Annotated in this window: 54 protein-coding genes and 1 pseudogene (1 of these 55 only partly in view); 32 read left to right on the top strand and 23 right to left on the bottom strand. The window is 62.1% G+C overall.

Annotated features, from left to right (window positions below):
• The 4 genes in view from QMK32_RS20950 to QMK32_RS20935 are tightly spaced (at most 8 nt apart) and all read left to right on the top strand, a layout consistent with a single transcriptional unit that may run on beyond the window.
• Positions 1–565: the 3' end of an urease subunit alpha gene (locus QMK32_RS20950; protein WP_283477211.1), read on the top strand. The gene continues 1,145 nt to the left of window position 1, outside the view; only the last 565 of its 1,710 coding nucleotides appear in the window; its start codon lies beyond the left edge, outside the window; the stop codon is at positions 563–565.
• Between the two features lie 8 nt (positions 566–573).
• Entirely contained in the window at positions 574–1,245 is a 672-nt protein-coding gene (locus QMK32_RS20945) for an urease accessory protein UreF (protein WP_283477210.1), read from the top strand.
• A complete protein-coding gene (gene ureG, locus QMK32_RS20940) occupies positions 1,238–1,966 on the top strand; it encodes an urease accessory protein UreG (protein ID WP_283477209.1) in 729 nt (242 codons plus the stop codon). Before QMK32_RS20945 ends, ureG begins: the two co-directional genes overlap by 8 nt.
• Complete coding sequence (locus QMK32_RS20935) at positions 1,963–2,769, top strand: urease accessory protein UreD (RefSeq protein WP_283477208.1); 807 nt, start codon at positions 1,963–1,965, stop codon at positions 2,767–2,769. The genes ureG and QMK32_RS20935 overlap by 4 nt, the downstream gene beginning before the upstream one ends.
• Before the next feature lie 107 nt (positions 2,770–2,876).
• Here QMK32_RS20935 and QMK32_RS20930 read toward each other — a convergent pair whose 3' ends face one another.
• Entirely contained in the window at positions 2,877–5,111 is a 2,235-nt protein-coding gene (locus QMK32_RS20930) for an NADP-dependent isocitrate dehydrogenase (RefSeq protein ID WP_283477206.1), read from the bottom strand.
• A 153-nt stretch (positions 5,112–5,264) separates the two neighbouring features.
• Positions 5,265–5,624 (bottom strand): Rv2640c family ArsR-like transcriptional regulator, encoded by a 360-nt coding sequence (locus tag QMK32_RS20925; RefSeq protein ID WP_283477205.1) that lies wholly within the window; start codon positions 5,622–5,624, stop codon positions 5,265–5,267.
• Between the two features lie 98 nt (positions 5,625–5,722).
• Here QMK32_RS20925 and QMK32_RS20920 point away from each other — a divergent pair, with 98 nt between their 5' ends.
• The 9 genes from QMK32_RS20920 (at position 5,723) to QMK32_RS20880 (ending at position 13,219) form a co-directional block, all read left to right on the top strand.
• Complete coding sequence (locus QMK32_RS20920; RefSeq protein WP_283477204.1) at positions 5,723–6,199, top strand: ArsI/CadI family heavy metal resistance metalloenzyme; 477 nt, start codon at positions 5,723–5,725, stop codon at positions 6,197–6,199.
• 54 nt (positions 6,200–6,253) lie between these two features.
• Entirely contained in the window at positions 6,254–6,598 is a 345-nt protein-coding gene (locus QMK32_RS20915; RefSeq protein WP_283477203.1) for an ArsR/SmtB family transcription factor, read from the top strand.
• Positions 6,598–7,293, top strand: a complete 696-nt coding sequence (locus tag QMK32_RS20910) for a cation efflux transmembrane domain-containing protein (protein ID WP_283477201.1) — start codon at positions 6,598–6,600, stop codon at positions 7,291–7,293. The genes QMK32_RS20915 and QMK32_RS20910 overlap by 1 nt, the downstream gene beginning before the upstream one ends.
• A gap of 349 nt (positions 7,294–7,642) precedes the next feature.
• On the top strand, positions 7,643–8,539 hold the full coding sequence (locus QMK32_RS20905; protein WP_283477200.1) for an ectoine/hydroxyectoine ABC transporter substrate-binding protein EhuB: 897 nt from the start codon (positions 7,643–7,645) through the stop codon (positions 8,537–8,539).
• A 22-nt stretch (positions 8,540–8,561) separates the two neighbouring features.
• Positions 8,562–9,293 (top strand): ectoine/hydroxyectoine ABC transporter permease subunit EhuC, encoded by a 732-nt coding sequence (gene ehuC, locus QMK32_RS20900; protein WP_283477199.1) that lies wholly within the window; start codon positions 8,562–8,564, stop codon positions 9,291–9,293.
• Positions 9,290–9,934 carry an ectoine/hydroxyectoine ABC transporter permease subunit EhuD gene (gene ehuD, locus QMK32_RS20895; protein ID WP_283477198.1) on the top strand — a complete coding sequence of 215 codons (645 nt, stop codon included), beginning with the start codon at positions 9,290–9,292 and terminating at the stop codon, positions 9,932–9,934. Before ehuC ends, ehuD begins: the two co-directional genes overlap by 4 nt.
• A 13-nt stretch (positions 9,935–9,947) precedes the next feature.
• Positions 9,948–10,709: an ectoine/hydroxyectoine ABC transporter ATP-binding protein EhuA gene (gene ehuA / locus QMK32_RS20890; protein WP_283477279.1), complete on the top strand. Its 762-nt coding sequence runs from the start codon at positions 9,948–9,950 to the stop codon at positions 10,707–10,709.
• Positions 10,710–10,817: 108 nt separating this feature from the next.
• Positions 10,818–12,290, top strand: a complete 1,473-nt coding sequence (locus tag QMK32_RS20885) for a DUF1254 domain-containing protein (RefSeq protein WP_283477197.1) — start codon at positions 10,818–10,820, stop codon at positions 12,288–12,290.
• Positions 12,291–12,331: 41 nt separating this feature from the next.
• Positions 12,332–13,219: an SCO6745 family protein gene (locus QMK32_RS20880; protein ID WP_283477196.1), complete on the top strand. Its 888-nt coding sequence runs from the start codon at positions 12,332–12,334 to the stop codon at positions 13,217–13,219.
• A gap of 10 nt (positions 13,220–13,229) precedes the next feature.
• Here QMK32_RS20880 and QMK32_RS20875 read toward each other — a convergent pair whose 3' ends face one another.
• Positions 13,230–13,562 (bottom strand): ribosomal protein L7/L12, encoded by a 333-nt coding sequence (locus tag QMK32_RS20875; RefSeq protein ID WP_283477195.1) that lies wholly within the window; start codon positions 13,560–13,562, stop codon positions 13,230–13,232.
• Between the two features lie 119 nt (positions 13,563–13,681).
• Here QMK32_RS20875 and QMK32_RS20870 point away from each other — a divergent pair, with 119 nt between their 5' ends.
• The 7 genes from QMK32_RS20870 (at position 13,682) to QMK32_RS20840 (ending at position 23,184) form a co-directional block, all read left to right on the top strand.
• Positions 13,682–16,093 (top strand): ATP-dependent Clp protease ATP-binding subunit, encoded by a 2,412-nt coding sequence (locus tag QMK32_RS20870; RefSeq protein ID WP_283477194.1) that lies wholly within the window; start codon positions 13,682–13,684, stop codon positions 16,091–16,093.
• 95 nt (positions 16,094–16,188) lie between these two features.
• Positions 16,189–17,421: a cytochrome P450 gene (locus QMK32_RS20865; protein ID WP_283477193.1), complete on the top strand. Its 1,233-nt coding sequence runs from the start codon at positions 16,189–16,191 to the stop codon at positions 17,419–17,421.
• Positions 17,421–18,008, top strand: a complete 588-nt coding sequence (locus QMK32_RS20860; protein WP_283477192.1) for a TetR/AcrR family transcriptional regulator — start codon at positions 17,421–17,423, stop codon at positions 18,006–18,008. The genes QMK32_RS20865 and QMK32_RS20860 overlap by 1 nt, the downstream gene beginning before the upstream one ends.
• A gap of 395 nt (positions 18,009–18,403) precedes the next feature.
• The gene (locus QMK32_RS20855; protein WP_283477191.1) at positions 18,404–19,360 is read left to right on the top strand and encodes a hypothetical protein; all 957 of its coding nucleotides are present in this window, start codon (positions 18,404–18,406) and stop codon (positions 19,358–19,360) included.
• A 115-nt stretch (positions 19,361–19,475) separates the two neighbouring features.
• Positions 19,476–20,852 (top strand): NAD-dependent succinate-semialdehyde dehydrogenase, encoded by a 1,377-nt coding sequence (locus tag QMK32_RS20850; protein WP_269306403.1) that lies wholly within the window; start codon positions 19,476–19,478, stop codon positions 20,850–20,852.
• 342 nt (positions 20,853–21,194) lie between these two features.
• Positions 21,195–22,442: a T3SS (YopN, CesT) and YbjN peptide-binding chaperone 1 gene (locus tag QMK32_RS20845; protein ID WP_283477189.1), complete on the top strand. Its 1,248-nt coding sequence runs from the start codon at positions 21,195–21,197 to the stop codon at positions 22,440–22,442.
• 55 nt (positions 22,443–22,497) lie between these two features.
• Complete coding sequence (locus QMK32_RS20840; RefSeq protein WP_283477188.1) at positions 22,498–23,184, top strand: TerD family protein; 687 nt, start codon at positions 22,498–22,500, stop codon at positions 23,182–23,184.
• A gap of 32 nt (positions 23,185–23,216) precedes the next feature.
• Here QMK32_RS20840 and QMK32_RS20835 read toward each other — a convergent pair whose 3' ends face one another.
• Both QMK32_RS20835 and QMK32_RS20830 read right to left on the bottom strand, forming a co-directional pair.
• On the bottom strand, positions 23,217–23,678 hold the full coding sequence (locus QMK32_RS20835) for a hypothetical protein (protein ID WP_283477186.1): 462 nt from the start codon (positions 23,676–23,678) through the stop codon (positions 23,217–23,219).
• Positions 23,679–23,751: 73 nt separating this feature from the next.
• Entirely contained in the window at positions 23,752–25,263 is a 1,512-nt protein-coding gene (locus QMK32_RS20830; RefSeq protein WP_283477185.1) for an acyl-CoA synthetase, read from the bottom strand.
• A 125-nt stretch (positions 25,264–25,388) separates the two neighbouring features.
• Between QMK32_RS20830 and QMK32_RS20825 the strand changes: the two genes are divergently transcribed.
• Complete coding sequence (locus QMK32_RS20825; RefSeq protein ID WP_283477184.1) at positions 25,389–26,339, top strand: hypothetical protein; 951 nt, start codon at positions 25,389–25,391, stop codon at positions 26,337–26,339.
• 2 nt (positions 26,340–26,341) lie between these two features.
• On the opposite strand, the gene QMK32_RS20820 is transcribed toward QMK32_RS20825, so the two are convergent.
• Entirely contained in the window at positions 26,342–27,274 is a 933-nt protein-coding gene (locus QMK32_RS20820) for a diacylglycerol kinase (RefSeq protein WP_283477183.1), read from the bottom strand.
• Positions 27,271–28,851: an FAD-binding oxidoreductase gene (locus QMK32_RS20815; RefSeq protein WP_283477278.1), complete on the bottom strand. Its 1,581-nt coding sequence runs from the start codon at positions 28,849–28,851 to the stop codon at positions 27,271–27,273. Before QMK32_RS20815 ends, QMK32_RS20820 begins: the two co-directional genes overlap by 4 nt.
• A gap of 62 nt (positions 28,852–28,913) precedes the next feature.
• Here QMK32_RS20815 and QMK32_RS20810 point away from each other — a divergent pair, with 62 nt between their 5' ends.
• From QMK32_RS20810 to QMK32_RS20795, 4 genes and pseudogenes are all read left to right on the top strand, one after another.
• A complete protein-coding gene (locus QMK32_RS20810; RefSeq protein WP_283477182.1) occupies positions 28,914–29,495 on the top strand; it encodes a TetR/AcrR family transcriptional regulator in 582 nt (193 codons plus the stop codon).
• A complete protein-coding gene (locus QMK32_RS20805; RefSeq protein WP_283477180.1) occupies positions 29,492–31,030 on the top strand; it encodes a glycerol-3-phosphate dehydrogenase/oxidase in 1,539 nt (512 codons plus the stop codon). The genes QMK32_RS20810 and QMK32_RS20805 overlap by 4 nt, the downstream gene beginning before the upstream one ends.
• A pseudogene (locus QMK32_RS25285) lies at positions 30,936–31,202 on the top strand (DUF2256 domain-containing protein); the annotation flags it as partial. The gene QMK32_RS20805 and the pseudogene QMK32_RS25285, both read left to right, overlap by 95 nt.
• A gap of 15 nt (positions 31,203–31,217) precedes the next feature.
• Positions 31,218–31,469 carry a DUF3253 domain-containing protein gene (locus QMK32_RS20795; protein WP_283477276.1) on the top strand — a complete coding sequence of 84 codons (252 nt, stop codon included), beginning with the start codon at positions 31,218–31,220 and terminating at the stop codon, positions 31,467–31,469.
• Between the two features lie 10 nt (positions 31,470–31,479).
• Here the strand turns inward: QMK32_RS20795 and QMK32_RS20790 are convergent, their stop codons facing one another.
• Entirely contained in the window at positions 31,480–32,739 is a 1,260-nt protein-coding gene (locus QMK32_RS20790; RefSeq protein ID WP_283477179.1) for a glycoside hydrolase family 183 protein, read from the bottom strand.
• 252 nt (positions 32,740–32,991) lie between these two features.
• Here QMK32_RS20790 and QMK32_RS20785 point away from each other — a divergent pair, with 252 nt between their 5' ends.
• The 3 genes from QMK32_RS20785 to QMK32_RS20775 all read left to right on the top strand — a co-directional run bounded on the left by QMK32_RS20785 (position 32,992) and on the right by QMK32_RS20775 (position 36,756).
• Positions 32,992–33,369: a PLDc N-terminal domain-containing protein gene (locus QMK32_RS20785; protein ID WP_283477178.1), complete on the top strand. Its 378-nt coding sequence runs from the start codon at positions 32,992–32,994 to the stop codon at positions 33,367–33,369.
• Between the two features lie 112 nt (positions 33,370–33,481).
• Positions 33,482–35,770: an ATP-binding cassette domain-containing protein gene (locus QMK32_RS20780; RefSeq protein WP_283477177.1), complete on the top strand. Its 2,289-nt coding sequence runs from the start codon at positions 33,482–33,484 to the stop codon at positions 35,768–35,770.
• Positions 35,771–35,811: 41 nt separating this feature from the next.
• Complete coding sequence (locus QMK32_RS20775; RefSeq protein ID WP_283477275.1) at positions 35,812–36,756, top strand: ABC transporter substrate-binding protein; 945 nt, start codon at positions 35,812–35,814, stop codon at positions 36,754–36,756.
• A gap of 24 nt (positions 36,757–36,780) precedes the next feature.
• Here QMK32_RS20775 and QMK32_RS20770 read toward each other — a convergent pair whose 3' ends face one another.
• Together QMK32_RS20770 and QMK32_RS20765 are read right to left on the bottom strand one after the other, a co-directional pair.
• Positions 36,781–38,388 carry an MFS transporter gene (locus QMK32_RS20770; protein ID WP_283477175.1) on the bottom strand — a complete coding sequence of 536 codons (1,608 nt, stop codon included), beginning with the start codon at positions 38,386–38,388 and terminating at the stop codon, positions 36,781–36,783.
• Positions 38,389–38,546: 158 nt separating this feature from the next.
• A complete protein-coding gene (locus QMK32_RS20765; RefSeq protein WP_283477174.1) occupies positions 38,547–39,245 on the bottom strand; it encodes a helix-turn-helix transcriptional regulator in 699 nt (232 codons plus the stop codon).
• 73 nt (positions 39,246–39,318) lie between these two features.
• Between QMK32_RS20765 and QMK32_RS20760 the strand changes: the two genes are divergently transcribed.
• Positions 39,319–40,050 (top strand): alpha/beta fold hydrolase, encoded by a 732-nt coding sequence (locus tag QMK32_RS20760; protein WP_283477173.1) that lies wholly within the window; start codon positions 39,319–39,321, stop codon positions 40,048–40,050.
• Positions 40,051–40,174: 124 nt separating this feature from the next.
• Here QMK32_RS20760 and QMK32_RS20755 read toward each other — a convergent pair whose 3' ends face one another.
• From QMK32_RS20755 to QMK32_RS20715, 9 genes are read right to left on the bottom strand one after another with little or no spacing between them, the layout of a single operon-like run.
• Positions 40,175–41,365 carry a CaiB/BaiF CoA transferase family protein gene (locus QMK32_RS20755; RefSeq protein ID WP_283477172.1) on the bottom strand — a complete coding sequence of 397 codons (1,191 nt, stop codon included), beginning with the start codon at positions 41,363–41,365 and terminating at the stop codon, positions 40,175–40,177.
• The gene (locus QMK32_RS20750; RefSeq protein WP_283477171.1) at positions 41,362–42,825 is read right to left on the bottom strand and encodes a dihydroorotase; all 1,464 of its coding nucleotides are present in this window, start codon (positions 42,823–42,825) and stop codon (positions 41,362–41,364) included. The genes QMK32_RS20755 and QMK32_RS20750 overlap by 4 nt, the downstream gene beginning before the upstream one ends.
• A gap of 30 nt (positions 42,826–42,855) precedes the next feature.
• Complete coding sequence (locus tag QMK32_RS20745; protein WP_283477170.1) at positions 42,856–44,211, bottom strand: FAD-dependent oxidoreductase; 1,356 nt, start codon at positions 44,209–44,211, stop codon at positions 42,856–42,858.
• Complete coding sequence (locus QMK32_RS20740; protein ID WP_283477169.1) at positions 44,208–44,840, bottom strand: hydantoin racemase; 633 nt, start codon at positions 44,838–44,840, stop codon at positions 44,208–44,210. The genes QMK32_RS20745 and QMK32_RS20740 overlap by 4 nt, the downstream gene beginning before the upstream one ends.
• 13 nt (positions 44,841–44,853) lie before the next feature.
• Positions 44,854–45,558 (bottom strand): ABC transporter ATP-binding protein, encoded by a 705-nt coding sequence (locus tag QMK32_RS20735; RefSeq protein ID WP_283477168.1) that lies wholly within the window; start codon positions 45,556–45,558, stop codon positions 44,854–44,856.
• Positions 45,555–46,277, bottom strand: coding sequence for an ABC transporter ATP-binding protein (locus QMK32_RS20730; RefSeq protein WP_283477167.1), 723 nt, complete (start codon positions 46,275–46,277; stop codon positions 45,555–45,557). Before QMK32_RS20730 ends, QMK32_RS20735 begins: the two co-directional genes overlap by 4 nt.
• On the bottom strand, positions 46,274–47,317 hold the full coding sequence (locus QMK32_RS20725) for a branched-chain amino acid ABC transporter permease (protein WP_283477166.1): 1,044 nt from the start codon (positions 47,315–47,317) through the stop codon (positions 46,274–46,276). The genes QMK32_RS20730 and QMK32_RS20725 overlap by 4 nt, the downstream gene beginning before the upstream one ends.
• Entirely contained in the window at positions 47,314–48,303 is a 990-nt protein-coding gene (locus tag QMK32_RS20720; RefSeq protein ID WP_283477165.1) for a branched-chain amino acid ABC transporter permease, read from the bottom strand. Before QMK32_RS20720 ends, QMK32_RS20725 begins: the two co-directional genes overlap by 4 nt.
• On the bottom strand, positions 48,300–49,520 hold the full coding sequence (locus tag QMK32_RS20715; RefSeq protein WP_283477164.1) for an ABC transporter substrate-binding protein: 1,221 nt from the start codon (positions 49,518–49,520) through the stop codon (positions 48,300–48,302). The genes QMK32_RS20720 and QMK32_RS20715 overlap by 4 nt, the downstream gene beginning before the upstream one ends.
• 241 nt (positions 49,521–49,761) lie before the next feature.
• On the opposite strand from QMK32_RS20715, the gene QMK32_RS20710 reads away from it, so the two are divergent.
• Both QMK32_RS20710 and QMK32_RS20705 read left to right on the top strand, forming a co-directional pair.
• Positions 49,762–50,562, top strand: a complete 801-nt coding sequence (locus QMK32_RS20710; RefSeq protein ID WP_283477163.1) for an IclR family transcriptional regulator — start codon at positions 49,762–49,764, stop codon at positions 50,560–50,562.
• The gene (locus QMK32_RS20705) at positions 50,559–51,398 is read left to right on the top strand and encodes an HpcH/HpaI aldolase/citrate lyase family protein (RefSeq protein ID WP_283477162.1); all 840 of its coding nucleotides are present in this window, start codon (positions 50,559–50,561) and stop codon (positions 51,396–51,398) included. Before QMK32_RS20710 ends, QMK32_RS20705 begins: the two co-directional genes overlap by 4 nt.
• Here the strand turns inward: QMK32_RS20705 and QMK32_RS20700 are convergent, their stop codons facing one another.
• Both QMK32_RS20700 and QMK32_RS20695 read right to left on the bottom strand, forming a co-directional pair.
• Complete coding sequence (locus QMK32_RS20700; protein ID WP_283477161.1) at positions 51,399–52,826, bottom strand: MmgE/PrpD family protein; 1,428 nt, start codon at positions 52,824–52,826, stop codon at positions 51,399–51,401.
• On the bottom strand, positions 52,823–53,635 hold the full coding sequence (locus QMK32_RS20695; protein WP_269306354.1) for a cyclase family protein: 813 nt from the start codon (positions 53,633–53,635) through the stop codon (positions 52,823–52,825). Before QMK32_RS20695 ends, QMK32_RS20700 begins: the two co-directional genes overlap by 4 nt.
• Before the next feature lie 164 nt (positions 53,636–53,799).
• Here QMK32_RS20695 and QMK32_RS20690 point away from each other — a divergent pair, with 164 nt between their 5' ends.
• On the top strand, positions 53,800–55,155 hold the full coding sequence (locus QMK32_RS20690; RefSeq protein ID WP_283477159.1) for an MmgE/PrpD family protein: 1,356 nt from the start codon (positions 53,800–53,802) through the stop codon (positions 55,153–55,155).
• Positions 55,156–55,178: 23 nt separating this feature from the next.
• Here the strand turns inward: QMK32_RS20690 and QMK32_RS20685 are convergent, their stop codons facing one another.
• Positions 55,179–56,273, bottom strand: coding sequence for a galactokinase (locus QMK32_RS20685; protein WP_283477157.1), 1,095 nt, complete (start codon positions 56,271–56,273; stop codon positions 55,179–55,181).
• The gene (galT, locus tag QMK32_RS20680) at positions 56,270–57,367 is read right to left on the bottom strand and encodes a galactose-1-phosphate uridylyltransferase (RefSeq protein ID WP_283477156.1); all 1,098 of its coding nucleotides are present in this window, start codon (positions 57,365–57,367) and stop codon (positions 56,270–56,272) included. Before galT ends, QMK32_RS20685 begins: the two co-directional genes overlap by 4 nt.
• Positions 57,368–57,531: the final 164 nt, after the last annotated feature.

The following is a 57,531-nucleotide window of genomic DNA, read 5'->3' as shown; positions in this document are numbered from 1 at the left end:
CGTGATGAAGAACCGTCGCGGTTCACTGGGTTCCTCCGAACCTGCCGACAACGAGCGGGCACGCCGCTATGTAGCGAAGTACACGATCTGCCCCGCCGTCGCGCACGGTATAGATCACGAGATCGGGTCGGTGGAGAGCGGCAAGATGGCGGACCTCGTTCTCTGGGATCCGGCGTTCTTCGGGATCCGCCCATGGGCGGTCATCAAATCCGGGGCAATCGTCGCAGCGCCGCTCGGCGACCCGAATGGTGCGGTGCCGAATCCGCAGCCGGTCCTGACTCGCCCGACGTTGCCGGCTGAGGCTGCCTCCGCCGCACACCTGGCAACGACGTTCGTCTCGCAGGCAGCACTCGACGATGGACTGGCCGACCGGCTGGGACTGACCCGAAAGTTGGCTGCTGTCCGCCCGACTCGCAATATCGGCAAAGCGTCCATGCCCAACAACACGACGCTGCCGAAACTCGACATCGACCCGGAGACGTTCGCGATTTCCATCGACGGCGAACTTGTCCGGCCGAAGCCGGTGGACGTAGTGCCGCTCGCGCAGCGTTACACGATGTTCTAGGCGAATCGATGACCGGTCATATCGGAGCGCTCCTCCTGGGCGACGCGCGGCTCCCCACTGGCGGACACATCTATTCGGGCGGTTTGGAGCCGGCGCTAGTGGCGGGCATGCCGCCCGAGCGAGTTCCGGATTACATCCGAGCGCGGTGCCGGACGGTGGCAACAGTCGAGGCATCGGCTGCTGTATTGGCTTATCGTGCAGCACAATCCGACGACCCGTCGGGACTCGAGTCCGTTCACGATGCTCTTCTCGCCCGGACCACCAGCGAACCGCTGCGCAACGTTTCGGGAATGCTCGGGCGCGGACTGGTCCGAATGGCACTGAGACTGTGGCCCGAGCACCCCGCGGTCACGGCGCTCGTGGCTATCGATCGCGCACCGATGCGTCCCGTCGCCCTGGGCGCCGTCGCTGCGGTCATGGGTATTGGTGAAGCGGCCGTTGCTCGCGTTTGTTTCTACGACGACATCCAAACTGTTGCTTCGGCAACGCTCAAGCTCGCGCCCATCGATCCCGTCGACCCGGTCTCGTGGGTACTTTCTCTCGAACCACTGATCGACACATTGGTCGACAACGTCCTCGCCGTCGAATCCGTCGACGACATGCTCGCCGCCACCGCGCCAGAAGCCGAACAGTGGTCACTGAACCACGCTGGTAAAACAAGGAGAATTTTCATTGCCTGACAAGACCGAACAGACCAACGGCGCCGACGCACCACCGCGGCGTGCTTTGCGCCTCGGCATCGCAGGCCCCGTCGGCACCGGCAAGAGCACATTGATCGCCACTATCTGCCGTGCCCTCGCCGACGAACTGGAAATCGCCGTCGTCACCAACGATATCTACACCGACGAGGATGCACGGTTGCTTCGCTCGGCGGGAGTGCTTCCCGTCGAACGCATCCACGCCGTCGAGACCGGTGCATGTCCGCACACTGCGATCCGCGACGACATCACCCCCAACCTGCTGGCGGTCGAGGATCTCGAAGCCGAGTTCGCACCACTCGATCTGGTGATCGTCGAGAGTGGCGGCGACAATCTCACCGCCACATTCAGCCCCGCTCTCGTGGACGCGCAGATCTTCTGTCTCGACGTCGCAGGGGGTGGCGATGTGGCACGCAAGGGTGGCCCCGGCATCGAACGCGCAGACCTACTGCTCGTGAACAAAGTGGACCTCGCTCCATACGTGCGCGTCGACGTCGAGCAGATGGTGGCCGACGCCAAGGAGGCCCGGGATGGGCTTCCAGTGTTGGCGTTGAGCTGGGACGACACCGACGCTATCGCCAGACTCGCGCAGTGGGTACGACAGATCCTCGACGATCACAGGAACGGCCGTCACGTGCCCCGGGATCCGGGCCCGATGGCGCCGCACAGTCACTCCGACGGCACGCAGCACAGTCATACGTGACCGAAACGGTTACGACGAAGGTCCATGTCGAGTTGGTGAGTGGCCGGGCACGATTCACCGAAATGCGCTCCGGCACATTCCTTCGCGCGCAACCGTTGCACGTCGACGGACCGGTTGCGCGGCTGGCGCTGATCGGGAGCTACGCGATGCTCCTGGCGGGAGACGATCTCCGACTCGACATCCATGTCGGCACTGGAGTGTGGCTCGAACTGGTCGAACCGTCCGGCACGGTGGCCTATCACGCACAGGGTGGTTCGGCGTCGTGGTCGGCGTCGATCCGGGTCGACGATGATGCCCAGTTGGTTTGGCGCTCTGCGCCGTTCGTCGTGACCGCCGGAGCCAACGTGCGAAGGCATACCCAGATCGGCCTCGGCGACGGCGCTCGCGCCCTGATCTCGGAAACACTCGTCCTCGGGCGCACCTACGAGGACGGGGGCGGGCCCCTACGTTCGACGATGCGGGTTGATCACGTGGGCAAGCCCCTGTTGGTGGAGGACCTCGATCTGCGTGACACTGCGCATCGCGACCTGCCAGGGGTGCTCGGTAGCAATCGCACGATGGCGTCGGTGCTACTCGCCGGAGCACGGCCGGGAGCAGCCGAGGGCGTGCACGAGACGCGGCTGGCGGGCGCGGGGGCTCTTGCGCGGGCATTGGCTTTGCAAGCGCACGAAGCTCAGGCCGTGGTCGACCTCTCGTGGGACCGCTGGTCGAAAGAGTACCTCGACCCGGCGGACCACCGTCGGAAGTCGGAAATCATTGCCACGCAGGCCGTTTCGCCGACACACTCAGCTGATTCAGAGTGAGTGTGCCGGCCATGGGTCAAAACTGATCGATACAGGTCCGATCTGTATCGATAGAGGGGTCCATTCATACGATTGCGTCGTATGAATGGACCATTCAAGCGATCGAATTACTTCTGCGCAGCCGCCAACGCATCGTTGAACGTCTTGCTCGGACGCATGACGGCAGCGGTGGTCTCGGGGTTCGGGTAGTAGTAACCACCGATCTCGACGGCCTTTCCCTGGGCGTCGTTGAGTTCCTTGACGATCTTTTCTTCGTTGTCGGCCAACGCCTTTGCCAACCCGGCGAAGTGCTTCGCCAATTCCGCATCCTCGGTCTGCTCGGCGAGCTCCTGCGCCCAGTACAGCGCGAGATAGAACTGGCTGCCACGGTTGTCGAGTTCACCGGTCTTGCGCGAGGGCCCCTTGCTGTTCTCGAGCAACTTGCCTGTCGCCGCATCCAGTGCCTTGCCCAGAACGGTTGCCTTGCCACCTGTCTTGCTACCGAGATCCTCCAGGCTGACGGCCAGAGCAAGGAACTCACCAAGCGAATCCCACCGCAGGTGGTTCTCCTCGATGAGCTGCTTGACGTGCTTCGGCGCCGAACCGCCTGCACCGGTCTCGTACAGTCCGCCACCTGCCATCAGCGGAACGATGGAGAGCATCTTTGCACTGGTGCCCAATTCGAGGATCGGGAACAGGTCGGTGAGGTAGTCACGCAGAATGTTGCCCGTCGCGGAGATAGTGTCGAGCCCGCGGACCAGACGCTCCATCGTGTACCGGATCGCACGAACCTGCGACATGATCTGGATGTCCAGACCCTCGGTGTCATGATCCTTCAGGTACGTGCGCACCTTGGCGATCAGTTCGTTCTCGTGCGGGCGGTACGGATCGAGCCAGAAGACCACCGGCATTCCCGACTCGCGGGCGCGGCGCACAGCCAGCGCAACCCAGTCCTGGATCGGTGCGTCCTTCACGATGCACAGGCGCCAGATGTCGCCCTCTTCCACGGTCTGAGTCAGCAGCACCTCACCGGTGGCGACATCGGTGATGTTGGCGATGCCGGCCTTCGGTGCCTCGAAAGTCTTGTCGTGCGAACCGTATTCCTCGGCCTGCTGCGCCATCAGTCCAACGTTGGGGACGGTGCCCATCGTCGTCGGATCGAACGCGCCGTTCGTCTTACAGAAGTTCACCATCTCCTGATAGATGCGCGCGAACGTGGACTCGGGGTTGACGGCCTTGGTGTCCTTCGGACGACCATCGGCGCCCCACATCTTGCCGCCGGCCCGGATCATCGCGGGCATCGATGCATCGACGATGACGTCACTGGGAGAGTGGAAGTTCGAGATTCCGCGTGCCGAATCCACCATGGCCAGTTCCGGCCGATGCTCATGACACTTGTGCAGATCCTCGATGATCTCGTCACGCGTGGAGGCGGGAAGCGTCTCGATCTTGCTGTACAGATCGGACAGGCCGTTGTTGACGTTGACACCGAGCTCTTCGAACAGGTCGCCGTGCTTGGCGAATGCGTCTTTGTAGAAGACACGGACAGCATGCCCGAACACAATGGGGTGCGAGACCCGCATCATGGTTGCCTTCACATGCAGCGAAAGCATGACGCCGGTTTCGTAGGCGTCCTGCATCTGCTCCTCGTAGAAGTCGAGCAATGCCTTCTTGCTCATGAACATCGAGTCGATGACGTCGCCGTCTTTGAGCGACACGTTCGGCTTCAAGACGATCGACTCGCCGTCGGCGGTCAACAGTTCCATCTTCACGTCACGATCGCCATCGACGACCGTGGACTTTTCGCCATGGTAGAAATCGCCGTTGCGCATATGCGCAACGTGGGTGCGCGATGCCATCGACCATTCGGTCATGCTGTGCGGGTGCTTGCGGGCGTATTCCTTCACGGCCTTCGGCGCGCGGCGATCGGAGTTACCTTCGCGGAGAACGGGGTTGACCGCACTGCCAAGGCACTTCGTGTAGCGATCACGAATGATCTTCTCTTCGTCGGTCTTCGGATTCCCTGGAAAGTCCGGGATCGCGAAACCTTTGCCCTGAAGCTCTTTCACGGCCGCGATCAGCTGCGGCACCGAGGCGCTGATATTCGGAAGTTTGATGATGTTGGTGTCGGGCAGTTGCGTCAGCCGACCCAGTTCGGCCAGGTTGTCCGGCACCTTCTGATCCTCGGAGAGATAATCGGGGAACTCGGCAAGGATGCGGTTGGCCACGGAGATATCGCTCGATGCAACGTCGATGTCGGCCGCACTGGCAAACGCACGCACGACCGGCAGAAACGCATGCGTCGCAAGCATCGGCGCCTCGTCGGTCAGGGTGTATATGATGGTCGGCTGTTTCGCAGTCATGTTTCGCCTTTGCCTCAGTTTTCAACGTCGTCTTTTGGATACGTCCCCCCAACTTTAAGCTTTCGATCCGGCGCCGTGCGGAGCAGTAGCGGGATACGACCCCTACTTACCAGTAGCATCACGCCGCCGTGGCCGAAATGCCGTCACCGCCGATCAGGTGCAGCAATGGGGGTCGAGCACCACACGCAGCGCGTCGAGCGCCTCGGTACGCGCGGAGTAGTAGACATTCATGCCCCGACGGACAGCAACGACCATGCCTGCCTTCTTGAGCTGGCCGAGATGGTGACTGACCGTCGACTCGGCCAGCCCTATCGTTGCCGCGAGGTCGCACGTGCAGATCTCCCCCACAGCGTCGGTCAGTAGAACCGAGAGCAGCTTGAGGCGCGCAGGATCCGCGAGAGCCTTCAACCGCACTGCCAATTCCAGGGCCTCGCCGTCGGCCATCGGCTGCGCAGAGACTGGCGCACAGCAGAGTGGGGCCGTGGCATCGATCAGCGGCAACGTCTTGGGCATGCACCCCAGACTACTACCTTCTTGACTTATGTCGAATCCGCGCGCATTGTGACTGAGTAAGCAATTCGACATACGTCACACAGGTGGAGGTACTCCAAATGTCACGCGCCCAACTCGCCCTCAACGTCGACGACATCGATCAAGCGGTCACGTTCTACACCAAACTTTTCGGAACCGGTCCGTCGAAGGTCAAGCCGGGCTATGCCAACTTCGTGATCGCAGAACCACCACTCAAACTCGTTCTCATCGAAAACGTCGGACAGGGAGGGACTTTGAACCACCTGGGCATCGAAGTCGAGTCCTCGGCCCAGGTTCACGACGAAATCGCCCGGTTGACCGGCGAAGGCTTGTTCACCGACGAAGAGATCGGCACCACGTGCTGTTTCGCGACACAGGACAAAGTGTGGGTCAGCGGACCTTCCGGTGAACGCTGGGAGGTCTATACCGTCCTCGCCGACTCGGACACTTTCGGAACCAGCCCGTCTTTACCGAACGAACCGATCAAGGGCGAGCCCACGTGTTGCGGCGGAGACTCATCGGCGAGCGCCACGCCATCGACACCCGCCTGCTGCTGACCGCGGACCAACGTCGACCCAGGATGATTCAGCCTTTTCTGATTACAGATTTGGATGTACCAGGACGGCGCGGACCTACTGACCCATATTTCCGTGCTGTCACGCTTCGGGCACGCACTCTCGGATGAGACGCGCAGGCAGGTGTTGCTCGCGCTCAAGACCGAGCCGCGATATCCGGCCGAACTTGCCGATTCCCTGGGCGTGACCCGCCAAAAACTGTCCAATCACCTCGCCTGCCTTCGTGGATGCGGCCTGGTGGTGGCAGTACCCGACGGCCGAAGGACTCGATACGAGTTGGCAGACGCCAACATCGGTCGCGCGCTCGACGATTTGCTCGCTGTCGTACTTGCCGTTGATCCGACGTGTTGTCTCACTTCCGACGTTGACGGATGCTGCTGATGTCCGCAGAACTGGGAATGCCCTTTCCCACAGCTTCTCCGACGGCCCAGCGCCGAGCCGTGCTGGGCCGTCGCATCCGATATTTCGTCGCTGCGACGATCACCTACAACGTAATAGAAGCTGCGATCGCCATCACCGAGGGTGCACGAGTGTCCTCCACCGCGTTGATCGGTTTCGGCTTGGACTCGATCATCGAGGTCTCATCCGCTGCCGCCGTGGCATGGCAATTCTCGGCCACGAACCCGGAGTCCCGGGAGAAGATCGCGCTCCGCATCATCGCCTTCTCCTTCTTCGCACTCGCCGCCTATGTGGCGATGGACGCGTTGCGCGCACTGTTCGGATCGGAAGTGGCTACACACTCGACGGTCGGCATCACTCTGACCGCGGTGAGTGTGGCCGTCATGCCATTTCTGTCCTGGGCACAGCGTCGGGCCGGCCGTGAGTTGGGATCGGCAACTGCTGTCGCCGATTCCAAACAGACTCTCCTGTGCACGTACCTTTCGGCCGTCGTGCTCGTCGGCCTACTCCTCAACAGTTTTCTCGGGTGGTCCTGGGCCGACCCCATTGCCGCCCTCGCCGTCGCAGGTCTCGCAGTCAAAGAAGGCCTCGGTGCGTGGAAGGGTGATACCTGCTGCGCAACACCCATCTCTGGCGGACTCACCGTTGACGAGACCGACTGCGATTGCTGCGATTGAGCGCTTCATGCATTCTCCCGGGCCGAGATGCTCGAGAGCTGAAATACCCATTAGTGTCAGGAATTCTGACCAGGACGTGCCGATCGTTACCCGTTCGTGTCAAGACCAGCAAATACATGCATTGGTCAGGCATTTCGACGCACGCCAGCGGTCGTGGAACCCGAAGAAGCGACCCCAATGACCCGATGTGCAACCTGTGAGCGTGTTAAGTTTCGTCAACCGAAGAACATTCAAAGGGTCGGCAAATATGCGCGAAATCAGCCGCGCCGCTTCCCGCCGGGGAACTCATCGGCGGTAGTGGCCGCTGTATCCGTGTCGTTGCCGAACGGTGATCGGAAGGCCTCGCCACATGGCACGAACAGTGCTTCACGACATTTCGAACAGAAGGCTCGTCGCAACGCTTGCCGGAGTCTCACTGGCCGCCGCCTCGCTCGTCGGCTGCACGTCGACCGACTCCACCAGCAGCGAAGATCGACTTCAGTCCCTACAGGACAAGGGAACGATCACAGTCGGATTCGCGGGCGAGGCCCCGTACAGCTTCGAAGAGAACGGTCAGCTAACGGGCGCAACCGTCGCTCTGCACCGCGAGATCTTCGGCAACCTCGGTATCGACACCGTCGAAGGCGTCAACGCCGACTTCGGTGCACTCATTCCAGGCTTGCAGGCCAACAGATTCGATGTGGTCAGCGCCGGAATGTCGATTCTCCCCCAGCGCTGTGAGCAGGCAGCATTCGGAGACCCCGAATTCAATTACACGACGGCACTGATGGTCCCTGCTGGCAACCCGGCCAATCTGACGGACATGCAGTCGGTCAAGGACAGTGGCCTGAAGCTCTCGACGATGACCGGTGCAGTCGAGTCCGATTACGCGGCGGCTCTCGATATCCCGTCCACTCAGGTCGCCACCCCGCAGGACGGGATGGATGCTGTGACTTCTGGCCGCGCAGATGTCTTCGCACTCACCGCGATCTCACTGAACTGGATGAAGACGAACAATCCAGGCGCTCCAGTCGACGTCACCGAGTCCTTCGTTGCCGTCATCGATGGCAAGCCTCAGGTCGGCGCGGGCGCAACCGTGTTCCGGACCAATGACACCGAGCTGCTCGCCGCTTACAACGAAGAACTTGCGAAGATCACCTCCGACCCCGACAAGTACCTCTCCATCGTCGGCGAGTACGGATTCACGGCGGAAGAATTGCCCGACCCGTCGCTGACCACTGCGCAACTCTGCGAGGCGGACTCCTGATCGCAGGCCGAGTAATTCGATCGTGAAAGACAACATCGATACCTTCCTGGATTCGTGGCCACGAATCCAGGAAGGCATCACCACCACCGTTCTCCTGACGCTCGGCGGGGCGGCATTGGCCTTCGTTCTTGCCTTGATTCTCGGACTTGCCGCAGGCAGTCGACTCAAGTCGGTTCGAGCTCCCTCCCGTGTGGTCGTCGAATTCTTCCGCGGCACATCGCTTCTGGTCCAGTTGTTCTGGCTCTTCTACGTATTGCCACTGTTCGGCTACCAGCTGGATGCGACATTCTGTGCGATCCTGGCACTCGGTCTGAACTACGGCGCCTACGGCGCGGAAGTCGTCCGGGGTTCGATCGCAGCCGTTCCGGCACCGCAATGGGAAGCCGCGCTCGCCCTGAACTTCTCCTCGGCCCAACGGCTTCGCAGAGTTGTATTCCCACAGGCCTGGGTACAGATGCTCCCACCGCTGACGAACCTTCTGATTCAGCTACTCAAAGGCAGTGCTCTCGCGAGCTTCGTTCTCCTCCAAGATCTCACGTACCAGATCGAACAACTCAGGCGAGGCACCGGCGACACCCTTTTCGCCTTCGGAATCGGGCTCGTTCTGTACTTCATCATCGCCTACATCCTGACCTTGCTGATGAACGTTCTCGAAGTGCGCGCAAAGGGAAAGCTCGGCACCGGACCCTCGCTGCGTGAGGTGCTGAGCCTGAGGCCGGAAAACATCAACGAGAATGTGGGGGTGGGCCGATGAGCGTGGAATGGAGTTGGGAACGAGCATGGGACTCACTTCCTTACCTGCTCGAAGGATTCAAGATCACGGTCCTTGCTACCGTGATCGGGTTTTTCGTGGCAGCGGTCCTCGGACTGGTGATAGCTGTCGTACGCCACGCGGCACCCAAATTCGTGACGGTGCCGCTACGCATGATGTCGGAATTCATCCGGCTCACGCCTCTGGTGGTGCAACTGCTGTTCGCCTACTATCTGCTACCGCAATTCTCTGCGCTGCAGATCGGTATCGCCGTGCTCGGCATCCACTACTCGACCTACATGGCCGAGGTCTACCGAGCCGGCATCGATGCAGTGCCACCGGGCCAATGGGAAGCAGCGCGCGCATTGTCGCTTCCGACCACACGCACGTGGCGCGGCGTAGTGCTTCCCCAAGCAATTCGCATCACTATCCCGGCCCTGGGAAACTACGCAATCTCGATGTTCAAGGACACGCCGTTCTTGTTCGCGATCACCGTCGTCGAGATGGTCACAGCGGCTCAGCAATACGGAGCGCGAACCTTCCAATACTTGGAGCCGATCACGATGGCCGGTGTCATCTTCCTGATCGCGAGCTACCCGACGTCGATCCTCATCAGAAGACTGGAGAAGAGACTTGCCTACTGACGGCACGCAGACCATGATCTCGTTCGACAAGGTCGTCAAACAATTCGGCAGTCACGTCGTGTTGGACCACTTGGATTTTCGCGTCGCACGTGGCGAGCGCGTGGCACTGATCGGTCCCAGCGGATCAGGAAAGACCACGATCCTCCGCCTTCTCATGACTATCGAGAAAGTCAATGATGGCGTCATCTGGATCGAGGACCAGCCGCTGAGTCACCAGTACAAAGGTGACAAGCTCGTCGTCGCCTCCGAAAAACACCTCCGATCCGTGCGCACCAAGATCGGCATGGTGTTCCAACAATTCAATCTCTTCCCCAACATGACGGTGCTGGAAAACATCACCGAAGCACCGATTCACGTTCTCGGGAAGAGCAAAGCCGACGCGATCGCCCGGGCACGCGAACTACTCGAAACAGTGGGCCTCGCGGACAAGGAAAACAGTCATCCCACCAAGCTGTCGGGTGGTCAGCAACAGCGCGTCGCCATCGCCCGTGCACTCGCGATGGATCCTGACATTCTGCTCCTCGACGAGGTGACCTCGGCACTCGATCCCGAGCTGGTCGCCGACGTACTCGACGTGCTGCGCACCATCGCCGAAACAACGGACATCACGATGCTCATCGTGACCCACGAAATGGGCTTCGCACGTGACGTCGCGGATCGCGTACTCGTCTTCGACAACGGAAGAATCCTCGAAGAAGGCACCCCCGAGGACATCTTCACGAACCCGAAGCAGGAGCGAACAAAGGCATTTCTCAAGGCAGTGCTTTCCAACTGACGCAGCAGGGCTCTCGATGTGCTCGCGCGCATCAGGGAATCATCAACGCCGAGTGAATAATCGACCAAAGATCCATGGTGGGTCCACCGACACGCCTACCCTCGAAACATGAATTCCTCCGCGGAAGTTCCTGCCGGTTACAACACTCCCGTCCCTGACCGGATCATGACACCCGACAGCGTCGAGACACGGCTCGGGACCCTCGAGTTCACCGACGGATTCCCCAGCGACGAGACGGCGGCGAAGGTCTTCGATAATCTCGACTTCTCCCGTGCGGTGGAGGTGTTTTTGCAGTGCATCCCGGCGGCTTCGATGGAGGGCTTGCGCCGTGGCGCGATGGAAGTGGGTTGCGTTGCCGCCCACAAGGTCGCACTCGCTGACCAGTTGTTGGATTCCAACCCGCTGTTTTTAACGGGCAACACCGACACCGTCTACGCGTTGGCGATGCTCGATCTCGATCGCGACGGCCCGACCGTCGTCGAGATTCCGCCAGGTTGCGGGCCAGGCACCGTCAACGACGCCTGGTTCCGGTTCGTGACGGATATGGGCGCGCCCGGTCCCGACCGCGGGGCCGGCGGCAACTATCTACTGGTCCCCACCGGATACGCCGGTGAACGTCCTGACGGGTACCACGTGGCCGAGTCTCCGAGCAGCGTCAATCTGCTCGCGCTGCGTGGATTTCTCGTCGACGGCAAAACCGACGCAGCGAAAGCCATGTTCGAGGACGGGGTCAAGATCTATCCGTTGTCGGCTGCCGACGATAAACCGAAGATGGAGTTCACCTCGATCTCCGGCAAGACATTCAACACGATCCACGCCAACGATAGCGACTTCTACGAAGAGCTCGCAGCTGTGATCACGCGCGAGCCGATCGAGATGATCGATCCCGAGACTCGGGGCCTGCTCGCTTCAATCGGCATTCGCAAGGACCTGCCCTTCGATCCCGACGAGCGGATGCGAAGCATACTTCGCGACGGCGCTGCGGTCGGCAATGCCACCGCTCGCGCAATCTGCTTCAAGACGAGGGATCCTCGCGCGTACTACTACGCGGATAGGAAGTGGAAAACGGGCTTCGTGGGCGGCGACTATCGGTGGCTCGACGGCGATGGCCGAGGGGGACGCAACTTCGACGCACGGACGCTCTTTTTCTACCAGGCGACGCTGAATACGCCGGCGATGGCGCTGGAGATGGTCGGTGTCGGATCCCAGTACGCGGTCTCCGAGCACGACGCATCGGGTGAGTACCTGAGCGGGAGCAACACCTACCGGCTCACGCTTCCGGCGGGCATTCCAGCCAAGGATTTCTGGTCGCTGATCGTCTACGACCCGCAAACCCGCTCGGAGCTGCAGACTGGCCAGCCGTTTCCAAGCCGGAGCAGTGAGAGGAACAAGGACGAGCTCACGTACAACAGCGATGGCTCGATCGATCTGACCTTCGGTTCCCAGCCACCGAGTGAGCGCCGGGGCAACTGGATCGAGACGGTGCCCGGCAAAAGCTGGTACGCCATCCTTCGTTTGTACGGTCCCCTCGAGCCCTGGTTCGACAAGACCTGGGTCCCAAGCGATATCGAGCGTCTCTGATCGGTGACGGGCTCGCTCGCGGACAGGTAGGTTCGAGCACCATGAGCAGCCACACCGATACCTCGCTGTCCACCATTGCCCGCGCCGCGTACACGACGCTCGAGCCGTACCACCTCACCTCGTACTTCAATCCACAGCTGAAGTCGGCCGGTGAGGACACCGGCCTCGACGGCCACGCCTGGTACGTCGGTTCTCGGGCGGCACCGCTGGGTGAAACATCGGCAAGCGTCGTAGCGGCAGCGTTCTACAACTTCAACCCCGCGCTGATCGAACGGGTGTGGCCGCTCGCGGTTGCAGCAGGCTTGGAGAAGGTGGCGGATCGACGGTGGTCGATGCTCGACTCCGTTCTCGCCGACGCCCTCGGTTCGCTGGCCGGCGATTCCGAACTCGTCGAGCTGGCAAAGCGACTGCACGATGTCGGCGACACCGCAGTCTTCGCCGGACGCACTCTCTCGGCAGCATGGCACTCGGCTGCAGCTCCGGATGTTCCGCATCTCGAGCTCTGGCACGCCATCGCCGTCATCCGCGAGTGGCGGGGCGACGGGCATCTCGCAGCACTTGTCGACGCCGAGCTGAATCCAGCCGAAGCTGTGGTCTTCCATGAAGCCGTCCACCCCGACCCGAAAGCTCGCAAAGTGCTCGGCAAGCGGATCACTCAGCTGACCCGGCAATGGTCGGACGACGACTGGTCTGCGGCCGCCGACCGCCTCGAATCCCGAGGCTTGATCACGCGATCAGACAAGAACGAGGCTCTCACCGACGACGGGGTTGCACTCGATGCTCACGTCGAAGCCCGCACCGACGCGATGGCCTCGGCTATCTGGCGCAACGTTCCCGATGCCGAGGACCTGATCTCTCGAGTGCGGCCCTACGTCAAAGCAGTGATAGTCGCCGGGATTCTGCCGGGAACGAAAAAACGCGACAAGTAGCACAGATCGATCATCGGCCGAGTCGATCGTCGACCAGGTCTTTCGCGTCCTTCAGGCCGAGACCGGGATGATGCTCGCGAAGTAGTTTGATGGCCGGAATCCGACTGTCCGTCGCACTGATGGCAGCGAGGACATCATCTGCGGGCACCATCGACGGGTCGACAGGCTCGATCGGTGCCGAGGTGGGCCGGAGCCAGTCGAGCAGCAAAACCGCTGCGAAAACGGCAAAGGCGACCGCGTACCAGTTGCCGTTCGTCAGCCCGTCGAAGGCCAAGAACGCTACACAGAGCGCGACGACGGCCACAACGATGCGCTTGACGATCTTGCGCTGAGGGCTGGACACCCGTCGACCTTAGCAAGCGGTCAGGCGGGGCCGCCGGGCGAAAAATGGCTTCGGGAATTGAATCACTCCTACGCATGTTAGTTGAGTCGAAGACGCTCACCCCTTGTAGGAGGAACTCAATGCCGGCTTACTTTGGACCAGAAGGTCCTCGTCGCATCGATATCAGCCGTCTGATGAGCAGGTCCACCCAGTCCCTCATCGGCGACGCAGCAACTTTCGCAGCAGGTCGCGGCGACGCCGAGCTGGATGCGCTCCACGTTCTGCACGTCATGGCGCAGAACGACCCCATCCGCAGCCTGATGCAGCGCGCAGGTGCCCAGCCCGACGCCGTCGTCGACGCCGTCGAACTCCGCCTACCGCAGTCGCGCGCTCAGACACCTGCCAGTGCCACCGGCCTGAGCAGCACCCTCAAGACCGCCATCCTCGAGGCCCATCACATTGCCCAGACACTGGGCTCGACGTACATCGACCCCGAACATCTCTTCGTGTCCTTCGCAGCCGACCTCGAGCAGATCGCCGGTCGACTGCTCGCCTCGGAGGGCATCACACCCGAAGGGCTGCAGACAGCGCTCAAGGGTGGCTCGGTGGCTTCCGAATCGAACTCCGACACCCCGACGCTCGACAAGTACGGCGTCGACCTCACTCAACGCGCTCGCGACGGCGGGATAGACCCGGTCATCGGACGCACCGACGAGATTCAACAAACCATCGAAATACTCTCGCGTCGCACCAAGAACAATCCTGTTCTCGTCGGCGAAGCAGGCGTCGGTAAGACAGCCGTCGTCGAAGGGCTTGCACAACGCATCGTCGACGGCGACGTCCCGGATCGCCTGAGCGGCAAGCGGATCGTTCAACTCGACCTGTCGTCCATGGTGGCCGGCACTCGGTACCGCGGTGACTTCGAGGAACGCCTCACCAAGGTGATAGACGAAATCGTCGCGCACAAAGACGAACTCATCGTCTTCATCGACGAGGTGCACACGATCGCCGGAGCAGGCGGTGGCGCCGAAGGTGCCATGGACGCCGGAAACATCCTCAAGCCCAAGCTCGCTCGTGGTGAGCTGCACATCGTCGGCGCAACCACGCTCGACGAGTACCGCACCCATATCGAGAAAGATCCGGCGCTCGAACGCCGATTCCAACCCGTCACGGTTCCGGAGCCGAGCGTCGAGGACGCTGTTGCGATTCTGACCGGTCTACGAACCCGCTACGAAGAACACCACGGCGTCCGCTACACCGACGAGGCGATCACTGCTGCCGTCGAATTGTCCGATCGCTACATCGGCGACCGGTTCCTGCCGGACAAGGCGATCGATCTGATCGACCAGGCCGGTGCGCGCATGCAGTTGAGCACCCCGAGCATCGACAAGGAAGCGATCGAAAAGCAGCTTGCCGCTTTGGAAGTCGACAAGGGTAAGGCGATATCCGACGAGGACTACGAACGGGCGTCGCAGATCCGCGACGAAGCCGTGAAACTGCAGGGACGCCTGAACGGCACCAAGTCCGACGAAGACGTACCCGAGGTAACGGCGACCGACATCGCCTTCGTGGTTTCCCGTTCGACGGGTATCCCCGCGAGCCAGATGACGCAGGCGGAGAAGGAACGGCTGCGGTTGCTCGAATCGGAATTGCACGAGCGCGTCGTCGGACAGGACGAGGCCGTCAAGTCGATCTCACGTGCGGTGCGCCGCAGCCGGACCGGCATGAGCGACCCGAACCGGCCCGTCGGCAGCTTCTTGTTCCTCGGTCCGACCGGGGTCGGAAAGACCGAGCTGGCAAAGGCATTGGCCGCATCATTGTTCGGTGACGAGAAGAAGATGGTGCGTCTGGACATGAGCGAGTTCGGCGAACGCCACACCGTGAGCCGACTCGTCGGGGCCCCTCCCGGATACGTCGGTTACGGCGAGGCGGGGCAGCTCACCGAGCAGGTCCGGCGCAATCCGTATTCGGTAATTCTTCTCGACGAGATCGAGAAGGCACACCCGGACGTGTTCGACACGTTGCTACAGGTGCTCGACGACGGCCGTCTGACCGATGGCCAGGGTCGCACGGTCAACTTCCGCAACACCGTGGTGATCATGACCAGCAACTTGGGGTCGGAATTCATCTCCAGCAAGTCGGGCGGACTGGGCTTCACCACCGGCGCTCAAGACGAAAAGCCGATTCGCGATCGGGTGATGGGACGGCTACGGGAAGCGATGCGGCCCGAGTTCCTCAACCGCATCGACGAAATCGTCGTCTTCCGAAAGCTCGATACCGAACAGCTGCATACGATCACCGACCTGATGCTGCAGGACAGCCGAGAGCGTCTGTCGGCCAGGGGTATCGAGATCAAGTTCAGCGACGCGGCCGTCGACTGGCTCGCCTCGAACGGGCATCAGCCCGAGTTCGGTGCGCGTCCGTTGCGTCGGTCGATCCAACGTTCGCTGGACGACCGTATCGCCGATCTGCTGCTCGACGACGTTCTTGCCGAGGGCGGCTCGGTGTCGGTCGACGTCGCGGATGACGAATTAGCCCTGACCGTAGGTTGATTCCACTCCCCCTCCGGTGTTCGCATAGTCGGTCTACGCGAACACCGGAGGGTTTTTCTATTGACATATGTGGCTGTTTGTCTCATTGTCGATACATGTCGAGCATATTGTCCTCTGAGGCCTCGTACGTGCCGCCCTCCGGTGAGACGTGGCGCAACCCGTTCGGCATGTACGCGGCGCTGCGCGATCGCGATCCCGTGCACCATGTAGTGCCGGCTGGATCGCCCGATAACGACTACTGGGCACTCACCCGACACGCCGATGTATACGCCGCCGCCCGCGATCACGGGAGCTTCTCCTCGGCGGATGGCCTGACCACCCAGTACGGTGAGCTGGACCGAATCGGATTGCGCGACAACCCGCCGATGGTGATGCAGGACCCGCCGCAGCACACCGACTTTCGGCGCCTCGTCGCCCGCGGGTTCACTCCACGGCAGGTCAGTTCCGTCGAACCTCAGGTCCGCGAGTTCGTCGTCGAACGACTGGAAGGACTACGCGCGGCCGGCAGCGGAGATATCGTCACGGCACTGTTCAAACCGCTACCGAGCATGGTCGTCGCGCACTACCTGGGCGTCCCGGCCGAGGATCGCGACAGGTTCGACGGCTGGACCGACTCGATTGTCGCAGCTACCGCGACTGGCAACACCCTCGACGCAGCGACTGCCGTGGGTGACCTGATGGGCTACTTCGGCGCATTGATCGAACGCCGCCGAGCAGAGTCCGCGGCCGGACAAGCCGGTGACGACACCATTTCGCATCTGGTCGGCGCGGGGGTCGGCGCCGACGGAGACATCTCCGGGCTGCTGTCCATTCTCGGGTTCGCCTTCACCATGGTTACCGGCGGTAACGACACCACGACCGGGATGCTCGGTGGCGCTGTCCAATTGCTGACCCAGCGACTCGACCAGCGGGCGCTGTTGCTCGAGGACCCGTCTCGGATTCCTGACGCCATCGAGGAATTGCTACGCCTGACCTCACCGGTGCAGGGCTTGGCCCGCACCACCACGCGCGATGTCACCATCGAGGGCGTCACCATTCCAGCGGGACGTAAGGTACTACTGGTCTACGGGTCCGCAAATCGCGACTCGCGTGCCTACGGCCCCGATGCGGAGGAGTTCGACGTGCTGCGTGCTCCGCGTCAAATTTTGACCTTCAGCCACGGAGCCCACCATTGCCTCGGCGCAGCTGCCGCAAGAATGCAGGCCCGCGTCGCGCTCGAAGAACTACTGCTCCGGTATCCGGACTTCACCGTCGACATCGACGCCGTCGAATATGCACCCGGCAACTATGTGCGTCGGCCCACCCATGTGCCGTTCGCGGTCCACTGATGGCAGGTCCCGGCGCACCGATCTCGCCCTGGCTGCGCGACGAACGCACCGAGATCGCAGCAGAACGAATCCTCGACGCTGCCGCCGAGCTCTTCGTGGTTCGCGGCGTCGCGAACACCGGCATGGCCGAGATCGCGAAGGCTGCGGGATGTTCGCGGGCAACGCTGTACCGGTACTTCGAGAACCGTCGAGCACTGCACCTGGCCTTCGTACACCGTGAAGCTCGACGGTTGGGTGAGCGGCTCGGGAAGCAGGTCGCGGTCCTCGAGGACCCTCGACGACGCGTCGTCGAGGGAATCCTCGGCGCGCTTCGAGAGGTACGAGCGACACCGATCCTGGCTGCCTGGTTCGAGCTGAGCGATGCAGCCATCGCATCCGAAATCGCCAACACCTCCAAGGTGATCGAGGTGCTGGGCGCAGAATTGCTCGCCAACGCCGGAACCCTTGACCAGCAAGAGCTCTTCCGACGCTCCCGGTGGCTGGTTCGGGTGATCGTGTCGCTGCTTACCGTGCCCGGCGCCGACGAGGCCGAGGAGCGCGCCATGATCGAACAGTTCGTGGTGCCGGCCTTGCTGGCACCGTTCTGACCGCATCGCATCGCATCGCATCGAGGCACGGAAGGAGGGAGCAATCGTGAACCGGCAGTCCCAACAGGCTCTGTTCCTTCTCGCACTCACCTTCGTCCTGATAGCCACCGTCGGTGGTGGTGTCGCTTCGGCGCAGCCCACTTGGGGTCCCCTCGCCCCTGCCAACCCATACCTCGGGCCCGTCGGCACATCCACGATGCATGGCGATGCCGGCTCCTCCGACGCGACACATCTCGCCGGTCCCGGCGGACCGCTCACGGTGGACTCGCTGCCGTTGGCTGCCGCCTGCCCAACCCTGTTGGAAAGTTCCGACGGGATGGTTCTCGCGCTGTGCACCGCGATTGTCGACCAGAGACCGATCGTGCACCTGATCGACACCGCGGTACTCGGCACCGGTGCAGCTTATCTGGACGCTGACCATCGATCGGTCCGTCGACTTGACCGCGGCAATCCCCCACGGCGACAACGGGACCGGGCTCGTACCGGATTGGCAGGGCAACATCTGGTTCGCCACCGGCGACGGCCGAGTCGGGATCGTGGACGGCACCGACACCGTTGGAACCCTGCAACTACCCGCAGTCGAGCACGTCGCAAACAGCATCTCCAGCTCCACCAGCGGGGTTGCGGTAGCCACCACCCACGCGCTCTACCAACTCAGCATCGCCGACGGCGCTCCTGAGATCGATTGGCGTGCCCCTTACGATCGCGGCAGCTCTCGCAAACCCGGCCAACTGAGCTGGGGTACCGGTTCCACACCGACGTACTTCGGCCCGGCCACTGGAGCCGACTATCTGACCATCGTCGACAATGCCGACGATCAGGTCGAGCTGCAGGTATATCGAGCCTCGACCGGCGAGCTCGTGTGCTCGCAACCCGTCCTCACCACCGGAGGCCCGGGTAGCGAGAACTCACCGATCGGCTTCGGAAACTCGGTGTTCGTGGCGAGTACATATGGATACCCGTATCCCAGGGTGCCCGCGGACGCCGGCCCCGCGGTGCCGGCCACAGCACCCTTCACCGGAGGGATGACGCGGGTCGACCTCGGCGGCTCCGGTTGCCACACAGTGTGGGACAACGAAGTGCGTAGCGCCGCCGTGCCGCGCCTGTCCACAGCGGACGGCAACCTGTACACCGTGACCCGTCAGGTTCTTCCACTGTCGTCCGCCGCTACCTCGGTGTTGGACGGATACGAGTACACGGTGATCGATCCCATTACCGGTTCGGTCCTGGCCACTCAGCAGTTGCTGGGCTCGGTAGTGAACGACACGCTGCAGACGTCAGGACTCATCACTTCGAGGGGCGAGTACCTGCAGGGCACGCTCAGTGGGCTCATCAGGGTGCGCACCCTGTGAAGCATCACGACGTGATCGGAACGTGAAAGCATCCTCTCCCCCTCGTGACCAGCTGCGCGACGATTGGCATGCTCGAATTGGAACAACGAGACACCCACATCCTGTTGAATCGGGTATGACAACCTACAAAACTGTCAATCCTGCCAACGGCACGACCGTGAAGGAATTCGAGACCCTCGACACTGCCGGTGTCGAGCGTGCGCTCGCCGCTGCACACTCCGGCTACCTGACGTGGAGTAAGACGTCACCGAAACACCGCGCAGAGATCCTGCACAAGGTCGCCGACCTCTATACCGAACGAGCCGACGAGCTCGCGCGAAGCATTTCCGTCGAAATGGGCAAGCCACTCGCAGAAGCAAAGGGCGAGGTTCAGCTGTCCTCGGCCATCTACCAGTACTACGCCGACAACGGCCCGACTTTGCTCGAGGATGAGAAGCTCGACGTGCCTGGGGCGGAAGAGTCCGTCTTGCAGCGCAAGCCGATCGGTGCACTCATCGGCGTCATGCCGTGGAACTTTCCGTATTACCAGGTTGCTCGCTTCGCCGGGCCGAACTTGATGGTCGGCAACACGATTCTGCTCAAGCATGCACCGAACTGTCCGCAGTCGGCTCTGCTGATGGAGGAAATTTTTCAGCAAGCCGGACTACCCGCAGACGCATACATCAACATCTTCGCGAGCAATGAGCAGATCGCAGACATGATCGCCGACCCCAGGGTCCAGGGCGTGTCCCTCACCGGCAGCGAGCGCGCAGGAACTTCTGTTGCGGAAACAGCCGGCCGCAACCTCAAGAAGGTCGTCCTCGAACTCGGCGGATCCGATGTCTTCATCCTCCTCGACTCCGATGACATGGACTCCACCGTCGCATCGGCTACCCGCGCGCGGCTGTCCAATGCCGGACAGGCCTGCAACGCCGCCAAGCGCATCATTGTCACCGAGCAGTACTTCGACGAGTTCGTCACCAAACTGACCGCATCGTTCGCGGCCACGAAGACCGGCGATCCGTTGGACGAGAACACCACGATGGGCCCATTGTCCTCGCAGACCGCTGCCGACAACCTCATCGAGCAGATCGACGACGCTGTCGACAAGGGAGCCACCTTGCTCACCGGCGGCAAGAAAATCGATGGCCCCGGCGCATATGTCGAGCCGACTCTCCTGACCGATGTCACCCCGGATATGCGTGCGTACAGCGAAGAGCTGTTCGGGCCTGCGGGCGTGATCTACAAGGTCAAGAACGCCGAGGAGGCAATCGAACTGGCTAATTCATCCGCGTACGGCCTGAGCGGGTCGGTCTGGAGCACCGATCTCGACAATGCTCGAACGGTGGCAGAGCAACTCGATGTGGGCATGGCCTTTGTCAACGAGCACGGCACCACGCTCCCCGGCCTCCCGTTCGGCGGCGTCAAGCGTTCGGGTGTCGGCCGCGAACTGGGCCCCTGGGGCATGGACGAGTTCGTGAACAAGAAGCTCGTTCGCGTCTCCAAGAAGTAAACCGCCGATCGAAAAGGCCGCGCCGAGGAAGCATTCCGGGCGCGGCCTTTCGCGTGTGTAGACCCACATACAAGGCTTCGACACGCCGCAAACGAGGCATCCCCGACAAGTCGTGTCATTCGATTGAATGACACGACCAATAAGACTGCGGCACCGAAACTTTCGCTTGCAACCATCTTGTTCGTGGCCACAAAGAACGATACGGCGAATTCGCCGGTCTGCAGTGTCGGAGCACGCTACTAAACTGAATTCATCAGGCAAGAACGAACCCGCATCGAGTACCTCTCGATAGCGGTGACCAGTTGAACCCACGGTTCCCGCGTGCCATCAAGGAGGTACCTCGTGTCCGAGGAACTCGATTTCGATGCCGGACTCGACGCAGCATGGATCCGATTCACTGTTCGCCTAGGGTGTTACTTCGCAGCGATGCGCTGCGGCGACACACTCTCGATCTGCACCACGACTACACGCGAGAGGTTCAGCGACGACGACCTGTCACTGACTGTCACCGGACGTTTCGATGGGGCCGTCCGCGTCGATGTGACGCTTCGGCGCGCGATCGTACGAGTAATGACAGCTGAAGATCGCATCATGTTGGCACACGCAGGCTGGGACGGTGCCGACAGCGGCTCCCCCTCAGCGCACCACTCACTCGACTTGTACGTCCTCGCGGCAGCTGACGACACAGAATTTGCGTCGGCCGCGATCACCACCCTGTTGCGCGAGATCCACGGCGTCACGCATCCGTCGTTTCTTGCCGCTTGGGCCGACGGCAGTCCCCCGTCGGCGGTCTTCGACACCGATTCCGCCTTGGAAGGCTGGGATGCGCCCACTCCACACGATCGGCTTTCCTCGCAGGTCGACGCGATACTCGACTCGATAATGTTCGCCGAGCCGACCAAAGACGCCGACGGCGATATCGCGTTCCCATTCGACTGCGGGACGGCCTACCTACGAGTGTTGGAAACCGAACCCGTCGTGGAACTGTTCATCGCCTTCGACGTCGATCCGCAGTGCCGAGCAGCAACGTCGATCACTACAGATCTCGCTCTTTCCTGGCCGGACATCAATTTCCGATTCCCCGGTGACACGGTGGTCGCGACCACAAGAATCGACTGCTCACCACTGGTCGAGGAGCACCTCGGGCGTGGGCTCGGGATGTTCGTTCGTTTCATCTCCGAGTGCGGCGACGCGTTGGCAGCCCAGCTGCGGCAGCCGTCCATCGGAGAGGAGATTTTGCCCGCCGAGCTGCGTTCGCTGATCTACTCGGACCTGCCGGGCTTGATGCCCGACCCGCGGCACGTGGCCTCGGTCTGCGAGCATGATCGACTCGTGATCCTGGAATTCCTCCGGGTGTGTGCGCGGGAGCACCTTTACATCGCCGAGCTCGCGGATCACGCCATCGCAGAGGGCAAGGACGATACATTGCTCCGCCGCAACACCGAAATATGGCGTCGAGCCGAGGAATCGATGCGTGCGGCGCTGCGCTTCGTCGTCGATGGTCCGGGCCATCGGACCATCGGATCCGGACGACAGACGCGTTCGTTTCCTGGCCACTCCCGGTCGCATGATGATTCAAAGCGCGACTAGTCTGAGTTGAAATACGCAAACCGGACAGCAGACGCAGCGCGAAAGGTTTCTTTCCATGGCCATCGACTACACCCGCAAGCCCACGACGCCGCCGGCTGCGGCAGTGAGCCTGAGCAAGGTGACCTTGTCCAAGGCAGCACCCACGATCAGCCTGACGAAGTCCGGTGAGAAACAAGGCGCGATGCGCGTCAATCTCAACTGGTCGAGCGGCGCGGCTGCACCGCAGCCGAAGAAGAAAGGTTTCCTCGCCAAGCTCGCTGCCGCCTCGTACGGCAGCGGCGGAGTCGACCTCGACCTCGGATGCTTGTACGAGCTGGCGGACGGCACCAAGGGTGTCATCCAGGCACTCGGAAAAAGCTTCGGTTCACTCGAGACAGCGCCTTACATCGCGCTCGACGGTGATGACCGTTCGGGCACTGTAACCGGCGGAGAGAACATGCACATCAACCTCGCGCGGCCGGAGAATTTCAAGCGGATACTGATCTTCGCCATGATCTACGACGGCGCACCCAACTGGGCCGCGGTCGACGGCGTCGTCACCCTCTTCCCCACTACCGGACCTCAGGTGGAGGTTCGGCTCGACTCCGACAACAATTCAGCCCGCATCTGCTCGATCGCACTGCTGGAGAACACCAAGCAGGGCATTACCGTCACCCGCGAGGTCGAGTACATCGAGGGCAGCCAGTCGGACTTGGACAAGAAGTACGGATGGGGCATGAAGTGGGCAGCAGGGCGGAAGTAGATATCCCACTGCCCCTTTACTAATTCTCTGAGTCAGGGAACGGTCCAGGATCCGCGGCCGGTGATGATCGTCAGGCCGATATTGCTATCGATTCGGGCAGTCGCTTCGATGCGCCCGACACCGGTCGGCTTCCACGGATCCCATTCCGCCACAGGCGGCATGGTCCACGATCCGGTGGCGCCGGTGTCGAGGTTGCGCCAGTTCACAGTGCAACCGCAGTGGCTGCCGTTGTGAAGAAAGAGCGTTTTACCCGGCTGGCTGGCATCGGTGTGTGCAACCAGTGTCGAGTAGACGAAGAGGCTTTCGCCGCCCACATAGCCGTCACTCTGAATATTCAGACCGACGACTGGCAACGAGAAGTTGGTCGAACCGAAACTCGGCTGGGCCGCCGCGGAAGGTGTAACCACGAACATCACTGCCAAAGCCGCGAACGCAATTGCAATGAACCTGCCAATTCGCGAAGTTCCACCGGTAATACCCGTGCGTTTGTTCATGGCTCCCCCGAAGTAGAAGATTCGTGTCGGGAGAGATATCGACTGCCACGTCGGTCGCGTTACGTATCAGCCGTCACTTCACCGGCGACCTCAGTTCACGCTTGAGCAACTTGCCACTTTGGTTGCGCGGCAACTCGTCGACGAACACCACGTTCTTGGGAACCTTGAACGGCGCAATCGATCCCTTTACATGGGCGATGAGTGCATCGGCGGTGGCGCCGTGGCCATCCTTGAGCACGACCACTGCGGTGACAGCCTCGATCCACTTGTCGTCGGGGGTCCCGATGACGGCGACCTCGGCGACGGCTGGGTGCGTGTAGATCGCATCCTCGACTTCACGCGACGCTACAAGAATACCGCCAGTGTTGATGACGTCTTTGATGCGATCGACGACGGTGATGAAGCCCTCCGCGTCGCGCGTCACCAGGTCTCCGGAGTGAAACCACCCGTCGCGGAATGCATCTGCCGTCGCATCCGGATTGTCCCAGTAGCCGTCGCACAGCTGCGGCGATCGATACAGCACCTCACCGGGTTCGCCGTCGGGAACGTCGTTACCTTCGGCGTCGACGACACGAGTCTCGACGAAGAAAACGGCCCTCCCACAGGAAGCCGGCCGGTCCTCGTGCTCCTCGGGTTGCAATACCGTTGCCAGCGGCCCGATCTCCGACTGACCGAAGCAGTTGTAGAACTCGATGTTCGGGTACTTTGCACGCAATCGGTTGAGGACCGTCACCGGCATGATCGACGCCCCGTACTGCGCCTTGGTCAAGGAGGACAGGTCTCGGGTCTCGAGATCTGGATGGTTGGCGAGCGGGACCCAGACTGTGGGCGCCAAGAACAACGAGCCGATTCGATCCGCTTCGATCCTCCGAAGGATTTCCGGCACAACGGGCTTGCTCATCAGATGTATCGTCGCACCGACCGACAGGTACGGCAGCGTGAATACATGCATTCCGGCCGAGTGGTAGAGCGGCATCACCACCAGCGGATTATCGTCTCGGCCGAGACCGAGGGCTATCACCGAGGACACGTATTCGGCTACGAGTGCACCATGAGACATCATGGCGCCCTTGGGCTTCGACGTCGTTCCGGAGGTGTAGAGGAGCTGTGCGAGATCGCCGGATTCGACAGCGGAGTCGAGTTCGGACGCATCTTCGTCGAACGCCAGATCCATCAAGTCGGCAAGGGAGAGAACCACATCGATGTCGTGTTCACGTCGAACCGACTGCAAGACATCGGCGAGTTCCGGATCGACGAGTGCAGAGCGCGCCCCCGACTGAGCAATGAGGTAGCCGAGCTCTTCCCCCACCAACGCGTAGTTCACCGGGACATGAACCAGTCCCGCCCTTGCACACGCCAAGAAACCGACGACATACGCGTCTGAGTTGACTCCGTAGGCTGCGACGCGATCGCCCTTCACCAGTCCTAGCGAGAGCAGATACCGGGCCACCCGACTGACTGTCTCGTCGAGGTGACGGTAGGTAAGGCTACGGCCGTCGAAGACTATGGCTGGGCGGTTCGGGAATCGTGCGGCCGACCGCCGCAGGATGCCATCGACAGTGTTGACGCGCGTACCTGTGCTCATCTCTCAAGGTTATAGGACGTCCAAGCAATTTAGGTAGCTTTGCGAACTGCCCGCCTGGACACGTCGGCGTCATCGATGGGCATCTGGCCTACAGCAACGACACGGACTGTAGTTAGATCAGAACCATGAACTCCCCTTCGTTCGATCTCACCCGTTTCGACGTATCGGAGGTGGGTTCGATCTCGGCACTCTTCGCAGCGAAGGGATTCACCAGCGGTCTGTACGTACTGCACTTCACGAACGACGAGGCCTATGCGGGCCGATCCATGGATGTCGCTGCGCGGTTCCTCGACGACCGTCGTGAGTGGTCCGATATCGAGTTCCTCGAGTTTGCGTCCTGGCCCGCAGACGATGCCGAACATGCGCTCGCCGAGTTGCAGCAGCTTCTCACTCGGACCACTACGCTCAGGGCGCGAACGGCGCAGACGGCAGACGCAGTTACCGGTCCGTCTCCGTTTCCGTCCGATCGCAGTGAGCGCATCACCATCACCGACGGCGCGACGACCGCCCATCGGTCGCGCTTCTGGGAGTTGTCCGATCATATTGCGTACCAGGACATTCGGAGCATAGTCGCGGACTACATCAACGCGTCGATCTCCGATCCCGCGAACACTGCGCGCTACCTCTGGAATGTGACCGCGCTACCCTCGACCGCGAAAGCCAAAGGCAGACGCCGACTTCTGACATTGAATTGCGGCAGCCTGGAGACGTTGTTCGTCACGGAGTACACCAACGACGACGACGATTCGATCGAGCTGGTCATGACCGTCAATACCGATATTCCGGCCGGCTACTCCGACACTCAACTCGAGTTCGCAAACGATGTCGTCACAGCTGCACGAGGGGAATACAAGAGCCACGATGTGTGGTCATGGCAGATCGACATCGGGGCACTGTTGTCCGGCGACGCCGAGGTCGACTTCGGGGTAGCGGATGATGTATTCGACGATCTCGCGTACAGCCTCAACACCCGCCTCATGAACCAGAAGGGCTCGCCGTACGCCCGCTATCACAACAACGATCTCGCGAACGACCTTGTTGCCGAGGCGTATCGACAGCTCCTCGACGCCGAGTAGCTCTAGCTGCGGTGAGGCACCAGGACATGTAACGCCCGTGGCACCGACTCGACTTCGGCGGGCAGCCTGCCGACGCGTTCACCGTCTGCATAGGCGTTGATTCCGGGCGAGTCGACGGTGATGGATCGGGCTCGGTAGGTGCTCACCTCTTCCCGCTCGACGTGAGTACCGCGAAATACACTGGGAAAGAACCGAATCAGCCGCATGCGCGAACCTGATGCGACAACAGTGATGTCGAGCAGTCCGTCGGTTCGGTCGGCATCGGGACAGATGAGCATGCCGCCGCCGTAGGAGCGGGTGTTGCCGACCGCCACCAGGGTCACATCGAGTTCGAGGACCTCGTTGCCGTCGAGTACCAGCCGAAACGGCAACGGTTTCAAGTTCAGGAACTCGGCGACGATGGCAACGTTGTAGCGCATCCGCCCGTGCGGCCAGTGCATCCGATTGGTGCGATCACTGATCAGTGAATCGAACCCGGACGCCATGACGGTGCCGAACCAGCGTTCGGTGCCGTCCTGCGTGCGGATACGTCCGAGGTCGACGTGTTCGGTCCAGCCATCGGCCACGATCTCGGCTGCCGCCTCGGGATCGTTTGTGGGAAGCTGGTATTCACGGGCGTGGTCGTTTCCGGTTCCTGCTGGAATGATCCCCAGCGGGACGTCGGTGCCCGCGAGCACCTGCAAGGCAATGGAGATGACTCCGTCTCCGCCCACGACGACGAATGCGTCGGTACCGAGTTCGAGTGCCTCACGCGCAAGGGTCAGCGCATGTGCGCTGTCGATCCCGACGATGGCACGCACGTCGATCCCCAACTGCTGAAACCGCGTCACTGCGCGGGTGGCCGCGTGCGGCGCATTACCGTGCCCAGCTGCGGGGTTGGCCAGGAGCGTGATGCGGCGAATCTCGCGTTGGCGTCGTTCACCTTCCCGGGTCACGGGATCAGCTTACCCGGGTTGAGTATGCCTGCGGGGTCCAATGTTCGCTTCACCGCGCGCAGCACCTCGATTCCAAGGTCGCCGATTTCCTCGGTCATCCAGACCCGGTGGTCGGCGCCGACTGCGTGATGATGAGTGATGGTGCCGCCGTTGCTCACGATCGATTGCGATACAGCAGCTTTCACTGTCTGCCACTGCACGATGGCATTGCCACGCTGACCTGCAACGACGGTGAAATACAGCGACGCGCCGGTTCGGTACACGTGCGAAATATGGCACAGAACCAGAGCGGGGGTGCCGGTTTCACTCAGTGCCGAGGTCAAGACCTCGGTGACGGTGGCTTTGAGGTGAAGCAGGTTGGACCAGGTCGTTGCGGTCTCCAGCGTCTCGCAGAGTGCGCCCGAGTCGAGCAGTGCATCCCGCAAGTAGGGTGCCCCGAACCGACCATGTTGCCAATCACGCGCAATGTCCTCGCCGAGAGATGTTCCACCGTGAGCCAAGAGCAGGTCGCGGGTCTCCGCGTGCCGGCTGGCGGAGTGCGCTTCGGTACCTTCGAACAGGGTGATCGCCAGGCATCCACCGGCGAGCTGTTCACCACCTATCTTGTCCGAAGTCGCGAGGTTGACGCCGGTTTCTGCCTCGTCGGACAATCGGATGACAGTGGGTCCGCTGTCGGTCTGCTCGACCGCACGCAGCGCTGCTGCGCCTGTTGCAAAATCTGGGAAGTTCCAGGCTTCGTAGCGCGTGGTGTCGGGGACACGATGCACCTGTACGCGAACCTGAGTGATGATCCCGAAGATGCCCTCGGAGCCGACGAGCAACTGACGCAGATCAGGACCCGCCGCCGATGCAGGTGCACGGCCGACATCGAGAACTCCGGCGGGAGTGACCATCCGCAGACCTAGAATCATGTCGTCGAAACGGCCGTACCCAGCCGAATTCTGACCGGAGGATCGCGTCGCTGCGAATCCTCCGATGGTCGCGAACTCGAAGCTCTGCGGGAAGTGCCCCAGCGAAAAGCCTTTGCTACGCAACAACTCCTCGGCGTTCGGCCCGGTCACACCAGCGCCGAGCACGGCCTCTCCGGAAACCTCGTCGAGCGAATGGAGTTCGTCGAAGCGTCGCAGATCCACGGAGACGACTGCCTTGCCCTGTCCGCGTTCGGGGTCGAGACCGCCGACCACGCTGGTTCCTCCGCCGAAGGGAACGACGGCCACCCGCACGGACGAGCAATAGGCAAGAACTGCGGCGATCTCGTCTTCATGCGAAGGCGCGAGCACCGCGTCCGGCGCATCCTGCTCTTCCGTGCTTTTACGGCGCAGCAGATCCAAGGTGGACTTTCCGCCTGCTCGGCACAGGCGGTCGGCGTCTGCCGTACTGATGTGCTCTTCGCCGACGATCTCGGCCAGTGCCGCGCGATCATTCTCCGTAATCGCGGTCGACCGTAGCCGTACCTGCTCCACACCGAGACCGTTGTCGTCCGTCTTGTGCACGCCGAGCACCTGCTCGAGCAAGTTGCAGATGTTTGCGGAGAGAGGCTTCGCGGCATCCGCGCTTCCCCATGCATTCCACTTCATCGGGGGTAGCGGCAGTCCGCCCGTACGGGAGTCCGAGGTAGTCACGTGTTACATTGTTACACGTGTTGTCAACCTGTAACGATAGCGTCGACACGGTCGAGGCTCAGGTGCTCGACGCTGCGGCGCAGTGCGTCGTCGACTACGGTTTCGCGCGGGTCACGCTCGCCGAAATCGCCCGCCGCGCCGAAGTGAGCCGACCGACGATCTACCGAAGATGGCCGGACATGAACTCCGTGTTGGCTGCGGTCTTGACCGAACGAATCACGGGGGCCGTCGTTCAGGTTCCCGAGCGCGGCGATTCGCGTGAGCAGTTAGTGGAGAGAATCGTGTCCATCGCAGGCCTGCTGCGCAGTGACGCGGTAGTGATGTCGGTGCTGCACACTGCACCCGAATTCTTGATGGTCTACATCACCGGAAGACTCGGCACCAGTCAGCACTTCGCTATCGCAGCGCTCGAAGACGGGATAGCACGAGGACAGGCGCACAGGAGCATCCGCCACGGCAACACCCGCGAACTGGCCGCCATGGTGCTGCTCACCGTGCAATCGGTACTCCAATCAGGAGAACTCGTCGTGTCGATTCTCGACAGCGATTCACTCGCAACAGAACTCGCCTACATGTTGAACGGATACCTCGCCTCGTGACTACTTTGTCCGCATCGCTCGATCGTGCGCGCCGCACGAACGACCTGGCCGTACTCGGCGACGCCACCGAATCTGTCGACGTCGTCGTCATCGGTGGCGGCATCACCGGCGCCGGAGTTGCGCTCGACGCAGCATCTCGCGGACTCAGCGTGGTTCTCGTGGAGAAGCACGATCTGGCTTTCGGCACCAGCCGGTGGAGCTCCAAACTTGTCCACGGAGGACTGCGGTATCTCGCCACCGGCAACGTCGGGATCGCACGACGCAGCTCCGTCGAACGCGGCTTGCTGATGACCCGCAACGCACCTCATCTCGTGACGGCCATGCCACAGTTGGTACCCCTGCTGCCATCGATGTCGACAGGATCAAAAGCGTTGGTGCGTACGGGCTTTCTCGCTGGAGACGCGCTGCGATTCGCGGCAGGTACACCGTCCTCGACACTGCCTCGCTCGCGCAAGGTCAGCACCGCGCGGGCAATCGAGCTGGTGCCTGCCATCGACAGGGACGGGCTTACCGGTGGTCTGCTCGCATACGATGGACAGCTGATCGACGACGCCCGCCTCGTCGTGGCAGTTGCCCGCACAGCAGCTCAGCACGGTGCGCGAATTCTCACCAAAGTCGCGGCGTCGCAGGCCACTGGTTCATCGGTCCGATTGACCGACCAACTGACCGGGGAGAGCTTCGATCTCGCGGCTCGTCTCGTCATCAACGCGACCGGCGTGTGGGCCAGCGAGGTCGACACCTCCATCCGTCTACGCCCCAGTCGTGGAACACATCTGGTGTTCGACGCGCAGTCGTTCGGGAACCCGACGGCAGCATTGACGGTACCGATCCCAGGCGAGACGAACCGATTCATCTTCGCCATGCCGGAGCAGTTGGGCCGGGTGTACCTGGGCCTCACCGACGAGGAAGCCCCAGGTCCGATCCCCGACGAACCTCTAGCGACGGACGGGGAGATCGACTTTCTGCTCGCTACCGTGAACACCGCACTCGGCACCGCAGTCACCCGAAAGGATGTGCTGGGTAGCTTCGCAGGCCTACGGCCGTTGATCGATACCGGTGAGGGTCGAACTTCGGATGTGTCTCGCAACCATGCGGTGCTGGAATCTCCGAACGGCGTGTTCAGCGTGGTCGGCGGGAAGCTCACCGAGTTCCGGCATATGGCGCAGGACGTCCTCGACCACGCCGGGCGAACCCGGGGTCTCGAGCTTGCGCCGTGTCGGACTCGTTCGTTGCCGCTGGTAGGTGCTCCCGGAAATCCAGTGACGCCACTCGCTCCCCCGCAGGACGGCGTACCTGCATCCATCGTCGCACGGTATGGAGGCGAGGCCTCGGCAGTCATCGAGAATGCAACGTGCGAACGCCCCCTCGAGCGGGTTGCCGACGGGATCGACGTCACCCGCGCTGAGTTCGAATTCGCTGTTCGGCACGAGGGCGCACTCGATGTGTCCGACATCGTCGACCGCCGCACCCGAATCGGCCTGGTCGCCGAGGATCGTGCATCTGTGGTTGACGTCGCCGCACCGTTCGTCCATTAGCCCGGCCCGCTGCCGACCTACATCGGATCGAACTACATTGGATGAGGTGGCCCACAAGAAGCGCGCACAGCCCTCACCCGAGGACAAGACCTGCATGTCCTGCGGGCGGCGCATCGAGTGGCGTAAGAAATGGGAAAACAACTTCGATGACGTCAAATTCTGTAGCGACGCATGCCGAAGGAACAAGGTGAGCAGCACCGACCTCCGGATCGAGCAGAAGATCAGAGAGCTACTCGACGCGCGGGCGCGGGATGCGACGATCTGTCCGTCCGACGTCGCCCGGGCGATGTCCGACAACGACTGGCGGGATCTGATGGAACCGGTGCGAAAGGCCGCCAGACGACTGGTCGATGCCGGCGAGGTGGAGATCACCCAGAAGGGCTCGGTGGTGGACCCGTCGACAGCAAAGGGACCGATTCGAATCCGTTGGGCTCGTTAGCTACCGGCCGTCAGCGAGCGAGTGCGTCGAGGTTGGTCTCGAGTAGCAGTACATTGTAGTCCGACCACCTCGAGGCCGTGAAGTAGAGCTTGTTGCCACTAGTCACCGGATGGATGAAGGGTGCGTAGATGCCGCCTGCCGTCTGCCGCGAGTCCAGCAACGTGGTCGGAGCGCTCCACGGGCCTTCGGGCTTCTCGGCGGTGCGCGCCAACAGAGTTCGATCGATTTCGTTGCCGTACATCATCACGTACCGCTGCAGGTGATCGTTCCAGGCAACGGACATCTCGCTGACCGGCTCCTTGACGGTGGAAACGGAGTCAGCGACATTCTTCGACCACGGATCGGCCGGATCCTGTGTCGAGTATTCGTATGCAGCGAGGTTCAGAATTTCGTCGGGCTTCACGCGGGCCACGAAGGCTGCACCGAAACGTCCGTTGGGCGTACCGAATTGGTAGATGTACCCGTCCTGACCCTTCGCGTACGCATTCATCTGATACTTGCCGTTACTCTCCTCGACCTGCGCAAGTCCAGGGACTGTGACGCCCGCATTGGCTCGAATGGTCGGCAGTGACGTCGTCCAGGTCTGTCCGTTGTCGGTGGAGGTCGCGATCGCCGAGAAGTTGGTGACCCACCGTCCCGGTGCACCCCATTCCCGCACCGACATGTAGTTCATGTACTGCACACCCTCGATGGAGATGGCCGCAGTAGGAATGACGGTGTCCTCGACGCCTGCCACTCCGAGACTCGGCACGACCTCGCTCGCAAATCTTGGCGCTCCGGGTTCGACGACGGCACCGGAGCTCGTGTCGAGAGGTACGCCGTCGGTGATGGTGATGCCGTCGGACAGATTCGTGTCGTTGGACCGCATCAATACGTTGCTGCGCCACTCCGATCCTGGCAGCGAGCAGTTGCCGAACGTGTCACCGAAGGCCATCAACGTCTGCCCGGCACCGTTGTCCCAGCTGATGCCGAGGTCGGTCCCCGAGATGCCGAATCGGTCGTAGGTGTTGTTGTGGCTGACCGGGCCGGTCACCCACGCTACGGAGGAGGTATTCCCCGAGATTGCAGGCAGTGGGCCTTGAGGGCCCGCGGGCGCTTTGCCCGGTCCTCCGCGCGAACTGCCCGAAGAGCCGAACAGCGGCGAAGATCCTGAACCGCCCGCGCCACCACACGGTTCGGCGCTCGCGATAGGTGAGGAGAGAACGCTGAGCCCACTGGCCAGCAGGGTCATCACTGCCCCCACCGCGATCTGCCGACTACGTGCGCGCATGAACGCTCCCACTCGTTGGTGTGTACTTCGTGGTGTTACTGGTGTTGCCACTGCGACTGTTGGGGAGAGTGTTACTCAAATCGTTTCATCGCGCAAGAAATCGAGACGTGTCGATACTTGACAAATGCGCAATTGGCAGAGTTACACACGTGGGATTCGTCCGGGCCCAGCGCAAGGATGCCCGACTCGTGGCGATTGTTACGATCCCATCGGTAAAAGACCGTGTGGTCTCGGATGTGGAAGGGTGTCGGGATGCCTTATTTCGGATTATTGGTGACACTGTTGTGGGTGTTCTGTCTCATCGACGTGATCACCGCGGACGACGGCGGGGTGCGGTACTTGCCGAAGATGGTGTGGTTGCTGTTCGTACTCTTCGTTCCGTTGGCGGGGTCGGTTGTATGGCTGGTGGCGGGCCGACCTATCGGTGGCGGCATCTGGGGCGGAGCCGGCGGCGGAAGTATCGCGCGGCGGCAGAACTCGTCCGAGTTCCCGGAATACGAAACCCGCCCGGGTCGTCATCTTGCGCAAGACCCGGCGGCAGATGAGGAGTTTCTGCGCCAGTGCCGGGCGAGAGCCGAGGGCCAACGTAGGACCGAGCGCGAGCGGCGTCAACGAGAAGCCGGCAACTGAACGGCAGGCGGGCGAACTACAGGCGGGCAAGTACGCGTCACCACTAGCGTCACCGTACAGCGTACGGTAGGATGGCGAGCTGCACGCTTCGAGTGCGAGACCATCCGGCTCCGTGAAAGGTGACACTCCCATCACAACCTCGGCCGACCCACTGTCCACCATCTTTGTGCGCGGAGCACGCGAGAACAATCTCCGCGAGGTCGATCTGGACCTCCCGAAACGAAAACTCGTCGTATTCGCGGGAGTTTCCGGATCGGGCAAGTCCTCCCTCGTGTTCGACACCATTGCCGCCGAAGCGCAACGGCAGATCAACTCGACGTTCACGGCTTTCGCTCAAACATTTCTCCCGTCCTACGGACGGCCCGACGCGGACCTCATCGCCAATCTCTCTGCGGTCATCATCGTCGACCAGAAGCGACTCTTCGGTGGGCCCCGGTCCACGGTCGGCACGATCACCGATATCGGGGACTGGCTACGCATGCTGTGGTCGCGGGGAGTCACGCCGTCCATCGGGTACGCCAACGCCTTCTCCTTCAACGACCCTGCGGGTATGTGCCAGGAATGCGACGGGCTCGGCGAGGCCAAGGTCGTCGATCGCGACGAACTCGTCGACGTGTCGAAGTCACTGCGCGAGGGACCTTTCAAACATCCGGATTTCGAACCCGGAAAATGGCCGTACCGAGTATTCGCGGATTCTGGATTGTTCGATCTCGATGTGCCCGTGGAGCAATACTCCGCCCGCGAACGCCACATCTTCTTCGACGCCAAACCAGGCGAAATCGACGTGCTCAACCCCGATGCCGTGATGAAGAGCTACGAGGGGATCATCTCTCGGTTCCGGCGCAGCTATCTGTCCAAGGATGCCGACGCGCTCAAGGGTAAAGCGAAGCTCGCCTACGATCGCATCGTCACTCGCGGTACCTGCACGGAGTGCGGAGGCACTCGGTACAACGAAACAATCCGCACCGCGACATTGGAAGGCCTCTCCCTTCCCGACGCGTTTGCCATGCAGGTCTCCGATCTCGCGGACCGCATCGACACGTGGACGCTGAATGATCTCGACGGTCCGCGCATGGAGATCGTGACTCAACTGCGCAGACTCGTCGACCTAGGTCTCGGTTATCTCAGCCTCGATCGCGCCACGGCGTCACTCTCCGGTGGCGAATCGCAGCGCATCAAGATGGTCCGGCACCTCGGCGCCACGCTCAACGACATGCTCTACGTCTTCGACGAGCCCACCACGGGGTTGCATCCACGCGACGTGCACCGACTCGACGAGATGCTGCTTGCGTTGCGAGACAAAGGAAATACCGTCCTGGTGGTCGAACACGATCCCGAGGTCATGTCGATTGCAGACCGCATCGTCGAAATCGGTCCCGGTGCAGGTAAGGCCGGCGGAACGGTCGTGTTCGAGGGCACGTACGAAGAGCTCACCGAGGCCGATACACGTACGGGTGCCGCCCTGCGACGCGCGAATGCCACGCTTCGCACACCCAGGACCCCGACCGGGTACCTGCACATCAGTGGCGCGAACACCCACAATCTGCAGAACGTCAGCGTCGAGGTACCCCTCGGCGTCATGACTGCCGTCACCGGTGTCGCCGGCTCCGGCAAGTCGAGTCTCGTTCACGGGCATCTTCGCGACGTTGCGCCAGACGCCGTCATCATCGACCAGGCACCGATTCGCGGGTCCAGAAGATCCTCGCCTGCCACGTACACCGGCCTGCTCGATCCCATTCGCGCTTACTTCGCCAAGAAAACCGGCCAACCGGCGTCGTTGTTCTCCCCCAACTCCGATGGCGCGTGCTCCGATTGTCAAGGAAGCGGCGTCATCTTCACCGACCTCGGATTCACCGATCCGGTGTCGAGCACGTGTGAAACGTGTCAGGGCAGACGCTTCCGCCCCGGAGCCATCCGGCACAGCGTCGACGGCGTCAGCATCGCCGACATCTTCGAGATGTCCGTCGAGGACGCTCAGGACTTCTTCGACGTCAAGAAGATTCGCGACATTCTTCGTCGATGCATGGACGTCGGCCTCGGCTATCTTTCGCTTGGACAGAACCTGTCGTCGTTGTCCGGTGGCGAACGCCAGCGCCTCAAACTGGCGGCAGAACTCGTCGGGACGTCACCGATTCTGGTGTTGGACGAACCGACGACGGGCTTGCATCCGTCGGATGTCGCCAACCTGATCGAACTGCTGTCCGGCATGGTCGACGAGGGACGCACTGTCATCGTCATCGAACACAACCTCGACGTCGTCGCTGCTGCGGACTGGGTCATCGATCTCGGCCCGGATGGTGGCCACAATGGTGGGCTGATCACCTTCACCGGAACTGTGGCAGACCTGGTGCAGACCGAGACGCACACCGGGACATACTTGGCTCGTAGTCTCGGGCGTTAATTCATTTCGTCCGACGAGCTGGAGGTCAATTTTTCGTGCACATGCGGCGATCGTTCAAGGCCATACTCGGCACGGCAGTACTCGCCCTGGTGGTGGGCGGATGCAGTGGGTCAGCTGACGACCCGCCGGACACATCGGCACAGGATTCGTCGACGTCATCGGCCGACGGCTCGTTTCCCAAGACTGTGGTTTCCGGTCCCGCCGATTCCGGAGTCGACATCACCATCGAGTCGCGCCCGAAGTCGATCGTGTCTCTCAGTCCGACTGCCACCGAGACATTGTTCGCCATAGGTGCGGGCGATCAGGTGGTTGCCGTCGACAGCCAGTCGGACTATCCGACCGATGCGCCGAAGACCGACTTGTCGGCCTACACCCCCAGTCTCGAAGCGATCGTGGGATACGAACCAGACCTCGTCATCGCCTCGGACGATATCGGCGGGTTGGTCTCCGGCCTCGTAACGGCACAGATTCCGACGCTGCTGCTGCCTGCCGCAACGAGCATCGACGACGCCTACGCCCAGATCGAGCGAGTCGGTGACGCCACCGGTCGTGAAGCCGAAGCCGACTCGGTGGTCGAGCAGACTCGGACCCGCATCGAGGACGCGGTCGCCAGTGTCCCCGCAGGCGAGCTCACCTATTTTCACGAACTCGACGCCGAGCTGTACACCGTGACGAGCCAGAGTTTCGTCGGCCAACTTTACGGACTGTTCGGTCTCACGAGCATCGCCGACGGCGCGGGAAGCAACTACCCGCAACTCGCCGCCGAGTCGGTGGTGACGGACGATCCCGACATCATCTTTCTGGCGGATTCGCAGTGCTGCGGCGTCACCGCAGAATTGGTTGCCGCGCGGCCTGGGTGGAGTTCGATGCAGGCTGTGCGGGATGGACGGATCTACGCGATGGACGAGGACCTCTCGAGCCGATGGGGCCCACGCATCGCCGATCAGGTCGAGGCGATTGCAGCGGTGCTCACCGGCGACAAATAACCCCGACGCTCTTGCCAGGTCCGCTCACGGATCTGCGGTCACCGAAGTGGAAGGCGCCTCTCGCGGGACCCTGCCGGTGAAGAACAGGGCGCATACGCCGATCAATGCGGCAATGGAAAGGGCCACACGCAGGGCCTCGAGGCGAGCATCGGAATTGACGTCGACGATCTGCGCGGCACTCGACTGCGGGACCGCTGAGCCGGCCAGTGCTGCCTCGAGCTGCGTGTCCGAAAGAAATGGAACGCCGCTCGCGAGTTCGGTGCTCGCCTGCGCTTTCACCGAGTCCGGAACGTCGGGGTTCAGCTGCACGCCGGCAACGATCGCCGCGCTCAGGGTGGCGATGAGTACCGACCCGATCAGTGCGGTTCCGAGTGATGCTCCGAGGTTCGTTGCGGTGTTCTGTAACCCGCCGACTTCCGCGCTCTGCGAATCCGGCACGGCGGAGACGGTAATGGCGCCAAGTTGCGAGGCCAATGCCCCGAGTCCCAGCCCCAGCAGGACCATCGGGACCGCCACGATGCTCGCATTGGCTCCGGGATCCAATCCGGTGACCAGTACGAGAATGCCGACGATCATCGCCCCCCAACCCAATCGAACTACTCGACGAGGGTTGGCGCGGGGCCAGAGTTTGGGAATACCTGCGGCCGCGAGCAGGAGTGCGACCGAGAGTGGAAGGATCCGAAGCCCGGTCTGCAGTGCGCTCAGTTCCAGGACCACCGACAGGAACAACGGCAGTGTGAAGAAGACGCCGGCTTGAACCGTGAACTGCGCGAAGAACATCGTGAGGCCGCCGGAAAGTTGCCGGTTGCGAAGCACCTTGGGATCGATCAGCGGCTCCCGTCCGGTCTCGGCAAGGTGCGTCTGCCATCTCATGAACACGTACAGGAGCAACGCGCCTGCCAGCAGTAGCCAGATCACCGGGGACAGTCCTGCTATCTCGGCGCCGCCCGGGGTGGGACGAATCCACCCCCACTCCCCCGATCTGAGAACTCCGAAGACGAGCATTCCCAAGCTTGCCACCGACAATGCGGAGCCGACGAGATCGAGTCGGACACGGACCGGCGGAACATCATTGATGCGGCGCAACACCATCAAGATTGCCACGACCAGAAATGCCTCGCCGACGAAGACATATCGCCACGACGCGAACGTGGTGACCGCACCACCGATCAGCGGGCCGGCTGCCACCGCCATGGCACCTGCGGCGGCAACCAAACCGTATGCGGCAGCTCGCTTTTCCGGCGGAAAATTTGCCGCGACCAAAGCCACGATCGCCGGCATGATCAGCGCCGCGCCCACGCCTTCGAGGAAAGCCCACCCGATCAACAGCACCGTAAGATTGGGAGCCGCTGCGGTGGTCAACGTCCCGACCCCGTAGATCACGAGTCCGAGTGCGAAAGCTCTTCGCCTTCCCACAATGGTGCCGATCTTTCCGCCGGTGATCATCAGCGTCGCCATGACAAGCGTGTACAGCGTGATCGCGGTTTGGATGCCCGTGATCGTGGTGCCGAGATCCTCGGCAACCGTAGCCATCGACACGTTCATGACCGAGCTGTCCAGAGTCATCAAGAACTGGCTCGATGCGAGCACCGTCAGCACCAGTCCCGAGCCAGTCTTCGTTGTGGCAGTCATGGACACCCCTGTTGTAAGGGCTCAGTATTGCGCAGCTGGATCCGCCGGAGATCACCCGTTGAAGGTGACCAAGGCCGATCACCCGCAACCGCCATCGCCGAGGCGGGATCACGAGCAAGGTGTCCAGATGTCTCGATCGCACAGGTTGATCGATCGATTCACTCCCCCCGGCCGGTTACCGGTCTGGCGTTCGCCGGGGGTTCGCCGACTTCGTCGATGGTATGGCCGCTGCAGGCCGTCTTGGTTACGGTGGCCCGCTCGACGCGCGAGAGAGCAAACCATCGCATTGCGTCGCGCTTGCGGCACCATCCAATCAAGTACCACAGGCCGTTCGTGGAGGCGAACAGCACGGGCTCGACGTCGCGGGTGGTCGTGGCGCCGTCTCTCGATGTGTAGCGAATACGGAGCACTCGCTGCTCGGCCATCGCCTCTTCCATGGCCGACTTGGTTGAGCGTGACGATGAGGGACCCGCGTCTACCCACACACGGCGAGCTAACTTGTCGGCCCTTGCACGCGTGATGGGATCGAGAACGTCCATGACCTTTCGGATGCCGGCTGCTGCCAGATCGGAGTAGGGGGCATCGGCCGCGGCGGACACGGCCGCCATGAGGGCCACAGCCTGCGCCGGAGACAGACTGACGGGCGGCAAGAACGCGCCTTTGGCAAATCCGTATCCACCGCCCGGACCTGGGCGCGACCATAGAGGTCTGCCGCTGTTCTCCAACGCGTCGAGGTCTCTCTTGATTGTCCGCACCGACACTTCGAACTCTCTCGCCAACCGTTCGGCGGATACCCCACGCGCGCCACTGCGGTGCAACATCTCTGACAGAGCATGGAGCCGTTCTGCTCGCTTCACTAATCGGACCGCGGCCAATTCATGACACAAATAGTGACATACCACTGTCCATCGGGCCTGCGAGAGTTGTGGCATGTCGACCACTATCAGCAGTCCGACCATCATCCTTGTTGCCGGCCACTGGCTGGGTGCTTGGGCGTGGGACGAAGTCCTCGAACACCTGAAAACAGACCAGTCACATGCAGTCGCGATAACACTGCCAGGCCTCGACAGGGACGATCCGGAGCGTGCGGCGAGGACTCTCGACGACCAAGCCGAGGCGATCCTGGACGTCATTGCTCGACACGGGAATCAGCCCGCGATTCTCGTCGCTCACAGTGGGGCCAACGCCCCTGTCAGTCTCGTCATCGACCGACACCCTGGGCTTGTCCAGCGGGTGGTGTGGGTCGACTCCGGCCCCGTAGCAACGGGAAGTGTCCACGCCCCAGACCTCCCGGAGGAGTCGGAGGATCTTCCGCTGCCGTCATTCGACATCCTCGCGCAGCAGGCGAGCCTCGAAGGACTCAGTGCAGAGGTCCTCGAGCGTTTTCGGGCCCGGGCCGTCCCCGAACCCGGCCCCGTACTTCGTCAAAAGGTCGAGCTCACGAACGACGCCCGCCGCAAGGTCCAGACCACCCTGGTGTGCTGCTCGATCTCGAGCGCGCAGGTGCTCGAGTTGGCCCGAGCAGGCCATGCCATGTTCGCCGAGGTCGCGAACCTCGAACTTCTCGACGTCATCGACCTCCCGACGGGGCATTGGCCTATGTGGAGCCGTCCCCTCGAACTCGCCAAGGCCATTCACTCAGCGGCTTCTCGCACCAACTGAACCGCACGCACAACCTGAAGGGGTCAGCCGAATCCGGCTGGCCCCTTCGAGTGCGTACGCCGCACGATGGGCCAACTGCTGGGCCTGCGCCCGCTGCTATTGCTCGAGTGTCCGGTCAATACAGTTAGACGACGCCGGATCTGTGCAGTTCCTCGATCGAATCCACACTGCAACCCAACTCCGCGAGGACTTCGTCGGTGTCGGCTCCGTGCGCGCGCCCGGTGTGCCGGATGCTGCCGGGACTGTCACCCATGCGCCACATGACGTTCTGCATGCGGACAGGACCCAGATCCTCGTCCTCGACGGTGGTCACCATCTCGATCGCGTTCACCTGGGGATCATCGAGTAGTTCACTCGGTTTGTACACCGGAGCCACAGCAGCACCGGCCTTTTCGAACTCGGCGACGACTTCGTCACGGGTTCGATCTGCGATCCAACCGCCCACGTATCCGTCGAGTAGATCGGCATGCGCGGCACGCTCACGCCCCGTCGCGAACCACGGTTCGTCGATGACCTCCGCGTGACCGACCAACCGCAACACCCGCTCGGCGATGGAGTTCGCGCTCGTGGAGATGGCCAGCCAGAAACCATCGGAGGTCTTGTAGAGATTTCGCGGTGCATTGTTGCTCGATCGATTGCCCGAGCGCTCGAGATCGATCCCGAGCTGATCGGCGTAGATGATCCCCGGCCCCACCGCAGTCATGATCGGACTCAGCAGGTCCAAGTCGATGACCTGGCCTTTACCACCGTTGTTCGTTCGATGCAGTAATGCCATGGAGACTGCCGAAGAGCCTGCGATTCCGGCCAGCGAATCGGCGAGGCCGAAGGCAGGCAACGTCGGCGGTCCGTCGGCAGGACCGGTCAGGTGCGCGAATCCGCTCATCGATTCGACGAGTGTTCCGAACGCAGGCCGCTTCGAGTAGGGCCCAGTCTGGCCGAAGCCTGTCACACGCAACAGGATCAAACCTGGGTTGTCTGCCGACAACACGTCGTAGCCGAGACCCCAGCGCTCCAAGGTGCCAGGCCGGAAGTTTTCGACCACGACGTCGGCCTCAGCGACGAGACGGCGAAAGATCTCTGCGCCTTTCTCCTCACCCAGGTTCAACGTCATGGTGCGCTTGTTTCGGCTCACCATCGTCCACCACAGCGGGTGACCGTCCTTGTCCAACCCGTGCCCGCGCATACCGTCGGGCCGGGTCGGATGTTCGATCTTGATGACCTCGGCACCGAAGTCGCCGAGGATCTGCGCCACCAAGGGCCCGGCGAGAATCGTGGAGATGTCGAGGACCTTGATGCCCTCGAGTGGGCCGGTCACTTGTACGGGCGATGCAGGTAGCGGCCGGCCGGGCTGCCGGATACCGAACCGTCGGCCAGCACACGCTGTCCTCGGACGAACGTGTCCGTCACCTTCGCTCCCAGCTCGAAGCCCTCGAACGGGGTGTACTCCTGAGTCGACTCCGAATCTTCCGGACGCACGGTCCACGTGTGATCAGGGTCCACGAGTGCGATGTCCGCATCCATGCCGACAGCGATGTCGCCCTTACCCGGAAGTCCATAGCGCGAAGCTGGATTGAGCGAAGTGAGCTCGGCGATGCGACGCCAGCTGAGTCCACGCTTGCGGCCTTCGGAGACCAAACCGGGTAGCAGGTACTCGGCACCACCGAAACCGGATTTCGCGGCGAAGATGTCGCCACGATCTTCGGCGAACTTCTTCTCGTCCTTGCAGCATGCATGATCGCTGACGACCCAGTCGATGTCACCGGCGAGCAGGTGCTCCCAGAGTGCTTCGACGTCGTCTCGCGGGCGAAGTGGCGGGTTGACCTTACCGCCGAGTCCGTAGGCGGTCTCGATATCGGCCAGTAGGTGACCGATGGTGACCTCACGACGGAAGTTGACGTGCGGGAACGCTTTCGCCATCCGCATCGCGGCCGTCATTGCCTTACGCGAGGACAGGTGCAGCAAGTTGATGTTCGGCAACTGTGTCTCGTCTGCCAGGAACGCCGCGATGGTGACCGCAAGTCCCTCGGAATGCGGCGGGCGGGACGCGCTGTAGGCGGCGAGGCCCTGCAGGGTTCCTTCTTCTTCGACGATCTTGGTGTAGGCACTCATGATCTCGGCGGTCTCACAGTGCAGCGACAGCGAGATGTGTTCGGCCTTGTCGCCCAGCTGTTCACGGGCGGCCTGAATTCCACGCATGACGAATTCGAAATGCGCCAGGTCGTACCGCTCACCTTCCGGCGTCATCAGGAACTCGCTCTGATCGACGCTGCGCCCGTGCAAGCCATGGCTGCCGTAGAACATGAAGATTTTGAACGACGTCACGCCGTGGTCGGCGATGAGCGAGGGGATCTCCGCGATGTGCTCTTTCGACATCGGCGCCAGGTGGTACGCGTAGTCGACGTACGGGCGCCCCTCGGTTGCTTCGAGGACCTTCGGAAACACATCCGCATAGGACCCACCAGTGTTCATGTAGTACTGCCCGGTGCGCATGTAGGACAACGACGTCGTGACGCCGCCCTGCACGCAGGCGCGAGACTCGGTTTCGGCATCTTCACCGAGCGGGTTGTAGATACCCCAGTGCTGGTGTGCATCAACCACTCCGGGGAAGGCGATCTTGCCTGCAGCATCGATCACGGTGTCCGCCGCGTCGGCAGAAATCCCGGCCTCGATTCGAATGAACTTGCCGTCTTCGATGAGCAGGTCGAGGAGCTCACCGTCTTCGGGGGCATCCGCGCCTGGACGGACGACACGTGCATTGGTGATCAACGTAGACATCTGGTGGATCCTTTCGAAATGGGGAGAAAATCAGATGTAGCCGGCAGCGAGGTACGCCAGGCCGAGAGCAGGTAGCAATCCGTTACCCGCAAGGTAACCGGCGGCACCGTGACCGGAAATTCCCATCGCCGCACCGCCCGACGCGAACAGCCCGTCGATAGCCGTGCCCGACGGCCGCAGCACCCGAGCGTTCTCGTCGACGACGAGTCCACCTTGGGTGTGGAACAACGCTGGGACGATCTTGATCGCTGCGTACGGCGCTACCAGCCTGTGCTCGAACGAGGTGCGACCGTATGGATCTGCCACTATGCCCCGGGCAAAGCTGTCGAGAGTGGAAAGTTCGTCCACGACTGCGTCCGAGGGTAGACCTGTCGCCTCGGCAAGCTCCGCGGCACCGTCCGCCCAGACGAGCGCACCGGATTCTACAGTCTGTCGAAAGTCGGTGAAGGACAAGCACTTTTCGTAGATCGAGCGGTCGATGACAATCCAGCCCTCGGAGTGTGGTCGGGCAGCGAGGGCGGCCGCGTACTCGGAGTAGCCGGTGGTCTCGTCACCGAACCGTCGTCCTTCCAGATCGAGCACGACACCACCGTGCATCACCGTTGCCCAACCGACGAGTGTTCCGGCCTTCTTCGACAGCGCCGCATGCCCTTGGTAGGAATCGAGGAACTTCGACTCGGCACCAAGGCGCGCTCCGATACTCAGCGCATCTCCTACCGAATATTCGCTGCCGTGATACCGGGCCGCAGCAATCTCCGGAACGTAGTCTGCGACGAGATCGGGATCGGCACCGTAACCGTTGGTGGCCAACAGAACAGACGTCGTCGGTATCGATTCGGTGCTGCCGTCGGGCAGTGCGATCACCACACCGTCGACTCTGCCATCGACATCGACTGTGACGTCGGTGAGCCGAGCCGGCACCAAAAGATCGATCTTCGGCTCCTCGGCGACTGCGCGCACCAGATGATCGACGATGGCGGTACCGTGGCGGCCCTCGACTGTGTGGCAACGCAATTGCGAGTGACCTGGATAGGAAAAGTCGGTGACAAGTTCCAGCGGCATCTTCAGGTAATCGGCCAACCATTCCACCAGTGGCGCGCTGACATTCGCTAGGGTGTGCGCAAGGCGTTCGTCGGCCGTACCGTTGGTCTTACGCAAGATGTCGTCGACGAACTGTCGAGGCGAATCATCGATCCCGGACTCACGCTGCCAACGTGATCCGGCCCCGGGAATCATGGCCGTCGACATCGCGGTGTTGTTGCCGCGCTTGAAGTGCTCGCTCGCCTCGACGACCAAGACATCGAGACCCCGCTCGGCGGCCCGAAGCGCCGCGACGAGTCCGCCGCCCGCTCCGGCCACGACGAGGTCGGGTCCGTTCTCGCTCATGCCGACGTCACCCATCTCGACTGCAGCCCCAAGAGTTGGAGCGCAATCGCGGTCGGGTCGACGACCAGTGGTCGCGCGGGGGGATCAACCAGTTCCACCGCCGAGCAGGCGTTGATGGCGACATCACAGGTCATCGATGCCGCACGCTCGGTCACCGCGCGGCCCCAGGCCTGCGAGTCGGCGATATCGGCAACATCGAGGCCGAGGACTTTCGTCGGATCGGCAATGATGTCGTAGGACGCCAGTCGACGATCCAATTCTGCTGCGATGGACTCGTTTCGAGCCAGTGCGCCGACGTGCAGACCCTGTGAGAGGAAGAACGAGGCTGTCAGTCGTGACAATCCGTACAGCGGACGTGCGAACGAATCTGCTTCTTCCGCACATGGATCGAGAACGCAGTCTGGTAGAAACCCGTCGAATGCGGTCGGATCGACTGTCCGAAATGCCTCTGTAAGAACCTTTTCCGATGCTCGGATCTCTTCCTCGGTGTCGAGTGCCGAAGGTGCGACTGCGCCGATGTTTCGTAGTTCGACGGACACTGTCTCCGGTGCGAGCTGATCGTAGCGTTCCTGTCGACGACGCAGTTCTGTGTCGTCGACATCGATGGGGGTGAATGCCAAGAGGCGCATGTGGGCGTAACTCCTAAATTCCGAGGTAGGCGGCCTTGACGCGATCGTCGTGAGCAAGCTCGGATCCTGTGCCTGTGAGCACGATCGAGCCGCTCTCGATCACGTAGGCGCGATCGGAGATGTCGAGCGCTTGAGCAGCGTTCTGTTCGACGATGAGCACTGTCACACCGGTATCGCGGATACGCACGATTGCGTCCAGGACCTGAGCGGCCAGTTTGGGGGCCAACCCCACCGATGGTTCGTCGAGCGTGAGAAGCCGGGGCTTCGCCATCAACGCACGACCGATGGCAAGCATCTGCTGCTGTCCGCCGGACATGGTGGCGGCGAGCTGATCACGACGCTCGGCGAGGATGGGGAACAAGTCGTATACCTGGTCCAGGGACTCCTTGACCGTAGTGCGCTTCTGTGTGTACGCACCCATTTCGAGATTCTCGAAGACCGGCAGGGCACCGAACAACGCACGGTCCTGTGCCACATGGACCAAGCCCGCCTTGACGATCCGGTCGGCTCGCATCCCGTGAATGGGGACCCCGTCCAACATGATTCGACCACCGGTCGGTGAGACCAGCCCCGACAATGCTCGCAAGGTCGTCGTCTTGCCTGCGCCGTTCGCGCCGATGAGCGACACGATTTCGTTCTTGGCGATGGACAGATCCAGTCCATGCAGAATTTCCAGACGCCGATATCCGGCGTGCAAGTTGTCGATCTCGAGCATCATGCCGTCTTCTCCTCACCGAGATATGCCTCGACGACGCGACTGTCCTCGATGACCGTGCGTGGATCCCCGGAGGTCAACACCGCACCTTCGTGCATGACGACGAGTCGCTCGGACAGCGCCATGACGGCCGCCATGATGTGTTCGACGAACAATACGGTCTGGCCCTCGTCGTGCAGAGTGCGCAGCAACTCGATCATCGGTGCGCGCTCGGCTGGTACCAATCCGGCGAGTACCTCGTCGAGCAGCACGACACGTGGCTCCATGGCCAGGGCACGTGCCAGCTCCAGCCGTTTGAGACCGGCAGTGGACATGGTCGACACTTTGCCGCCGACCTGATCCGAGAGCTGCACTCGATCGAGCACCTCGAGTGCATGTCGGCGCGCATCCTTGCGCGAGCGACGCTTACTCAGCGCTGCAACGGTGACGTTCTCGAGCACGGACATGGATTCGAACGGTCGCATGAGCTGGAAGGTTCGCACGAGTCCGCTGCGTGCGATCTTGTTGGCCGGCCAACCGGTGATGTCTTTGCCGTCGAAAATGATTCGGCCCTCGGTGGGTAGTTGCTCACCGGACAGAAGCGAAAACAGTGTGGTCTTCCCCGCACCGTTGGGACCGATGATGCCCAGAAATTCGTGCTCGGAAACGTCCAGGGTGACGTTTCGCACGGCATGAATTCCGGAGAAGGATTTACTCAGACCTTCGATGCTCAGCAAGCTCATCGAAACCACCTCTCACGGATAGTGCCGAAGATTCCCTTGGGTAGGAAAATGACGATCAGGATCAAAATCACCGAGTAGACCGCTACGTCGAGACCAATTGCTCCATCGAGGAATCCGAGGAATCCCGGTGGGTTGCGCAGCAGTTCGTTGATGATCTCGGACAGCGGCCCGATTACTGCGGCGCCGAGGACCGGGCCCCAGATGGTGCCGATCCCACCGATCACGGCAGGAACGATGGCTTCCACCGATACCGCGGATCCGAAGGCCTGTTCCGGACCGACGAAGAAGTAGTACTGCGTGTAGTACACGCCGGCGACCGCGATCAGTGCACAGCTGGCTGCGACCGCGATGAGGCGGTACTTCATCGTATCGATGCCCAGCGACGCGGCTGCGGTCTCGTCGTCGCGCACCGCTTGCACGAACTGGCCCGCTCGGGAACGCACGTAGAAGATGGTGCCGAGCACGGCAAGCGCGAGAATCACCAGCGGGATCCAGATGTAGTTGGGACTGCCCTTCTCGAACTGCAGCATCCACCACGAATCACGAGGCAGGAGCGGCACATTGAATCCTTCGGTCTTGTGGAAGACCTCCAGGTTCTGCACCAGCAGCAGGAACATCTGCGCAAAGGCGAAGGTAGCCAACGCGAAATACGAACCGGCGAGCCGATAGCGCAGACACAGATAGGCGAGCAGCGTTCCGACCGAGGCCGAGATCACCCCGGCGACCGCCATCGAGATCCAGGGCGAAATTCCGTGATCCACCAGCAGGTAGGCCCCGGTGTACGCACCGATACCGAAGAACGCGGCGTGGCCGAAGCTGAACATCCCGCCGAAGCCGCTCATGATGTTCCACGCCACTGCCATGAGGGCGAAGATCAGCGTCCGAACTGCAACGGTCTGGGCTTGCTCACCGAGAATCAGTGGCAGCGCCGCTACGACCGCGAATCCGATGACGAGCGTGATGAGCTGCCGTTTCAGCCAGGTGTCTTTCAAACGAGAATCTTCTGGCACCGACGTCGGTGCTGTCACAGTGGCGGTCATCGGCGGGCTCCGTACAATCCTTCGGGCTTGAGAAACAGGACGAGGATGAACACCGCGAACACCAGGATGAGTGACCCGGTACCGGGAAGGAAGAGAGCTCCGACCGTCTGCACCAGGCCGATCACCAAACCGCCGATCACGGCACCGACGACGCTTCCGAGACCGCCGAGCACGACGATGACGAACGCGAGGATGGTGAACTGCTCTCCCACCGACGGGGTGAGACTGGTGAACGGGGTCATCAATCCCCCGGCGACGGCGACGCATGCCGCACCGATGCCGAAGGTCAGGGCGTAGACGCGGCCGATGTCGACTCCGACGAGTTTGGCTCCCTCGGAGTTCGACGCCACTGCGCGAATGGACAGCCCGAGCGGGGTGCGCTTGAGCACGGCAGTCAATGCGACGGCGACGAGAGCGGCTCCGATGAAGGCCAGAACCCGCGGCCACGACGCCACGGCTCCGAGAATCGAAACCGAACCGTCGATCGGGGCTTGAACCGATTTGGGCCTTCCCCCGAAGATCATCAGCAAGACGTTGATGATGAGCAGGGACAGACCGAGCGTGACCAGTAGTGGGCCGTCATGGCTACCGCTGATCGTCAGCTTGGTCAGCAGCGTTGCCTGAACGATCATGCCGAACACGAACATCAGCGGCACCGCGATGACGGTGGCGAGATACACCGGCAGCCCGGCTGTGGACAACGCATACACGATGTACATCGCCATCGTCAGCATCGCGCCCTGGGCGAAGTTCACGATGCCCAAGACTCCGAAAATCAGCGTCAGACCGACAGAGATCAGCGCGTACACGCCGCCGAGAAGCAGTCCTGACACCAGCGACTGGGTCACCAGCCCTTGATCTTTGCCGCCCACCAGATAAATGACGGCCATGATCACCACGACGACGGCCGCCACGCCCACTGCGGGGTTCATCCCCGACAGCGTGCGCCGCTTGACCGGTGCCGTCGCAGTTGTTGCGTCGGTCACTGTCCGGCCCCGACTGGGAACTCGATTGCGTCCGTGGCGAATTCCTCGGGGAAGACCTGCGCCACTGCACCATCGCGGACCTGCATGACGATGACCGTTGCGTTCTTGTTCTGACCGGTCTCGTCGAACTCGATGGGTCCGTCGAACGCCAGCAGTGGATCTTCGATGGAGACACCGGAGATGGCGTCGCGCAAAGCCTCTGGATCGGAGTCCTTGCCATCCTCGAGGCCTGCAGCGATGACCTCGACGGCCTGGTAGGACAGCATCGCTGCGGTCTCCATCGGGCGGCCGAACTGCTGCTGGAAGCGGCCTCGAATTTCGTTGGTGCGCTCGCTCGTCGCGTCGAAGTGGTAATTGGCGCTGAGCACACCCTCACCGGCAGCTCCGGCCGCCGCGGGGAAGGAGCTGTCGTCGAACGCGCCGTTGGCGATTCCGTAGACGCCCTTGACCTTCAAGTTCAGCTGCTGCACCGCCTTGGCGATGAGGAGACCGTCCGGGTAGTAACCGGTGGCGACGATGACGTCGGGGTTGCTGACGGATGCTTCCCGAACCTGAGTGGTTGCGTCGGAGAAGTTCGTTGCGGGATAAGTGATTTCCTGCACCGAGGAGATGCCCTGGTCGGCGGCTTCCGCTTGGAATGCATTGAAGACGCTGTCTCCGAACGATCCTTCGATGTGGAGGTAGGACACCTTGTCGATCGATTGTCCGGTCTGCTGTTCGATCGCCGCCAATGCCTTGGCGCCGTCGGTTCCCATGCTGGATGCGTTGGGCTGCATACGGAACGAGTACTGGTAGCCCTGATCGAGAATCTTGTCGTCCACAGCCACATCGATGACGAGAGGCACGCGGGACCGTTCGGCGACCGAGGCGACATTCTGCGTGACGTCACTCTGATAGGTACCGACGAGGGCGACGACACCGTCGTCGATCAACCGCTGCGCCTCACTTTGCCCGACTTCCGCCTTGCCCTGACTGTCACCGGAGACGAGCTCCAACTGCCGGCCTTCGAGCGAGGAGATTCCGCCGGCGGCGTTGATGTCGGCAACCGCCAATGCGGCACCGTCGTTCATCAATCCACCGACCCCCGCGAGGGCACCAGTGGTGGGATGAACGGAGCCGATCTTGATGGAGCCCGAGTCGTCGGACCCCGAAGAGGATCCACACGCTGCTGCACTCATTACCGCGACGGCGCTCAGCACGCCTACAAGCTTCTTCATTGTCTGCCTTTCGCGCCCACGAGGCGTCGAGTCGAACCGTCTCCCACTGCGTCAAGCGTTCCGCTCAGCGCACCAGGCAATCGGTGATCTATTCGCGTAAAACCGAGTATGGCACGCATCACGCCCATAGAACAGCATCTTTGATGAAATTCTTGTTACGCGTACGGTTCGCTCAGCGGAACGCTACAGTCGACTCGCTTGGTGAACCACAATTTCCCCCTGAATCCGGAAGGATGGCCGAATGGTCACGCCGCCCAGCTCCACATCACTGGCCGAAACATCCACCGGCACAGAGTCAGCAGATCGGGTGGCAGATGTGCTCCTCGCATTCGCACAGTCCGACCGCGCACTCGGTGTATCGGAGATCGCCCGACACCTGCACCTGAGCAAAGCAGTCGTGCATCGGATCCTGCAGTCGCTGGCCTCACGTTCGATCGTGCAGCCGATGGCGGGCGAATCGACGTACTCACTCGGCCCGGCCGCAATAGGCCTCGGCACGAAAGCATGGAGCCAACTCGACGTTCGATCGATCGCCGCCCCGGTGCTTCGGACACTGCGCGCGGAAACCCGTGAGACGGCGACACTGTCCGTTCTCGTCGGCCACCGGCGCGTCTATCTGGATCAGTACGAAAGTCCACAGGAAGTGAAGATGGTCGTCGAGATCGGTCCCCAGTTCCCGCTGCACTCGGGGGCATCGAGCCGCGCAATCCTGGCCTTCCTGCCGGACCACTTCGCCGTCGAAGCACTCGAGGAACTTCGGGGAACCACCCCGGACGTCGACGCGGTGTCCTTTCGTGAGCGCCTCGCCGAGATCCGGGACATCGGATATGCGACATCGATCAACGAACGAAACACCGGCGCGGCATCCATCGCTGCACCGTTCTTCGACGCGTCCGATCATGTTCTGGGCTCGGTCAGTTCCTCCGGCCCTGCTTTCCGCTACGCCTCGACTGCGGACGAGAAACATGCCATCCACGCCCGCCAGGTGGTCACCGCGGCTCGGTCGATCACCCAGATCCTGGAAGCTCGTGCTACTCGATGACTCGCACAGATCCTCGCTCGTTCCTCTATGTCCCTGCAATCAAGCCCGCACTCTTCGACAAAGCTGTCCGCGGTGACACAGACGCTGTCATCATCGACCTCGAAGATGCGGTACCTCTGTCCCAGAAGGCAACTGCACGAGAAGCCGTCAGCGAATGGCTGAAGATGCGGGAGTGGACCGATACCGAGATCTGGGTCCGGGTCACTCCCGAGTTTTTGCCGGAGGATCTCGATGCAGCCGCCCAGTCCGGTGTCTCGGGCATCATGATCGCCAAATGCTCGACCGCCACGCTGGCCCGCGCGGACGCGCTCCTCACCGAACTCGAGTCGACACGCACACTGGACACCCTCGCCGTGATCGGGCTACTAGAAACCGCCGACGCCTTACGCTCCATTGCCGCGATGGCCGAATGCGCGCGTGTTCGCACCTTCGGAATCGGCGAGGTGGACCTGCTCGCCGACCTGCGCATCGCGCGCACCCCGGATACCGAAGCCGTGATCGACACCATCCGCATGCAGGTCGTCATCGGTTGTGCTGCAGCATCTCTGGCCGCTCCCGTTGCCCCGACGTCGACGGACTTCCGTAACCTCGACGGCTTCGTGACCACCACCCAGCACTTCGTGGACATGGGCTTCCGCGCCCGAACAGCACTGCACCCGAGCCAGGTTTCCATCATCAACGCGGCCTTGACGCCGTCGGACGAAACAATCGCCTCGGCCCGCCGATTGGTGGAACTGTACGAACTGTCCGACGGCGGTCCGACTGTGGACGACCATGGCCGCTTCGTCGACGAAGCCGTGATGCGCGGTGCGCGGGAAGTCCTGGCTCGGGCGTAGTCACTGCCGAGTGGCAGTACCGATTCTCCTCAGCGGGGCGAGCAGGGTGCCGATGTCCGTCAGATCGGGCAGTCCATGGCACCGCTCGGCCAGCTGGGCCACATCCGATTCGGACATGAACGGTGCGGCGTTCGCACGGAACTTCGCCGAGACCTCCTCGAACGACAGTGGTCGCTCGGGGCCACCTCGGGTGGTGAGGACTTCCTCGACCACCGTGGTTCCATCCGTCAACGTCGCGGTCAGCACTGCCGGGAACTGGTGCGGGAAGATGGCGTCGCAGCGAGCATCCGGAACCACATCGACCTTGGCCATCAACGCTCGGCGGTCCTCGGCATTGGCCAGTTCGTCCGAATAGTCTTCCAACGCTGCACCGAGCCCGCCGCCGCCGAACATGCCCACTGCAAGTGCGTACGGCCCACTGAACTGCGCCATGTATCCGGTCGTCGGTGTGCGTTTGACCTCGATCGGCTCACCGATGGTTCGCAGGTTCGCCGCGGGCACGCCGAGAACCAACTTCTCCACATCGGACGGTGCGATGCCGCGATTGCGGAGCGCAGCACCCGCGTCGACCGCAGCATGGGTGAAGTGATTCGCCGGGTAAGGCTTGAAGAAGATGTTGGGCACAGCCCATTCCGTTCCGAGGCCGTCGACGATCTCCGACGCCCGGCCCGGTTGATGCAGCCACGCTTCGAAGAAGCCGAATCGGCCTTCGAGCACGGTCGGCGGGCCGGTGATACCGTGACGCGCGAGTCCCGCGGCGGCCAATGCAGAATGTGCTGCCCACCCGCAGTGCATGCGCTTGACGGTGCCGCCGGTGCGGTTCGCCTCGATGATTCCCGACGCCATCGACGCAGCGATTCCGAGAGTGTCGACGATCTTTGCTTCCGATGCACCACCGATGACGGCAGCTGCTACTGCTCCACCCATGGCGCCGCAGATCGACGTCGCGTGCTGACCGTGTTCGAAGAACACCGAGTTCTGGGTCTCGGGGTCGAAACCTGCCATCCCGATCCGGACACAGACTTCCAAGCCGATCGCTATGCCACGAACCAGCGTTCGACCGTCGGCACCATGTTGTTGGGCCGCCGCCAGTGCGGCAGGTACGACGGTGGCGCTCGGGTGCAGGATCGAGGGCAGGTGGGTGTCGTCGAAGTCGAGAGAATGTGCCAGCACGCCGTTGACGAATGCAGCCATCGGTCCCGGGAGCGCAGCCTCGACGCCTACCGCGAAAGCCTTTGCCGCTCCGCCTTGCTCGGTTGCCCAGGTTATTGCGGCGCGGCTGGTATCGAGATCAGTTGCCGCAATGGCGATACCCAACGTGTCGAGTACGCGCATTCCGACGCTGTCCGCGACTGCGTCGGGCAGGTCCTCGAACGTGGTCGCGGCTGCAAAGCGCGCCAGGTGCTGGGCAAGAGTGGTATCGATCATGAGTTGGTCACGGCCAACGGTCGAACCGGGGAGCCTGTCGCACCGAAGATATTGAGCGGGACCAGCACGAAAGTGAACTCGTACTGCTTCTTCGTGGACAGTTCTTCGAGGTCGAGCGCTTCGATGATGTAGATCCCGCTCTCTACGAGAAGAACTCGGTGGGCAGGAAGAAGTGCGTGCCCACCACCTGGCGCGAGCTGTTCGAACGCGATCGTGTCGGCACCTGCGGCATGCACCTTCTTGGATGCGAGCCACTGCGCGCCTGCTTCGCTGACGCCGGGAACTCCCGAAGGACCCCCAACGTAGGGTTGGCCCTCGTCGAACAATTGACCCCAACCGCTGCGGATCAGTACGACGTCCCCCTCGGACACCGCTACCCCCTCCGCGCTCGCGGCCGCTTCCAAGTCGGCAACGGTGATCTCGTAACCGCCTTCACAGCGGTCGATTCCGAGCACCGATGGAATGTCCAGTAGGACGCCGCGCCTGACCATCGGTGCAATGGTATGAACCCCGTGCTCGACATATTTTCCACCGATGCAGGACTGGCCTGCATCGGCGCCACCGTGCAATTTGCCGTCGTGTGAGACATGCGCCAGCGCGTCGATGTGGGTACCGACGTGCGTCCCGGTCGTGATCATGTCGTTGGCAGCGCTACCGCCGTCCGATCGCGTCATGTCGCCGTGACGGCGAGGCAACGTATGCCAGAACTGTGGGTGATTGGGCGATTGCGGCATTCCCACGCGCAATTGCCGACCCAGGTCGACGATCTGTACCCCAGCTTGAACTGCCTGGAGAAGTTGATCGGACATTGCGTTTGTCTCCTTCGCTCGCAACATGAACGTTTGATGAGTCATGCCGTTCCGCTCAACGAAACGATGCATCGAGGGTGGCTGCCGTGCTTCACAGGCTAGCATCGCTGGTCTTTCAATCTCCGTTCATTGACCACACGAATCGAAATTCGTACAGTTAACCGATGACGCCCGACCCTACGTTCCTTTCAGCGGAACGTTCGACAGCATCACTGGCAAGGATCGTGTGCGAACTGCGCGACGGGGATATCCCACCCGAACTCAGCGAGCGCGCTCGGTCGATCCTGCTCGATCTGCTCGGCGTCACCATTGCCGGCGCGCGCACGAACGAGCTGCGAGCATTGTCGGCCACCTGGCGACTGGAAGAAGGAAGAACCCGCACTCTGGGAAGCAGAATCGAAACTACGATCTCCGCCGCCGCCGAACTCGACGCAATAGCAGCGTGCTGCCTCGAACTCGACGAGGGCAACAAGTACGCCGCGGGGCACCCGGCCGCCCACGTGGTTCCCGCCGCCATAGCCGCGACCCGGCTGTCCTCGACGCCCGTCGACGGTCACACATTTGTCGCGGCGGTCGTCGCGGGGTACGAGGTCGCGACAAGATTCGGCCACGCACTCACCCGCGACTCGCGATGGCATACGCACGGCCATTGGGGCGCGACGGGAGCCGCTGCCGCAGCGGCTTCCATCTGGGGCGCCGACGCCGACCGAGTCGCCGCCGCGATCGACGCATCGACGGCGTTGATCCACGTATCTCCCTGGGGCGTCGTGTTGGAGGGAAACTTCGCTCGAAACCTCTGGATCGCAGGCGCAGTTCGTGCCGGACTCGATGCCGCACGGCTGTCCGAGGCTGCGCTGGTAGACAACTCGGGGGCGCTTGTGCATTCTCTCGGCGACATTGTCGGCACCCTCGACTACCCCCGCCTCACCGAGGACCTCGGCACACGCTGGCTCACCATGGAGGGTTACGCGAAACAACACGCAAGCTGTTCCTACACCCATGCCGCCATCGACACCGTGCAGAGTCTCCGGGCCCATACACCATGGAACGTCGAAGACGTCGAACATGTTCGGGTACGAACACATTCACTGGCAGCACCACTATTTCAACGTCATCCCACAACACGGCTCGGTGCGATGTTCTCCCTGCCGTTCGCGGTCGCAGCCGCATTCGTCACCGACAGAATCGACACCGAAGCCCTCGACCCCGCCGGGCCGTTGTTCACTATCGCCGAACAATTCAGTAATCGAGTACACGTAACCGCAGCAACAGAATTGGATGAGCTGCTGCCCCGACGTCGAGTCGCCGAGGTCACGGTCGTCCTACGCAGCGGAGAGGAAATATCCGCGATGACACCGAATCCGGTCGGCGACGTCGACCATTTTCCGATGGACTACCCCGCAATCGAAGCAAAGATCGCACAGCTCATCGGAGATGAGGATACGGCTGCTCTCGCAGCGGTCGTATCGAGCATCGCCGACACCACCGATGTCGCAGGACTGTTCGAGCATCTCCCCTAACAGGTTCAGCGCTCAACCTCCGCTCACGACCATGACGCGCCCGCTCCCGCTCTGGCCGTGAATACCGTCGGGGCCGGGAAGCCGCCGCGGGTGATGTCGTGTTCGATGGCGCCGGCAATCGCATCGACATCCTCGGCGGGAACTATCGCGATGACGCAGCCGCCGAAACCGCCACCCGTCATCCTCGCACCCAAAGCACCGTGACGTACGGCGGAATCCGCGATCAGATCGACATGCGCGGTCGTGATCTCGAAATCGTCACGCATCGAGGCATGCGATTGCGTCATCAGCTCACCGACCTTACGAAAGCCCTTCGCCCGCAGTGCCTTCGCGCAATCGAGCACGCGCTGGTTCTCACTGAGGATGTGCCGCACGCGGCGGCGATCCACCTCGTCATCGATACGCTCGAGCAACGCTGCATCGTCATTGCCCTGAACCCGTCGCAGCGAATCAACGCCCAAAGCCGTCGCAGCCCGTGTGCACGATTCCCGACGCGATGCGTACTCCCCGGTGGAATGACGGTGTGCCGCATTGGAGTCCACCACCAGCAAGGTGAGCCCATGGCTAGCGAGATCGAAGACCACCGGCGTGACGGAAGAGTCCTCGAAGTCGATGAGCAGTGCTCGATCGACTTCACCGTGCAGGGACGCCAGCTGGTCCATCGACCCGGTGGGGGCTCCGACGAAATCGTTCTCTCCGTGCTGCGCGATACGGGCCACTTCGAGTAGTTCCAGATTCGTCCCGGTGGCTGCGTTGATTGCAAGCAACACAGCGCATTCCAGCGCAGCGGAGGAGGACAACCCTGCACCGATCGGCACGTCGCTCGTCACCGACATAACGCCGCCGACCACCGGGTGCCCCGCTGCCTGGAGTGCCCACACCACCCCAGCCGGGTAGGCAGCCCAGCCTTCGACCTCGCCTGGCTGCGCTTGTAATGCGAAGGTGGACCTGCCGACCTCCTGAGTGCTCCCGACCGTGATGACATCGGAGCCGTCCGGCTCGAATCGGACCGTGGTGCGCTCTTCCAGGGCAATCGGCATTGCGAAGCCCTGGTTGTAGTCGGTGTGCTCACCGATCAGATTGATCCGCCCCGGCGCCCGCGCCACCACTACATTCACGAAGCCAACCCCTTCAATCGATCAGCCATCTGTTCCGGAGTGATATCTGTGATGAAAGCATCCATCGCCGATTCCGACCCAGCCAGAAACTTGAGCTTGTTCGCTGCCCTTCGCACCGACATCAATTCGATATGGAAGTATCCGCGTTCCTGGCCACGGTCGGGCCGGAACTGGTGCAGCGCCGAGATGTACGGCAACGGAATCGGATACATCCGATCGAATCTCCCGAGCACATCGAGATAAACGGCAGTGAGATCGTCCAGTTCATCCCTCGACAACTCTGTCAGGTTGTGCACGTGTCTGTTCGGGAAAATGTGCACTTCTACCGGCCATCGCGCTGCGAATGGAACGAACGCCGTGAAGTGCTCGGTTTCGACGATGACCCTTGTGCCTTCGTCGAGTTCGCGAGCGAGTATGTCGGCGAACAGATTTGTGCCCGAGTTCGCTTCCGCGAAATGCTCCGCCCGGCGCAACATCGACGTACTTCGAGGCGTCAGGTACGGGTAGCCGTAGATTTGCCCGTGCGGATGAGACAGCGTCACGCCGATCTCCTCGCCTCGATTCTCGAAACAGAAGACTTGTTCGACGCCGCCCAAGTCGAACAGCGTTTCGGTACGTTGTCGCCACACGTCGAACACCAGTCGCGCGTGCTGGTGACTCAGCTCGGCGAACGACGTCGTGTGATCGCTGGAGAAACAAATGACCTCGCATCGGCCGATTCCGGGAGAGGACACCGATCCCGGCCGCAGGACCTCGGCTCCGTCCCCGGCATGAGACAAACTGGGAAATCGATTCTCGAACACTACGACGTCGTAGTCCGCCGCAGGCACCTCACTCGAATCACCTCGAGGTGATGGGCACAACGGGCACTGATCTGCCGGCGGCTTGTACGTCCGATCCTGCCTCAGTGCGGCCACCGTAACCCAGTCGCCGGTCTGTCGGTCCAGGCGAACCTCCGACGCTGTGGTCGCGGATCTCGCCGCCAAGGGACGCAGATCCGGTACCGGGTGAGGAGTGTGACCGGGCAGCGAGAAGAACAGAATTTCTCGGCCGTCGGCGAGCACGCTGGTGACGGGCTCCCTGCGCTCGCTCATAACTTCTCCGTCTCGGCCACGAGGATGGTCTCTAGATGCAATACCGTTCAGTTAATGCTGAATGACAGTGCATTGGGGTGACATTGTGGGTTGTGGATGGTGTTGGTGCCGGGAGCGTTTGGCTGCCCATTTGATGATTTTGCGTTTGACGACCCGCGGGTTCG

This window comes from Rhodococcus sp. H29-C3, from assembly GCF_030063405.1.
Classification (GTDB): domain Bacteria; phylum Actinomycetota; class Actinomycetes; order Mycobacteriales; family Mycobacteriaceae; genus Rhodococcoides.
This window is presented reverse-complemented; position numbering and strand designations above follow the sequence as displayed.

Excerpts from the sequence above, each read along its gene's own strand:
- QMK32_RS20860 (WP_283477192.1), top strand. The coding sequence starts at position 17,421 with ATGGCAGGTCCCGGCGCACCGATCTCGCCCTGGCTGCGCGACGAACGC.
- QMK32_RS20770 (WP_283477175.1), bottom strand. The coding sequence starts at position 38,388 with ATGACTGCCACAACGAAGACTGGCTCGGGACTGGTGCTGACGGTGCTC.
- QMK32_RS20880 (WP_283477196.1), top strand. The coding sequence starts at position 12,332 with ATGAGCAGCCACACCGATACCTCGCTGTCCACCATTGCCCGCGCCGCG.
- QMK32_RS20710 (WP_283477163.1), top strand. The coding sequence starts at position 49,762 with ATGGTCACGCCGCCCAGCTCCACATCACTGGCCGAAACATCCACCGGC.
- QMK32_RS20830 (WP_283477185.1), bottom strand. The coding sequence starts at position 25,263 with ATGAGCACAGGTACGCGCGTCAACACTGTCGATGGCATCCTGCGGCGG.
- QMK32_RS20835 (WP_283477186.1), bottom strand. The coding sequence starts at position 23,678 with ATGAACAAACGCACGGGTATTACCGGTGGAACTTCGCGAATTGGCAGG.
- ehuD (WP_283477198.1), top strand. The coding sequence starts at position 9,290 with ATGAGCGTGGAATGGAGTTGGGAACGAGCATGGGACTCACTTCCTTAC.
- QMK32_RS20700 (WP_283477161.1), bottom strand. The coding sequence starts at position 52,826 with ATGATCGATACCACTCTTGCCCAGCACCTGGCGCGCTTTGCAGCCGCG.
- QMK32_RS20865 (WP_283477193.1), top strand. The coding sequence starts at position 16,189 with ATGTCGAGCATATTGTCCTCTGAGGCCTCGTACGTGCCGCCCTCCGGT.
- QMK32_RS20725 (WP_283477166.1), bottom strand. The coding sequence starts at position 47,317 with ATGACCGCCACTGTGACAGCACCGACGTCGGTGCCAGAAGATTCTCGT.
- QMK32_RS20920 (WP_283477204.1), top strand. The coding sequence starts at position 5,723 with ATGTCACGCGCCCAACTCGCCCTCAACGTCGACGACATCGATCAAGCG.
- QMK32_RS20690 (WP_283477159.1), top strand. The coding sequence starts at position 53,800 with ATGACGCCCGACCCTACGTTCCTTTCAGCGGAACGTTCGACAGCATCA.
- QMK32_RS20885 (WP_283477197.1), top strand. The coding sequence starts at position 10,818 with ATGAATTCCTCCGCGGAAGTTCCTGCCGGTTACAACACTCCCGTCCCT.
- QMK32_RS20905 (WP_283477200.1), top strand. The coding sequence starts at position 7,643 with ATGGCACGAACAGTGCTTCACGACATTTCGAACAGAAGGCTCGTCGCA.
- QMK32_RS20760 (WP_283477173.1), top strand. The coding sequence starts at position 39,319 with ATGTCGACCACTATCAGCAGTCCGACCATCATCCTTGTTGCCGGCCAC.
- QMK32_RS20735 (WP_283477168.1), bottom strand. The coding sequence starts at position 45,558 with ATGATGCTCGAGATCGACAACTTGCACGCCGGATATCGGCGTCTGGAA.
- QMK32_RS20815 (WP_283477278.1), bottom strand. The coding sequence starts at position 28,851 with ATGAAGTGGAATGCATGGGGAAGCGCGGATGCCGCGAAGCCTCTCTCC.
- QMK32_RS20705 (WP_283477162.1), top strand. The coding sequence starts at position 50,559 with ATGACTCGCACAGATCCTCGCTCGTTCCTCTATGTCCCTGCAATCAAG.
- QMK32_RS20790 (WP_283477179.1), bottom strand. The coding sequence starts at position 32,739 with ATGCGCGCACGTAGTCGGCAGATCGCGGTGGGGGCAGTGATGACCCTG.
- QMK32_RS20695 (WP_269306354.1), bottom strand. The coding sequence starts at position 53,635 with ATGTCCGATCAACTTCTCCAGGCAGTTCAAGCTGGGGTACAGATCGTC.
- QMK32_RS20825 (WP_283477184.1), top strand. The coding sequence starts at position 25,389 with ATGAACTCCCCTTCGTTCGATCTCACCCGTTTCGACGTATCGGAGGTG.
- QMK32_RS20785 (WP_283477178.1), top strand. The coding sequence starts at position 32,992 with ATGCCTTATTTCGGATTATTGGTGACACTGTTGTGGGTGTTCTGTCTC.
- ehuA (WP_283477279.1), top strand. The coding sequence starts at position 9,948 with ATGATCTCGTTCGACAAGGTCGTCAAACAATTCGGCAGTCACGTCGTG.
- QMK32_RS20775 (WP_283477275.1), top strand. The coding sequence starts at position 35,812 with ATGCGGCGATCGTTCAAGGCCATACTCGGCACGGCAGTACTCGCCCTG.
- QMK32_RS20945 (WP_283477210.1), top strand. The coding sequence starts at position 574 with ATGACCGGTCATATCGGAGCGCTCCTCCTGGGCGACGCGCGGCTCCCC.
- QMK32_RS20850 (WP_269306403.1), top strand. The coding sequence starts at position 19,476 with ATGACAACCTACAAAACTGTCAATCCTGCCAACGGCACGACCGTGAAG.
- QMK32_RS20730 (WP_283477167.1), bottom strand. The coding sequence starts at position 46,277 with ATGAGCTTGCTGAGCATCGAAGGTCTGAGTAAATCCTTCTCCGGAATT.
- QMK32_RS20930 (WP_283477206.1), bottom strand. The coding sequence starts at position 5,111 with ATGACTGCGAAACAGCCGACCATCATATACACCCTGACCGACGAGGCG.
- QMK32_RS20915 (WP_283477203.1), top strand. The coding sequence starts at position 6,254 with ATGTACCAGGACGGCGCGGACCTACTGACCCATATTTCCGTGCTGTCA.
- QMK32_RS20750 (WP_283477171.1), bottom strand. The coding sequence starts at position 42,825 with ATGTCTACGTTGATCACCAATGCACGTGTCGTCCGTCCAGGCGCGGAT.
- QMK32_RS20870 (WP_283477194.1), top strand. The coding sequence starts at position 13,682 with ATGCCGGCTTACTTTGGACCAGAAGGTCCTCGTCGCATCGATATCAGC.
- QMK32_RS20925 (WP_283477205.1), bottom strand. The coding sequence starts at position 5,624 with ATGCCCAAGACGTTGCCGCTGATCGATGCCACGGCCCCACTCTGCTGT.
- QMK32_RS20910 (WP_283477201.1), top strand. The coding sequence starts at position 6,598 with ATGTCCGCAGAACTGGGAATGCCCTTTCCCACAGCTTCTCCGACGGCC.
- QMK32_RS20840 (WP_283477188.1), top strand. The coding sequence starts at position 22,498 with ATGGCCATCGACTACACCCGCAAGCCCACGACGCCGCCGGCTGCGGCA.
- QMK32_RS20745 (WP_283477170.1), bottom strand. The coding sequence starts at position 44,211 with ATGAGCGAGAACGGACCCGACCTCGTCGTGGCCGGAGCGGGCGGCGGA.
- QMK32_RS20715 (WP_283477164.1), bottom strand. The coding sequence starts at position 49,520 with ATGAAGAAGCTTGTAGGCGTGCTGAGCGCCGTCGCGGTAATGAGTGCA.
- galT (WP_283477156.1), bottom strand. The coding sequence starts at position 57,367 with ATGAGCGAGCGCAGGGAGCCCGTCACCAGCGTGCTCGCCGACGGCCGA.
- QMK32_RS20740 (WP_283477169.1), bottom strand. The coding sequence starts at position 44,840 with ATGCGCCTCTTGGCATTCACCCCCATCGATGTCGACGACACAGAACTG.